Here is a 57,671-nt window from a genome sequence, read left to right on the forward strand (position 1 = left end):
AACCCACCCGAGATAACTCGGGTATCTGTTACTGAATACATAGGTAACAGAGGCGAACCGGGAGAACTGAAACATCTAAGTACCCCGAGGAAAAGAAATCAACCGAGATTCCCTCAGTAGCGGCGAGCGAACGGGGATTAGCCCTTAAGCATCTTGGAAGTTAGTGGAACGGTCCTGGAAAGGCCGGCGATACAGGGTGATAGCCCCGTACACGAAAACAACCTTGATGTGAAATCGAGTAGGGCGGGACACGTGACATCCTGTCTGAATATGGGGGGACCATCCTCCAAGGCTAAATACTCCTGACTGACCGATAGTGAACCAGTACCGTGAGGGAAAGGCGAAAAGAACCCCTGTGAGGGGAGTGAAATAGAACCTGAAACCGTGTACGTACAAGCAGTGGGAGCCCTTCGGGGTGACTGCGTACCTTTTGTATAATGGGTCAGCGACTTACATTTTGTAGCGAGGTTAACCGTATAGGGGAGCCGTAGGGAAACCGAGTCTTAACTGGGCGTCTAGTTGCAAGGTGTAGACCCGAAACCGGGTGATCTAGCCATGGGCAGGTTGAAGGTTGAGTAACATCAACTGGAGGACCGAACCCACTAACGTTGCAAAGTTAGGGGATGACCTGTGGCTGGGGGTGAAAGGCCAATCAAACTCGGAGATAGCTGGTTCTCCCCGAAAGCTATTTAGGTAGCGCCTCGGACGAATACTACTGGGGGTAGAGCACTGTTTGGGCTAGGGGGTCATCCCGACTTACCAACCCCATGCAAACTCCGAATACCAGTAAGTAATATCCGGGAGACACACGGCGGGTGCTAACGTCCGTCGTGAAGAGGGAAACAACCCAGACCGCCGGCTAAGGTCCCAAAGTTCTGGTTAAGTGGGAAACGATGTGGGAAGGCTCAGACAGCTAGGATGTTGGCTTAGAAGCAGCCATCATTTAAAGAAAGCGTAATAGCTCACTAGTCGAGTCGGCCTGCGCGGAAGATGTAACGGGGCTCAAACCAGGCACCGAAGCCGCGGATTCACACTTATGTGTGAGTGGTAGGGGAGCGTTCTGTAAGTCTGCGAAGGTGTATCGAGAGGTATGCTGGAGATATCAGAAGTGCGAATGCTGACGTAAGTAACGATAAAGGGGGTGAAAAGCCTCCTCGCCGGAAGACCAAGGGTTCCTGTCCAACGTTAATCGGGGCAGGGTGAGTCGACCCCTAAGGCGAGGCCGAAAGGCGTAGTCGATGGGAAGCAGGTTAATATTCCTGCACGACTTGTAATTGCGATGGGGGGACGGAGAAGGCTAGGTGGGCCAGGCGACGGTTGTCCTGGTGAAAGTGCGTAGGTGGTGTTTCCAGGCAAATCCGGAGACACAACACTGAGACACGAGACGAACACACTACGGTGTGGAAGCCATTGATGCCCTGCTTCCAGGAAAAGCCTCTAAGCTTCAGATTACAAGTCATCGTACCCCAAACCGACACAGGTGGTCGGGTAGAGAATACCAAGGCGCTTGAGAGAACTCGGGTGAAGGAACTAGGCAAAATAGAACCGTAACTTCGGGAGAAGGTTCGCTCCTGACAGTGAAGTCCCTTGCGGATGGAGCAGTTGGGAGTCGCAGTGACCAGATGGCTGGGACTGTTTATCAAAAACACAGCACTCTGCAAACACGAAAGTGGACGTATAGGGTGTGACACCTGCCCGGTGCCGGAAGGTTAATTGATGGGGTTAGCGCAAGCGAAGCTCTTGATCGAAGCCCCGGTAAACGGCGGCCGTAACTATAACGGTCCTAAGGTAGCGAAATTCCTTGTCGGGTAAGTTCCGACCTGCACGAATGGTGTAACCATGGCCATGCTGTCTCCACCCGAGACTCAGTGAAATCGAATTCGCCGTGAAGATGCGGTGTACCCGCGGCTAGACGGAAAGACCCCGTGAACCTTTACTACAGCTTGGCACTGAACATTGAACCTACATGTGTAGGATAGGTGGGAGGCTTTGAAGGCGTGACGCCAGTTGCGCTGGAGCCGTCCTTGAAATACCACCCTTGTATGTTTGATGTTCTAACGCAGGGCCCTGAATCGGGCTCGCGGACAGTGCCTGGTGGGTAGTTTGACTGGGGCGGTCTCCTCCCAAAGAGTAACGGAGGAGCACGAAGGTTGGCTAATCCTGGTCGGACATCAGGAGGTTAGTGCAATGGCATAAGCCAGCTTAACTGCGAGACGGACAGGTCGAGCAGGTACGAAAGTAGGTCATAGTGATCCGGTGGTTCTGAATGGAAGGGCCATCGCTCAACGGATAAAAGGTACTCCGGGGATAACAGGCTGATACCGCCCAAGAGTTCATATCGACGGCGGTGTTTGGCACCTCGATGTCGGCTCATCACATCCTGGGGCTGAAGTCGGTCCCAAGGGTATGGCTGTTCGCCATTTAAAGTGGTACGCGAGCTGGGTTCAGAACGTCGTGAGACAGTTCGGTCCCTATCTGCCGTGGGCGTTGGATGATTGAAGGGAGTTGCTCCTAGTACGAGAGGACCGGAGTGAACGAACCTCTGGTGTTCGGGTTGTCACGCCAGTGGCACTGCCCGGTAGCTAAGTTCGGAATCGATAACCGCTGAAAGCATCTAAGCGGGAAGCGAGCCCTGAGATGAGTCATCCCTGACCCCTTGAGGGTCCTAAAGGGCCGTTGGAGACCACAACGTTGATAGGTGGGGTGTGTAAGCGCAGTGATGTGTTGAGCTAACCCATACTAATTACCCGTGAGGCTTAACCATACAACACCCAAGAAGTGTTCTAAGGCTTGTAACAGATACCAAGCGAACTACTAATTCAGTGATAATGACCTAGTCGTTATTCACGTCAGCTTTCTAGATTAAGAATTTGCCTGGCGGCCATAGCGCCGTGGAACCACCTGATCCCATGCCGAACTCAGAAGTGAAACGCGGTAGCGCCGATGGTAGTGTGGCATTCGCCATGCGAGAGTAGGACACTGCCAGGCACCCAATTTCAAGATTACGCCCAGCGTGGTCTTTACCGGTTAGTGTGCTGATATGGCTCAGTCGGTAGAGCGCATCCTTGGTAAGGATGAGGTCCCCAGTTCGATTCTGGGTATCAGCACCATTAAATAGAAAGCCTCCCTGAAAAGGGAGGCTTTTTTGCATCTGTCATTTTTATGATATCCCCTTACATTCCCTATTCCCGCAACCCCCTCTGCTTGCAGCCGACACTGTTTATCTGCTGGTTTGAGTCCTAATGTGTTACTCATTTGACTGCTATTGATGGTTTTATCCAGTGATTTAACCATGATTGATTGACGTAAAACGTTTTACATGTAAAATCCGGCGCGTTTTGCCTATTACGTGGAGAGAGAGCATGGCGCAGGATAACGAATACTGTTTGGGGGCGGTACCCGCCAAAGGGCGCAAAGGTGTGTTGTCGCTGATGCTGGTGATGCTCGGCCTGACCTTCTTCTCTGCCAGCATGTGGACCGGTGGTGCGCTTGGTACCGGGCTGGTATTCGATGACTTCATCAAGGCGGTACTTATCGGCAACTTGTTGCTGGGTATCTACACCGCTTGTCTCGGTTATATCGGTGCCTCAACCGGCCTCTCTACCCATCTGCTGGCTCGTTACTCCTTTGGGGTGAAAGGTTCCTGGCTGCCATCCCTGCTGCTCGGCGGTACTCAGGTCGGCTGGTTTGGCGTTGGCGTGGCGATGTTTGCCCTGCCGGTGCAGAAGGCGACCGGCATAGATGTGAACTGGCTGATCGCCATTTCGGGCATGTTGATGACGGTGACCGTCTACTTCGGCATCTCCGCCCTGATGGTGCTGAGCTTTGTGGCCGTGCCGGCCATTGCACTGCTTGGCGGCTACTCGGTCTGGCTGGCGGTGACCTCGACCGGTGGCATGGCTGCACTGCAGCAGGTACAACCAAGCAATCCCATCGAGTTCACCACGGCGTTGACCATGGTGGTTGGTTCCTTTATCAGTGCAGGAACCCTGACCGCCGACTTTGTCCGATTTGGTCGCAAACCCTGGGGCGCCGTCATGATTACCATGGTGGCGTTTTTTTTGGGCAATACGCTAATGTTCGTCTTCGGCGCAGCCGGTGCGGCGGTGACCGGTCAGGCCGATATCTCGGAAGTGATGCTGATGCAGGGACTGCTGATCCCCGCCATTCTGGTGTTGGGCCTCAATATCTGGACCACCAACGACAACGCGCTCTATGCCTCCGGCCTCGGTTTTGCCAACATTACCGGCCTCAAGAGCAAGCGGCTCAGCGTGATCAACGGGCTCATCGGTACGGCTTGCGCCCTCTGGCTTTACAACAACTTTGTCGGCTGGCTGGCCTTTTTGAGTACGGCAATTCCGCCGATCGGTGGCATTATCATCATGGATTTCCTGCTCAATCGTGAGCGTTACCGTCAATTTGCCGATCAGCAGTTCGAGACGGTGCGCTGGCAGGCGCTGGTCGCCACGGCAGTCGGGGTGGCTGTCGGCAAGTGGCTGCCGGGCATAGTGCCACTCAACGCGGTATTGGGCGCCGCCTTCACCTATTTCATTCTGGTTCGCCTCACCCAGCAGCCGGTTCTGGTACAGGAAGCTAATAAATGCTGATTCAACATATTCGTTTGGCCGGTCGGGAAGGGTTGTGGCAGATCCGCTGTCAGGATGGGGTCATCACCGCCATCGAACCCCATGACGAACATGCCGTCGCCGGTCGGGTGCTGGACGGGGAGGGCGGTCTGGCGATCGCCCCCTTTATCGAACCCCACATTCACCTCGATACCACCCAGACGGCCGGTGAGCCGAGCTGGAATCTCTCCGGCACTCTGTTCGAGGGGATCGAGCGCTGGGCCGAGCGCAAGGCGCTGCTGACTCATGAGGATGTGAAACAGCGTGCCATCCAGACGCTGAAGTGGCAGATCGCTAACGGCATCCAGTTCGTCCGAACTCACGTCGATGTCTCCGACCCCAATCTGGTGGCGCTCAAGGCGATGCTGGAGGTGCGGGAGGAGATGAAGGAGTGGGTGGAGCTGCAGATCGTCGCCTTCCCGCAGGAGGGGATTCTCTCCTACCCCAACGGCAAGGCACTGCTGGAGGAGGCGCTCAAGCTGGGTGCCGACGTGATTGGCGCGATCCCTCACTTCGAGTTTACCCGGGAATATGGGGTCGAAAGTCTGCACTACATCTTCGATCTTGCCGAGAAGTATCAGGTTCTGGTCGATGTGCACTGCGATGAGATCGATGACGAGCAGTCCCGCTTTATCGAGACGCTGGCAACCCTGGCCTACGAGCGGGGTATCGGCCATCGGGTGACGGCCAGTCACACCACCGCCATGCACTCTTACAACGGCGCTTATGCTTCCCGCCTGTTCCGGCTGCTGAAGATGGCGGACATCAACTTCGTGGCCAATCCGCTGGTGAACATTCACCTGCAGGGACGGTTCGATACCTATCCCAAACGTCGCGGTATTACCCGGGTGAAAGAGATGCTGGAGGCGAACATCAACGTCTGCTTCGGTCACGACGACGTGTTCGATCCCTGGTATCCCATGGGCACCGCCAACATGTTGCAGGTGCTGCACATGGGGCTCCATGTCTGCCAGATCATGGGCTACGAGCAGATCAACGACGGCTTGAAGCTGATCAGCAGCCACAGCGCCCGCACCCTGAACGTGCAGGATCGCTATGGCATCGAGGTGGGCAAACCGGCCAACCTGTTGATCCTGCCTGCCGAGAATGGCTTCGATGCGGTGCGCCGTCAGGTGCCGGTGCGTTACTCGATCCGCCACGGCAAGGTGATTGCCCAGACCCGTCCGGCCCAGACCGAAATCGTGCTGGGTCAGCCCGAGCCCATCGATTTTCGCCGCTGAGATTTCAATCAGGCTGGATGACGATTAGTTCCGCCTCTGGGCACAAGGGCCGCCATTGCGACATAATGGCGGCCTGACCCTGAGGGAGTGACACCATGCAAACCTGGTTCTATGTTGCTGCAGGGGGCGCCATCGGCGCCTGCCTTCGTTTTGGGATTGCCGAACTGATGGCCTTGCTGCTGGGGCGCCACTTTCCTTACGGGACTCTGGTGGTCAACGTGGTGGGCTCTTTCATCATGGGGGTGGCGTTCGCCCTCATCAGTCATGGTCATGTGGTAGAACACCCGATGAAGCCGCTGCTGATGGTGGGGATCCTCGGTGCCCTGACCACGTTTTCTTCCTTTGCCCTCGATACGATAGTGCTGGCCCAGCATGGGGCCTATCTGAAAGCGCTGCTCAATATCGGTCTCAATCTCTTCCTCTGTCTGGCCATGGTGGTGCTGGGCATGCAGTTGGTTGCGAGCCGGGTTTAAGGTGTCCGGACGCCAGTGGCTCTGGTAAACTGGCGGCCATTCTTTGCTCTATGGGTGTTTAAGGGATGTCAGAACAAGCAACGACAACGCATTTTGGCTTTAAAACCGTGGCCGCGACCGAGAAGGAAACTCTGGTAGCAGGTGTCTTCCATTCGGTGGCAGCCAAGTATGATCTGATGAACGATCTGATGTCGTTCGGCATCCACCGCCTGTGGAAGCGCTTCACCATCGACTGTTCCGGTGTGCGCAAGGGCCAGAAGGTGCTGGATCTGGCCGGTGGTACCGGTGACTTGACCGCCAAGTTCTCCCGCATCGTCGGCGAGACCGGTCAGGTGGTGCTGGCGGATATCAACGACTCCATGCTGAAAGTGGGCCGCGACAAGCTGCGCAATCTGGGGGTCGCCAACAACGTTTCCTACGTGCAGGCCAATGCCGAGGCGCTCCCCTTCCCGGATAACCACTTCGACGTCATCACCATCGGCTTCGGCCTGCGCAACGTCACCGACAAGGACAAGGCGCTCGCCTCCATGTTCCGGGTGCTCAAGCCGGGTGGCCGTCTGCTGGTGCTGGAGTTCTCCAAGCCGGTCAGTGAAGTGATCGCCAAGCTCTATGACCTCTACTCCTTCAAACTGCTGCCGAAAATGGGCGAAATCGTCGCGAACGACAGTGAAAGCTACAAATATCTGGCAGAGTCTATTCGTATGCACCCGGATCAGCAGACCCTGGCTGGCATGATGGAAAATGTCGGTTTCGAGCAGGTGGAGTACTTCAATCTGACTCAGGGTGTGGTCGCCCTGCACCGCGGTTACAAGTTTTAAGGTTGCCTATGCCGATGGATGCCATGGTCACCGCGGTGATCGAAACCAGCCTCAACCAGTTGCTGGCGCTGGACAAACAGAGCCCGGAGCGGCTGCGCAAACTGGTGGGCAAGGTGCTCAAGCTGGAGCTGCGTGAACTCAAGCCGCTCTGGTTCGTCTTCTCCGAGCGTCGACTGGATGTGCTGGCCCAGCATGAAGGGGAGGCCGATGCGGTGCTCAGTCTCTCCTTGACCGCCCTCGGTCTGCTGAAAGACCCGTCCGCCCTGACCCGTTATATCCGCGAGGAGAAGCTGGATCTGAGCGGTGATCCCCAGCTGGTACAGGCATTCAGCGTGCTGCTGGGTGAGCTGGATATCGACTGGGAGGAGGAGCTGTCGCGCTATACCGGCGACGTGCTGGCCCACACCCTGTTCAGTGGTGCCCGTCAGGCGCGTCGTCTGGTCGGCCGCGAACTGTGCCGCACCCGCAGCCAGCTGGCGGAATATCTGACCGAAGAGGCCCGCCTCGCCCCCGGCCCGCTGGAAGTGGCGAGTTTCAACGATGACGTCGAGGTGCTGGCCCAGCAGCTCAAGGCCGTCGAACTGCGGCTGGCCCGCTTTGAACAGCAGGTGACCTGATGACCCCGAAGGAGTTCAAACGCCTCTATCGCATCATCACCATCCTGCTGGAGCAGGGCATCGACGAACTGGTGCCCGCCCGCTATCAACCCTGGCCGGGTCGTCTGGCCCGTCGCTCCCTGTTCTGGCTCAAGAACAAACAACCGGATCTCAGCCGCGGTGCCCGCATCCGCCTCGCCTTCGAGGCCCTTGGCCCCATCTTCATCAAGTTTGGCCAGATGCTCTCGACCCGCCGCGACCTGTTGCCGCCAGATATCGCCGAAGAGCTGGCCCTGCTGCAAAACAGGGTGCCCCCCTTCTGTGGTCAGGCGGCGCGCCAGCAGATCGAGCTGAGCCTGGGTTGTCCCATCGAAACCCTGTTTGACGACTTCGACGAGACGCCGCTGGCATCGGCCTCCATCGCGCAGGTGCATACCGCCCGCCTGAAGGAGAGTGGCCGCGAGATTGTCATCAAGGTGATCCGTCCCGACATCGAGCCGGTCATCGAGGCTGACCTGCGGTTGATGCAGGCGCTGGCCCGTCTGGTGGCCCGCTTCGTGCCCCAGAGCGCGCGACTGCGCCCCATCGAGGTGGTGGAGGAGTATCGCAAGACCATCCTCGACGAGCTGAATCTGATGCGCGAAGCGGCCAACGCCATCCAGCTACGGCGCAATTTCACCGGCTCTGAGGCGCTATATGTGCCTGAAATCATTACCGACCTCTGCCGCGAGCAGGTGCTGGTGATGGAGCGCATCTACGGTATTCCGGTCTCCGACATTCCTGCGCTGGAAGCCAACGGCACCAACATGAAGCTGCTGGCCGAGCGCGGGGTCGAGGTTTTCTTCACCCAGGTGTTCCGCGACAGCTTCTTCCATGCCGATATGCACCCGGGCAACATCTTCGTCTCTTACGAACATCCGGAAAACCCGCTCTGGATCGGCATCGACTGCGGTATCGTCGGTACCCTCAATCGGGAAGACAAGCGCTATCTGGCTGAGAACTTCCTCGCCTTCTTCAATCGCGACTATCGCCGGGTGGCAGAGCTGCACGTGGAGTCGGGCTGGGTACCGGCAGACACCAAGGTAGATGAGTTCGAGTTCGCCATTCGCACCGTGCTGGAGCCCATCTTCGAGAAGCCGCTCTCCGAGATCTCGTTCGGTCACGTGCTGCTCAACCTGTTCAACACAGCGCGTCGCTTCCATATGACGGTGCAGCCGCAGCTGGTGCTGCTGCAAAAGACCCTGCTCTATGTGGAAGGGTTGGGGCGTCAGCTCTACCCGCAGCTCGATTTGTGGCAGACCGCCAAGCCGTTCCTCGAGAACTGGATGCACGAACAGGTCGGGCCCAAGTCGGTATTGAACGCCATCAAGGAGAAGGCGCCATTCTGGGCGGAGAAGCTGCCGGAGCTGCCGGAGCTGGTCTATGAGACTCTGCGTCAGACTCGCCATCAGCAGCGTCATTTCGACCAGATGTTTGCCGAGTTCCGCCGTCACAGCCGTCGGCAGGGGCAGGCCCGCTACCTCTTAGGGGTTGGAGCCAGCCTGCTATTGGTGGGTGTATTCTTGCTGACCCAAAAACAACACATTGAGTGGGGACAAGCCAGTCTCGCCGGTGCAGCCCTCTGCTGGCTGGTCGGCTGGTTGCGAACCCGTTCCCATTAATCAACAACCGCGCCGTCAGGCGCCTGTTCTGGAGAGAAAATCATGGGTGGTATCAGTATTTGGCAATTGTTGATCATTGCAGTCATCGTCGTGCTGCTGTTCGGTACCAAGAAACTGCGCGGCATTGGCGGTGATCTGGGCGCGGCGGTCAAAGGGTTCAAGAAAGCCCTCTCCGACGAGCCGGCTGATGCCAAGGCCGAGCAGAAAGATGCCGAGTTTCCCCCGAAACAGCTGAACGAAGCGGCCACTCAGAGCAGTGAGACCGCCAAACAGAAAGACAAAGACCAGGCCTAAGCCATGTTCGATATCGGTTTTTGGGAGCTGGTCGTTATCGGTGTGGTAGCACTGGTGGTACTGGGGCCCGAGCGGCTGCCGGTTGCCATCCGCACGGCTACCCACTGGATCCGCCTCATTCGTTCGACCGCGAACTCGGTCAAGTCCGAGCTGGAGCAGGAGCTCAAGTTGCAAGAGCTGCATAACGACCTCAAGAAGGCGGAACAGTTGCAGATGAGCAACCTGAGCCCCGAGCTGCAGGAGTCCATCGAACAGCTCAAGGCGGCGGCCCAGTCGGTCAATCGCCCCTATCAGGTGGAGAACGAGATCCGTCCGCCGCGCCCCGAGCCAGTCGCCCAGGCTGAGCCTGCCACGCCGGTTGAGCCTGCGGTGCAACTGAGCCACGACGTGCCGCCGGTCAACAGCCAGCGGGAGAGCGAGCCTGTGCCGGTCAGCGACTCCGCAGTAAAAGGGGAGGTGAAGCCATGAGTCAGGCCGAACAACCCCTGATCAGCCATCTGGTTGAGCTGAGAACCCGTTTGTTGCGCTCCATTACCGCCATCCTCGTGGTGTTTCTGGCACTGATCTACTTCTCCAACAACATCTACGACTTCGTGGCCCAGCCGCTGCTCAGCCAGCTGCCGGAAGGGACCAGCATGATCGCGACGGATGTGGCGACCCCCTTCCTGACGCCGATCAAGCTGACGCTGGTGGTCTCCTTCTTCGTGGCGATCCCCTATCTGCTCTATCAGGCCTGGGCCTTTATCGCCCCCGGTCTGTACCAGCATGAGCGGCGGCTGATCATGCCGCTGGTGGTCTCCAGTGCCCTGCTGTTCTATGCGGGCATGGCGTTCGCCTACTACGTGGTGTTCCCGCTGGTGTTCGGTTTCTTCACCAGCACAGCACCCGCAGGGGTGACGGTGGCGACCGACATCGCCAGCTATCTGGACTTCGTACTGACCCTGTTCTTCGCGTTCGGGGTGGCGTTCGAAATTCCGGTGGCGACCATACTGCTCTGCTGGACTGGCGTGACCACACCGCAAAACCTGAAGGAGAAACGTCCCTACGTTGTCGTCGGGGTGTTTGTGGTCGGCATGCTGCTGACGCCGCCTGATGTCTTCTCCCAGACCCTGCTCGCCATCCCGATGTGGGCGCTGTGGGAGATAGGTCTGTTCTTTGCCCGCTTCTACGTGAAGAAAGAAGATGAAGAGCAACAGGAACAACCGGATGGGGAGAGCTGAGGCTCTGTTCGTCACCTGTTTGCCGGACGGCGAGAGGATGACGAAGTCCGCTGGAACAGCAGAGCGAGGGGAGCTGAGGCTCCCTTCCTCTTTTCATGCTCCCGTTCGAGGCGTATGGTAAGACCCCATTCGGTAGATGGTTTTCAAATACCTGATATGTATTCCTTTTGTTCGGAACGTCTCATTCCATGATCGATATCGGTTTAAACCTGACCAGCAGCCAGTTCGCCGGTGAACAGCCTGAGCTGGTGGCCCGTGCCCGCGCCGCCGGAGTGGAAGCGCTGATCCTCACCGGTACCGATCTGGCTGGCAGCCGCGAGAGCGCTGAGTTGGCCGCCCACTGGCCGGGCTACTGCTTCTCCACCGCCGGGGTACATCCCCACGATGCCAAGAGTGTCGATGAGGCGACCCTGCCCGCCTTGCGCGAGCTGGCGGCGCTGCCGCAGGTGGTGGCTATTGGCGAGTGCGGCCTCGACTACAACCGCGACTTCTCCCCCCGCCCGGTGCAGGATGCGGTATTCGACGCCCAGCTGGCACTGGCTGCCGAACTCGGGATGCCGGTTTTTCTCCACTGCCGCGATGCGCACGCCCGTTTTATCGAGATCCTCCGTCCCTGGTTGCCGAAACTACCGGGAGCCGTGCTGCACTGCTTCACAGGCTGCGATGAGGAGCTGGACGAGTGTCTGGCGTTGGGGCTGCATATCGGGGTGACCGGCTGGCTCTGCGACGAGCGCCGCGGCCAGCTGCTGCGCGAGCAGGTGGCCCGCATTCCGGCCGGCCGCCTGATGATCGAGACCGACGCCCCCTATCTGGTGCCGCGCGATCTGAAACCGCGCCCGAAACGCAACGAACCCGCTTTTTTGCCGCACATCGCCCAGGTGGTGGCGGCCTGTCGTGGTGAAGCGCCCGAGGCCTTGCTGGCCCACACCCGGGCCACCTCCGCCGCGTTCTTCCAACTTCCTCTCCAGGAGTGATTCATGGCTACAACTCTTCCGGGCGCCTTTCCGGGTCGCCGCCTGCGCCGTCTGCGCAAACATGATTTCAGCCGTCGTCTGGTGCGCGAGAACGTACTGACCGTCAACGATCTCATCTATCCGGTGTTTGTGCTGGAGGGGGAGAACCGTCGGGAAGCCGTTCCCTCCATGCCGGGGGTGGAGCGTCTCTCCATCGATCTGCTGCTGGAGGAAGCCGCTGAACTGGTGGAGCTGGGCGTACCTGCTATTGCCCTGTTCCCGGTCACCCCGCTGGAGAGCAAGAGCCTGATGGCGGAAGAGGCCTACAACCCGAACGGGCTGGCCCAGCGCACCGTGCGTGCCCTCAAGGCCCGCTTCCCGGAGCTGGGGGTGATCACCGACGTGGCACTCGATCCGTTCACCACCCACGGGCAGGACGGCATCATCGATGACGAAGGCTATGTACTGAACGACATCACCACCGAGATCCTGATCAAGCAGGCGCTCTCCCATGCCGAGGCCGGGGTCGATATAGTCGCGCCGTCTGACATGATGGATGGCCGCATCGGTGCCATCCGCGCCGCGCTGGAAGAGAACGGCTTCATCAACACCCAGATCATGGCCTACTCCGCCAAGTACGCCTCCTGCTACTACGGCCCGTTCCGCGACGCGGTGGGCTCTGCCGGGAATCTCGGCAAGAGCAACAAGGCCACCTATCAGATGGATCCGGCCAACAGTAACGAAGCCCTGCACGAAGTGGCGCTGGATATTCAGGAAGGGGCCGACAGCGTGATGGTCAAGCCGGGCATGCCCTATCTGGACGTGGTTCGTCAGGTGAAGGATCAGTTCGGCGTGCCGACTTTCGCCTATCAGGTCAGCGGCGAGTACGCCATGCACATGGCGGCGATCCAGAACGGCTGGCTGAAAGAGAAGGAGACCATCATGGAGTCTCTACTCTGCTTCAAGCGGGCCGGAGCCGATGGCATCCTCACCTACTTCGCCAAGCGCGTAGCGCAGTGGCTGAAGGAAGATGCCCGTTAAGCCGGGTTGAAGAGATAAACGAGAGGGGGAGCCGATGGCTCCCCCTCTGTCGTTATGGCTCTCTTTTGGTCACGAGCGGCTGATTACAGCTTGATCCAGGCATCGCTCCAGTGGCTGCCGGTACCCGGTGCATAGTGGCTGGTCGAGCCGCCACACCAGCCACTGTAGGGCCAGGGTTTGCACTCGTAGTCGCCACCGGCATTGCTGACCCGTTCGCCACTCTGATAAGCGGTGCCCGCAACATAGGTCGGGTAGCTGCCGTTACCACCGTCACTGTCACCACCCGGTGCCTGTTCCACCAACGCCAGGGTGAAGCGGCGCTCGAAGCCCTGCTTGCTCCCCTCAGCCATGCCCGCCAGCAACAGCTCGTAACTGCCGGCCGCTAGGCCAGACTGTGCCAGCTGCAGGGAACCCTGACCATCGATCAGGGAGCTGCCGGTGGCGACCGGATTGCCATCCTGCAACAGGGTCGCGGTGACGGTCACCGGGTTGGCGGTGGTCAGCGTCAGGCTGAAGTCGAGCGCGCCGTTGACGATGAGATATTCGGACGCCAGATCGGTGACGGTGAAGTCACTGCTGCTACCGGTCGTGGGCAGGATGAAGTCCCCGCTCAGGTAGGTCAGACCGGTCCAGCCGGAGCTGGTCAGCCAGTGCTTGCCATTGGTCTGATAGACGTTGGGCAACTGGGTGCACTGTTTGTTGTCATTGACGAAGCCGATACCGTAAAAGCCCGCCACATTCTTGTAGCAGAGCTGGCGACCATTCTGGTGCAGCACTGGCTGATCCAGCTTGCCCTTGTGGTGGAGTGACAGCCAGTCAAACTGGTTGATGGCCGAGACCAGCGGCACAAACTGGCCATCGGGCTGACGATAACGGATCAGGGGTCCGGCATCACAGAGCAGACCATCAGCCTGCTGTTCGACGTAGCCGTAGTACTGCTCGCCATCCTGGAAGATGAACCGGCAGAGATTGCCTTTCTCCGACTCCTTGGGGATCCAGCCCATCAGCAGTCGCTCCTGATTGTTCAGGGCTGCCAGCTGCCCGGCACTGAAGTCGCTGCCGTTGGCTACCCAGCCTTGCGGCATGGTGGAGAATTGCATGAAGTAGTGGTCGGTATAGTACATGTGGCTGTCAGCGCGGTGCTTGCGAGCCCCCTGGCTGACCGAGTTGTAGCGATAGATGTCGTTTTCCGGCTTGTGGAAGCCGTTGAGAGCATCGTCCAGATAGGGCAGGTCGCCCTTGCGGATATGGTAGTTGGCCATGCCCGTCATCAGGGGATGCCAGCCGTGGCTGCCACGGGCAAACGCGCTCTCATGGCTGTAGGACTTCCCATCGAAGCCGTGGCCAAATTCGTGGGCAATAATGCCCCAACTGCCGTAGTAGTGGCTGACAAAGTTAAAGGTATCGACCCCGGTGATGCCACCACTCCCCAGCCCGCCCCCCATGGCGGTGATCCCCAGGTTGAGATAGGGGCGCTTCATCAGGCTGTGGTAGTAGTAGTCATAATCGGCGGCCGTAAAGATCCCGTTCGGCACATAGCTGTTGCCGCCATTGCCGAACATCTCGTAGCCGTTCACCGCCTTGAAGTTGTACCAGACGTGTTTGAACTCCTCGGTCGAGACCATGTAGGCCAGGTTGGTGGCGATGATCAGCCACTCGCGGGCGTAGAGGGCATTGATGGGGCGCCAGGAGCCGCTGGTGTTGGTGGCGAAGCGCACGTTCCAGCTTGGCTTGAGGCGTGCCAGCTTCTGGGCAAACGGATCCGAGTTGGAGCTGAACCTGTGCTCGAACTGGGCGGGCAGATTGATGCTGTTGTCGAGCAGGTTGTTGAGATCAAACACACCATCGCGGCTGGCGCTGTTGAAGCGTCCCTGCTCGCCAAAGGCGCTCAGTGGCAGGGTGATTTGGGCATAGGCGGGCAGGCGATCGAGCTGGCCCAGGATCAGCCACTTGTTGATACCGTTCAGGCGTGACTCGATATTGATGTCATGCAGCTCTCTGGCGGCATAGTTGGTGATGCGCACCGTGTCGTTATCAAGCAGCTCGGTCTTGACCAGCGAATTGATGTTGACCGAACGCTGGGCGCGATCGATCAGCACCTCGTAGGGTTCGTCATTGCGCAGTATGTAGCTGACTGCGGCCGGCATCAGCTGATCGAAGATCAGCGGGCGAGCCGGTAACTGCTCGTCGGCCGTGAAGCTGATCTCCTTGCTCAGCAGCTGGTTGAAACCCAGGCCGCGCTCGTTGGCGGTGACAAGCGCCGAGCCCGCCAGCTGGAGATCTTTCAGCGCCGCCACGGGCTGCTGGTTGATCTCCCGAACAGTAAAGGTTGGGTTCTTGAACTGAAAGTCGTTGGCGATCAGGGTATCGACATCATGCCATTCGATGCGGTCCTTGAAGTTCACCACCAGTCGATCGCCATTCATGTCGATTTTTTGCAGATTGCTGTCTGCGATCACCTGCTCAGGCGCCAGCGGGGTGTTGCTGGCGATGGCATCAGCCAGTTTGCGCAGGTCATAGATGTAGTAGTTTTTGCCTGCGGTGTGGGCCAGGAGATAGTCACCCACCTGATGGAGTTGCACCAGACGGTGGCTGTATTTTCCTTCAAAGGCGAGCCGACCGGCGATGGGGGTCTTGAGGCTGTTCTCCGGCGTCACATCCTGCTGGCGGTAGACCTTGATCTCGCTCAGCGCATCGGCCACCAGCACGTAATCCTGATTGGCAAAGACGGCCTGGGCGCGGTGCAGGCTGTTGCTGCCGGAATCCCGACCGGTTCCCAGGGTGGTGACATGGCGATGTTCATCGGCCAGATCGAAGATATCGACCCGGTGCGAGTAGCGCGAGACCACGTAGAGCAGGTTGTTGCGGACAAACAATTCACTGACCTGGTTGTAGGCCGTGGCACTGCCGGTTTCGGTGCCGCGGATCTCGCCAATCTGCTGGCGGCTCGGGATATCGATAATGGCCACATGGCCCGGATTGCCGTTCTGGCTGACATAGAGCCGATCCTGATAGCGCTCGACCGCCGTGATCAGGCTGGCGTCCAGCCCCAGCTGGTCGGCCGTCAGCTCCTCGCCTTTGTCCAGATATTGCAGCGAGGTGGCAAACGAGTTGACGCTGCAGGAGCTGGTCTTCATCACCACACGGGTGCGTTCGCCATTCTGGATCTGGCCGTGGGGGAAGTACTCCAGCAGACAGCCGTTGCCGTAGTCATAGTTGCCAAAGCGCTTGTTGACCGCAACGACCCCACCGTCGTACCAGGTCAGCTCCCACTCCTCATCAAAGAAATCAAAGACGTTACGAATGGCTGTTTCGTCGAAAAAGTGGGGTTTGGGCAGATCGAACAGGATGTGGTTATCCGCCGTCAGCGGGTAGAGCAGGCCGTTGATGGCAAGGTGGCGCTTGCCATCCTTGATGATCACGTTCTGCTCGTCAGCCGCACTCTGATGCAGCGCGGCGAGGCGCGCCGTCATCTGTTCGTAGTGCTCCTGATAGGTTTGTTTGAAATAGGCTTGTTCGCGCTCATCGGCCACGACATGGGCCGACAGCAGAAGACCGAGCAGGGTGGCAAGCTTGGTGGTTCTTGGCATGGTGATTTCCTTATCTTGGTTGTTGTTGGACGTTTTTTTGGTGGTTGGCAAGCATGTAAAAGAGAAGGGCTAACCCGTCCGGGTCAGTGCATCCTGCCCATCGGCAGCGTGGCCGACGGGCAGGATATGGGCGGGGGCCTGTCAGCCCCCGTTAGTGGTTGGGGCAAGGTCAGAGCTTGATCCAGGCATCGCTCCAGGCGCTGCCGGTACCCGGTGCATAGTGGCTGGTCGAGCCGCCACACCAGCCGCTGTATGGCCAGGGTTTGCACTCGTAGTTGCCACCGGCATTACTTACCCGATCACCGGCCTGATAGCCGGTGTTGGGGGCATAGGCCGGGTAGTCACCTTCGCTACCGCCGTTGCTCTCTTCGGTCAGCGCAACCGGGAAGCGCTGTACCACCGGCTGCTGGCCATCTGCCAGACCGGTGATGACTACTTCGTAGCTACCGTCGGTGACATTGCTGCCCTGCAGTACCAGGGTGCTGGTGCCGTTCACCTGGCTGCTGGTGGTACCGTGGCTGCGGCCGCTCTGCTCCAGAGTCGCGGTGATCTGTACCGGGTTGGCGGTGGTCAGGTTGAAGCGGATGCTGACCTGACCGTTGACTATGGTGTACTCGCTCGCCATGGCGCTGACGGTGAAGTCGCTGCTGCCTTCGGCGGGTGGCGTTGTGCCGCCGCAGTCGCTGTCGCCCTGTACGCGCCAGACGCCCCAGTCACCCGTGGTACCCGGCTCTTCGTTCTGGGTCCACCAGCCAGCCAGCCAGTTCTTGCCGTTGTGGCTGACGATGTCGCCGCCCACGTAGACCTTCTTGGCATCCCAGCTGTTTTCACAGACGGCGCCTTGCTCCCTGACGGTCACGTTGCGCTGCTGGGTTACCTGCTGACCGGCGCTGTCGCTCACCTGATAGGTGAGGGTGTAGCGGCCGACCTTGCTGCTGTCGACGTTGCCGCTGACCTTGATTTGGGCAGTCAGGTCGCCATCTTCTTCATCATGGGCGCTGACGCCGGTCATCGGATCGAAAGCGGTACCCAGTTCCAGCGTGGTGTCGGTGACACCGCTGAACACCGGCTTCATGCTGTAGACCTCGATGGTACGTACCTGCTCGGTGACGTTGTTGTCGCGATCGCTCACCTTGTAGGTGAGGGGGTAGAGGCCGATGCGCTGGCTGTCTACCGAGCCTTCTACCTGGATCTGGCCAGTCAGGTCGCCATCTTCCTTGTCGTTGGCACTGACACCTGCCAGCGGATCAAAGGCGGTACCCTGCTTGATGCGGGTATCGCTCAGGCCGCTGAACACCGGCTTGCCGTTGTCGACCGGCGGCGTGATCTCCTGATCGTGGATGAAGGGGCCGTAGCTCTTGATGAAGGATTCGTTGTAGGACTGACCAGCGGCGTTGCGGCCCATGTCCCAGTTGATGGACCAGGTCATCACGCCGCGCAGTGGTTGCCCCTCGCTCTTCAGGCGGTTGAAGGCGTTGTAGAGCTTCTGCGGATCCTGCACATAGCCGGTGGCGGCGGCATCGATGTTGGTCGGAATGCCGAACACCAGCTTGTCATGGGGAATCTTGTAGAAGCCGCGGGTTCCGTTGCTCAGCGAATCCGCCATGTAGTAGATGAACTCTTCTTTCAGGGCATCGTTGTTCTGGGCAATCCAGCCGATGCCATCGATGTAGATACCGTCGCCACCCTGGTTGTAGAACTGAGGGTTGATCCAGTCGTAGTACCCTTCCAGATTGCGGATATAGGGGATGTAGGCGCCAGTCTGGGTCAGATAGGGGAACTCCGGCGCCATGGTGATGAGGAAGTTTTTCCCCTGGGCGCGGTAGTGATCCTTGACCAGACGCAGAGCCGCCGGGATCACGGTCTGGTTGTCGGCGGCAGTGATGGCGGCCTGTTCCAGGTCGATATCCAGTCCGTCGAAGCCATAGGTCTCCACCAGACGGATGATCTCGTCGGCAAAGGCCTGCTCCTGACCCTTGCGCAGCTCGATGTGTGCATCGGCACCGCCCAGCGCCAGCAGCACGGCACGGCCCTGACGGTTCAGCTCGGCAATCTGCTCGATAAACTGGCTTTCGCTCATGCCGATGGCCGGGTCGAGCTTGAAGGTGGGGATGGGATCGCTGCCATAGACCTTCATGAAGGAGACATCGACCACGTTGTATTGCGGGTTGACCTGATCGAGCTTGACGCAGGGGGCGATACCGCCCTTGTAGCCCGAGCCGTCACACCAGTTGTGCCAATAGCCGACTACTACGCCGGACTGGGGGTTGACCATCGCCTGACCGGCACTGGCGGCATATGCCATGGGGGCGCCCATGCCGAGCAGGCAGCCAAGCAGGGATAATTTGAGTTTGTTCATCGTCTCTCCGTACGGTGCAAATGGGGCGTTGATTGTGATCGGACGTCCCCGGGGGCAGCCCCGCTGTCATAGGTGTTTTCCCTTAGACCGGTGGCTTTGCGTCGCGCCCTTTCGGGTCACTTTGCCTTTTTCACCCGATTTCTGTGCAGCACAGAGAATCAAGTGACCTGCATGGCAGGTTGCCTATGATAGATGCTTGAAAATAAATTAATCAATAGTTGGTTTTGATTCTAATTAACTGAAAAATATTGATAATTTGTTACACATCCCACATTTTATCCGTTTCCATGATTGAGCATGACGGTACTTGGCTGGCAGCTGTGGCGCCGGTAAATGGCGGCTTTTTGCCCCTTGAAAGTAGCGATAAGAGCCAAAAAAGGCCCACAGATTCATCCTGTTACTGGCTGTTGATGGCAAAACTGCAGCAACGGCAGAGATCCGGGTCGCAATGGCTGGAAAAGTACAGGGTTGCGGCGGATTCCCGCTTGATTATTGCGTGGCTTGGCCACATGTTAGAAAGCCATACAGAGCTGCTAAAGCGGTCTGTTCAAGACCAAACAAGAGGTAACCGGGATGAATAACCCTTTGCTGACAATGGATTCACTGCCCCCTTTCAGCCAGATCAAGCCGGAGCAGGTTCAGCCTGCCGTGATTCAGGCGATTGCTGACTGCAAGCAGAAGATCAGCGATGTGCTGGCCCAGCGTGATCCCCATACCTGGGATAGCCTGATTGCCCCGCTGGAAGAGGTAAATGACCGCCTGTCACGGATCTGGTCACCGGTCAGCCACCTCAACTCCGTACTCAACAGCGAAGCGCTGCGCGAGGCCCATGACGCCTGCCTGCCGCTGCTCTCCGAATTCCAGACCTATGTCGGTCAGCATGAAGGGCTCTATCAGGCCTATCTGGCCCTCTCCCAGAGCGATGATTTCCCGCTGCTCAGCGGCGCCCAGCGCAAGGAGATCCAGAATACCCTGCGTGACTTCCGCCTCTCCGGCATCGGTCTGCCTGCCGAGGCGCAGCAGCGTTACGGCGAAATTCAGGCCCGCCTCTCCGAGCTGGCATCCCGTTTCAGCAACAACGTGCTGGATGCGACCCGGGGCTGGCAAAAGCTGGTGGCCGATGAAGCCGAATTGGCCGGTCTGCCCGACAGTGTGCGTGCCGCTGCCCGTCAGATGGCTGAATTTAAAGGCAAAGAGGGGTGGCTGTTCACGCTGGATATCCCTTCCTACCTGCCGGTGATGATGTACGCGGACAACCGCGAGCTGCGCGCCGAGATGTACGAAGCCTTCACCACTCGCGCCTCCGATCAGGGCCCCAATGCGGGCAAGTGGGACAACTCCGCCATCATGAGCGAGCTGCTCACCCTGCGCCGCGAACTGGCCCAGCTGCTGGGCTTTGCCAACTATGCCGAGCTCTCCCTGGCCACCAAGATGGCGGACAAGACCGAACAGGTGGTGAGCTTCCTCACCGATCTGGCGGCCAAATCCCTGCCGCAAGGCAAGGCCGAGCTGGAGGAGATCCGTGCCTTCGCCGCCGAACAGCATGGTCAGACCGAGCTGGCAGCCTGGGATCTAGCCTACTACGCCGAGAAGCTCAAACAGCACAAGTTCTCCATCTCCGATGAGCAGCTGCGCCCCTACTTCCCCGCCAGCAAGGTGGTAAAGGGGCTGTTCGAGGTGGTGAAGCGGGTGTTCGGCATGAAGGTGCGCGAGCGCCTCGGCATCGACACCTGGCATCCGGACGTGCGCTTCTACGACATCTTCGATGCCGACGACGAGCTGCGCGGCAGCTTCTATCTCGACCTCTACGCCCGCGAGCACAAGCAGGGCGGGGCCTGGATGGATGTCTGTCTGGGCCGTCGCTACCGTCAGGATGGCTCGCTGCAAAAACCGGTGGCCTACCTGACCTGCAACTTTAACGGCCCGGTGGATGGCAAACCGGCGCTGTTCACCCACAACGAAGTGGTCACCCTGTTCCACGAGTTTGGCCACGGCATCCACCACATGCTGACCCGCATCGATGTGGCCGGTGTCGCCGGTATCAACGGCGTGGCCTGGGATGCGGTAGAGCTGCCGAGCCAGTTCCTCGAGAACTGGTGCTGGGAGTCCGAGGCGCTGGCCTTTATCTCCGGCCACTACGAGACCGGCGAGCCGTTGCCTGCCGATCTGCTGGAGAAGATGCTGACCGCCCGCAACTTCCAGGCGGCGATGCAGATGCTGCGCCAGCTGGAGTTCGCCCTGTTCGACTTCCGTCTCCATCAGGAGTTTGATCCGGCCAATCCGGCACAGCTCCCGGCGCTGCTGGATGAGGTACGCAGTCAGGTAGCAGTGATGACGCCGCCAGCGTTCAACCGCTTCCAGCACAGCTTCTCCCACATCTTCGCGGGCGGCTATGCGGCGGGCTACTACAGCTACAAGTGGGCCGAGGTGCTCTCTGCCGATGCCTTCTCCCGCTTCGAGGAGGAGGGGATCTTCAACTCGGCGACCGGCCAATCCTTCCTGAAGAATATTCTGGAGAAGGGTGGCTCGAAGGAGCCGATGGAGCTATTCCGAGCCTTCCGTGGTCGTGAGCCCAAGGTGGATGCGCTGTTGCGACACAGCGGTATTGCCGCCTGAGATTCCTGACCCGCAGCCTGTGTGAGCTTCAAGCAGGTACACTGTTTTGCGACATAGTGGGATCGAGTCGTGATTTCTGCGACAAAAAGGGACCTTTTGGTCCCTTTTTTCAAGGCTTTTTAATATCTTGCTGATTGCATATTTGCACTGCTCACAGCTCTTCAGTAGAGTCGTGTTCTAACCTTCAAGGAGAGAAAGCCACTTGCCATGAGGCGAGCACTCGATTCCGTCTATCAAATCATCTCAAGTCTGGCTCATTCGAGCGGCCAGGGATATTTCGATACCTTTGTGAGTGAAATCGCCGCTGCTGTGATGGCTGATGTCGTCCTGATCGCCAGCAGGGAATCAAATGCTACCCACCTGACGGTTCAGGCTGCCCATCCCTCCTCTCTTGACCCCGATACCCTGACGCTGCCACTGACTGACTCTCCTAATGCCATTACCTGGCAGGAGGGGGAAGCCTGGTTCAGCGATCGTCTGTTGCAGCTGTTCCCCGCGATGCCGCTTGCCGATGCGTGGCAAGCCCAGGCCTACGCCGGGATCGCCCTCAAGGATGCGGATGGCGAGACCATAGGTATCTGCTGCCTGCTCTATCGTCAGCCGCAGGCCAATATGACCAAGGTGATGGGGCTGCTCCGGTTGCTGGGGCCGCTGGCCGGTCGCGAACTGGCGCTGATGCTGCAACGCCAGCTGCCGCAACTCTTGCCTGATACCCCCCATGTGCTGCAGAGCATGCTGTTTCAGGCCCCGGTGGGGATCGGTAAGCTCGATCTCACCGGCCGCATTCTCTGGGCCAATCCGGCTATCGAGAAGATGTTGGGCTATCCCCTCGACGAGCTGCTTCATCGCTCCATCTCCGACATCAATCACCCGGAGGATTGGCAGCGCAGCCTTGAGTGCTACGAAGAGATCCGGCGCGGCGAGCGCAGCAGTTTCACTCAGGAGAAGCGCTACTTCTGCAAGGGGGGCGAGATCCTGTGGGGGCGGGTAACGGTCACCCTGATCCGCGACGAGCAGCAGCAGCCGGACTACCTGATGGTGCTGCTGGAGAATATCGATCCCCTCAAGCGCCATGCGGAGCAGCTCAAACTCTCCCACCGGGTCTACGACAACCTCTCCGAAGCGATTCTGGTGTGCGATGCCGACAGCCGCATCATCTCGGTCAACCCGGCCTTCGAGCAGATCACCGGCTACAGCAGCGACGAGGTGCGGGGCCAGCGTCCCAGCATGCTCAAGTCCGGGCTGCACGATCAGACCTTCTATGCCGACATGTACCACGCGCTGGAGCGGGTGGGGGTGTGGCGTGGCGAAGTGTGGAACAAGCGCAAGAATGGCAAGCTCTATCCGCAGCAGCTGATGATCAGCACCCTGCGTGAAGCCGGCAAAATCCAGCAATATATCGCCATTTTCAGCGATCTTTCCCAGACCAAGGTGGCCGAGCAGAAGATCGCGACCCAGGCCAACTACGACAACCTTACCAGCCTGCCCAACCGCTGGCTGTTTGGCCGCTGCCTCACCCGCTTCTGCGAGCGGGGCGAGCGCTTCGCGCTCATGGTGCTCGACCTCAACAACTTCAAGGCGGTCAACAACAGCATGGATCACCATGCTGGCGATGCCCTGCTGCGGGAGGTCTCGGATCGACTGGTTAGCCGGGTGCGCACCGAAGATCTGGTGGCCCGCATCGGTGGCGACGAGTTCGCGTTCCTGGTGCCCGGCATCGTCACCCGCCGTCAGGCCGAGGTGTTTGCCAAGCAGGTGATCGGCAGTTTCGCCCGCCCCTTTATGCTGGCCAACCAGCATCTCTATGTGACCGCGACCATCGGCATGACTCTCTGTCCGGTCGATGGCAGCGAGAGCGACGAGCTGCTGCGCAATGCCGAACAGGCGCTGTTTGCGGCCAAGCGGCAGGGACGGTTGCTCGGAGCCTACTGCTCATCCATGCGGGAAGAGGTGCGCCAGCGCCACCAGATGCAGCAGGATTTGGCCGAAGCGATCAAGCTGGAGCAGCTGACCATGGCCTACCAGCCGATCTGGGACAATCGCAGCGGACGGGTCGCCAAGCTGGAGGCGCTGGTGCGCTGGTATCACCCCCAATGGGGACAGGTATCCCCTGCCGAGTTTATTCCGCTGGCGGAAGAGGCGGGATTGATTCAGGGGCTGGGTGCGCTGGTATTGTGGCAATCGTGCCGGGATCTGGCGCGGTTGCAGCAATCCGGCTTCCCTGATCTGCAGATGTCGATCAACCGTTCCACCATGGAGTTCCAGACCATCGACCCCGAGGCGAGCGAGTGGCTCAAGGTGATCCAGCACTTCGGGCTCGATCCTGCCGACATCGTCATCGAAATCACCGAATCTCTGCTGATGGAGAGCAGCGATCAGCACAGGGTGCGGATCGATGCCCTGCGCGAGGCGGGCTGCAAGCTGGCCATCGACGATTTCGGTACCGGCTACTCGGCCCTCAACTATCTGCGTACTTTCCCGGTCGATCTGGTCAAGATCGACCGCTCCTTCGTGCGCCATATCCCCTTCAACGAGCAGGATAGGATGTTGCTCGACGGCATCATCAACATAGTGCACAACTTGGGCATGCAGGTGGTGATCGAGGGGGTAGAGACCCGCGAGCAGCTCAACTTCCTCTGCCAGAAGGGGTGTGCCTTCACCCAGGGTTATCTGCTCAGCCGCCCGCTGGCCTATGACGATCTCATTGATTACCTCGCTCTCAACCGTCAGGGGATGAACCTCACAGTCGTGAGCTGATCCACCGCTTCTGTTATCATGGCCGCTTCTGTACGTGCCATGAGTCTGTCTCCTATGCCCCATATTCAGGTTTTCAGTGAAGTCCCCGCCCGTGATGGCGAGCTCGACGCCCTGCGTTTACGCCTTGCCGACGTGGGGTTTCCGGCTCCGTTTGCGCTGGTACTGACTGAAGAGAGACTGGAGCTGCGCAAGCTGGACGAGCCCAAGCTGGGTGCCGTCTATGTGGACTTCGTGGAAGGGACGGTGGCGCATCGCCGCAAGTTTGGCGGCGGTCGGGGCCAGTCCATCGCCAAGGCGGTGGGGCTCAAGGCCGGTGCCACACCGACTGTGGTGGATGCCACTGCCGGTCTGGGGCGCGATGCCTTCGTGCTCGCTTCCCTCGGTTGCAAGGTGACCCTGATCGAACGCAGCCCTGTGGTGGCTGCTCTGTTGCAGGACGGGTTGGCGCGGGCGGCACAGGATCCCGAGATTGGCCCCTGGGTCAGCGAGCGGATGCACCTGCTGCAAGGCCCGGCGGTGGACAACTTGCTGGCGCTGCCGGAGCGGCCCGAGGTGATCTACCTCGACCCCATGTTCCCTCACAAGCAGAAGTCGGCGCTGGTGAAAAAGGAGATGCGGGTGTTCCAGTCGCTGGTAGGTCCGGATCTCGATGCGGATGCCTTGTTGCCTGCCGCGCTCAAGATGGCTGAGAAGCGGGTGGTGGTGAAACGCCCCGACTACGCCGGCTGGCTCAATGAACAGAAGCCCAGCATGGCCATCGAGACCAAGAGCAACCGCTTCGATGTCTATGTGATGGCGGCGCTGGCGGCGAGTTAACGGTCGGTGCGAGTTACGGATGCAAAAAAGGAGGGCCAACGTCATGTTGGCCCTCCTTTTTCGTATTGGATTCAGTTGGTTGGCGCGAAGCGGATCAGCTTCTCTTCCCCTTGCCAGTTCAGGCGCAGGGTCGCCAGTTCTGCCAGACTGAGCCGCTCGCCACTGTGCAGCAGCAGATACTCGACCCCTTCGCTGGCTTCGATGGTGCGGATCTTGTCATCCCATTGGCGATCATCGCGGCTGGTGAGGGTCACCGGCAGTTGCCAGCTGGCAGCAATTTCGAGCCAGTCGTAGAGATCGCAGCTGATGGGTTGATAATCCGGCATGATCGGCTCCAAAACAGGCGGGTTGCTCAGTCAGGCTTCCTGTACGCGGGTCGGCCAGCCCATCTTCTGCTGGCGTTCCACTTCAAAGCGCAGCTCGCTGGCGCGCAGGTAGTGTTCATCCATCCAGCCCTTGGGCAGGGTCAGGGTCAGTGACTCCTCTTCTGCCTGCAGGGTGAAGCTGGGCACTGTGCCCTGGGTACGGCGCATGCAGAGGATCAGCGCGATGCGCAGGATACGGGCCAGCCGGATCGCCTGACGACCGGTGACGGCACCCTGTTTCTCCAGTGGTTCTAGCTTGAATTCGTCCCGCTGGTTGAACAGCAGGGCCGACAACAGCTTCTTTTGCGCAGGGGTAAAGCCCGGCATGTCGATGTTGTCGATGATGTAGGCGGCGTGTTGCGGCGCCTTCTTGTATTCGATACAGAGGCCGATCTCGTGCAGCAGGGCTGCATAACGCAAGATCGGGCGACCGTAGCGTTTGGAGAGTCGCCAGGCCGGTTGCAGCTGGTTGAACGCCTCGACAGCGGTATCGCGCACCCGTTCGGCGTGCTCTTTATCCAGTTGATAGCGGCTGATCAGGCTGTCGGCGGTACGATCCCGGGCATCACAGTCGTGATTGTTGCCCAGCAGACCGTAGATCAGTCCTTCACGCAGGGCGCCACCCGCGAGGGTCATGCTCTCGATATCGAGGGTTTCGAAGATGGCGATCAGGATGGCGAGGCCGGAGGGGAACACGGTCAGCCGCTCGGCCGCCAGCCCTTCCAGTTGCAGCCGGTCGAGCTTGCCGCAGGCGATGGCCTGACCCATCAGCTCCTGCAGTTTCGGCAGGGTGACCCGTTCGCTCTTCCCTTGCGCCAGCATGATCTCTTGCAGCGCCTGCACCGTGCCGGAGGCGCCAACGCAGGTACGCCAGCCGAGGGCGCGGTAATCTTCCGCCACCTTCTCCAGCACCGCCTTGGCGGCAGCAATCGCCTGCTCGAAACGGGCTTCGGAGAGCTCGCCATCACCGAAGTGATTGTTGAGCCAGGTGACGCAGCCCATGTGCAGGCTGTTGAGCAGTTTTGCTTCGCTATGTTCGCCGATCACCAGTTCGGTACTGGCACCGCCGATGTCGATCACCAGCCGGTTGCCTTCCCCGGCAGAGGTCCAGGAGACCCCTTCATAGATGGTCTTGGCCTCTTCCTCGCCCGAGATGATCTCGATGCTGTGGTTGAGTACCCGTTCCGCTTCGCTGAGGAACTCGTCGACGTTGGTAGCAAGCCGCAAGGTTGCGGTGCCCACCACCCGGATGTTGTCGGCCGGAATGTCCTGCAACTGTTCGGAGAAGAGACGCAAACAGTCCCAGCCCCGCTCCATGGCGGCACGGCTGAGACGAAATTCCGGATCGAGCCCGGCTGCGAGGCGAACCTTGCGCTTGACCTTGGCGACGGTGCGCAGGGCACCGGCGACCTCGCGCACCACCAGCATATGAAAGCTGTTGGAGCCGAGGTCGATGGCGGCATAGAGAGGCGAGTTGTGCAACGGGCCTGTCCTTAGCTCTTGCGCGGCGGACGACGACGGTTGTTGCTGTTGCCACCGCCCTGACGATCCCGCATGTTGCGGTTCACCGGCTGACGGTTGCGGAATACCCGTTTCGGCGGGGTCACGTCATCCAGCAGCGCTTCGCGATCATATTTGCTGACCGGAATGGCATGGTGGATGTACTCCTCGATGGCCGGCAGGTTGAAGGCATAGTCTTCACAGGCCAGGCTGATGGAGTGACCGCTCTTGCCGGCACGACCGGTACGACCGATACGGTGTACATAGTCTTCGGCGTCGTCGGGCAGGTCATAGTTGAAGACGTGGGTCACGTCAGGGATGTGCAGACCACGGGCGGCCACGTCGGTGGCGACCAGAATATCGAGCGCACCCTTGGTGAAATCCTCGAGGATCTTCATCCGCTTCTTCTGCGGCACGTCACCGGTCAGCAGACCGACGCGGTGGCCGTCGTTTTCCAGCCAGGCGTGAACGTCTTCACAGACATGCTTGGTGTTGGCGAAAACGATCGCTTTTTCCGGCCACTCCTCTTCCATCAGGGAGAGCAGCAGCAACATCTTGTCTTCATTGGAGGGGTAGAACAGCTCCTCCTTGATCCGCACGCCGGTCATCTGCTCAGGCTCTACCTGCACATGTTCCGGATGGTTCATGTGTTCGTAGGCAAGCTCCTGCACGCGCAGGGAGAGGGTTGCGGAAAACAGCATGCTCAGACGCTCGGTCGCGGGCGGCATGCGGCGGAACAGGAAGCGGATGTCCTTGATGAAGCCCAGATCGAACATGCGATCCGCTTCGTCCAGTACCACGACCTGAATGTTGCTCAGATCGATCACCTTGGACTTGAAGTAGTCGATGATGCGGCCGGTGGTGCCGATCAGGATGTCGACGCCCTGCTCCAGCACGGCCAGCTGCTTGTCGTAACCTTCGCCACCGTAGGCGAGGCCGAGTTTCAGGCCGGTAGAAGCGGCGATGCTGTCGGCATCGTTATAGATCTGTACTGCCAGTTCCCGGGTGGGTGCCATGATGATGGCTCTGGGTTGGTTAACCAGACGGGGCTTGGTCAGCGGGTGAGTCAGCAAATAGTTGAATGTCGCGGCCAGGAAGGCAATGGTCTTGCCGGTTCCTGTCTGGGCCTGACCGGCGAGGTCGTGACCTTCTACCAGCAGTGGCAGAGACAGTGCCTGGATGGGCGTGCAATAGTGAAATCCCTTTGATTCCAGACCAGCCAGAACTTCGGGTTCGAGGCCCATTTGGGCGAATTTGTCGGTCGTTAAGTGTGTTTTGCTCATGGCGGTAGGTTATCAGGTTAGGCTTGCAATAATAAACAGGATCATTTCAAATAGGGCAACTATTGCCTTTGTTGATATGTCAATAAAGCCTTAATTACTGACTGGAGTTGGAGATGAGTGACAAGATTGTTCAGCTGAGCGATGCCAGCTTCGAGGCAGATGTAATCAAAGCCGATGGCGCCGTTCTGGTCGACTTCTGGGCCGAGTGGTGTGGTCCGTGCAAGATGATTGCCCCGATCCTGGAAGAAGTTGCCCAAGAGTACGAAGGTCGCGTGACCGTAGCCAAACTGAACATCGACCATAACTCTGATACTCCGCCCAAGTACGGCATTCGTGGTATCCCGACCCTCTTGCTGTTCAAGAATGGCGAAGTGGCAGCGACCAAGGTCGGTGCACTGTCCAAGACTCAGCTGAAAGAGTTCCTGGACGGCAACCTGTAATAATTAAAGAGGAGCGCATTGCAATAATGCGCTCCTTGTGTTTTATCACCTAGACGCTCATCCCGATTGGTGCTAGTTTATCGCTCGTTTGCTAACCTTTTTGCCTGACTCTTTGCTAACCACAGCCTGGCAATCAAATCCGATCAGCATCAATCCAGCAGACTGTCTCCTCATTTCAATCCTTGCTTACAGACTTTCACCACTATGAATCTGACTGAATTAAAGAACACTCCTGTGTCCGAGCTGGTCAAGCTTGGCGAATCCATGGGGTTGGAAAATCTGGCTCGGGCGCACAAGAAAGATATTATTTTTGCAATCCTCAAGGCGCACGCCAAGGGTGGTGAAGATATCTTTGGCGACGGTGTGCTGGAAATCCTGACCGATGGTTTCGGCTTCCTGCGCAGTGCAGACGGCTCCTATCTGGCAGGCCCTGACGATATCTACGTCTCCCCGAGCCAGATCCGCCGCTTTAACCTGCGTACCGGCGATACCATCTCCGGCAAGATCCGGCCACCGAAAGAGGGCGAACGCTACTTCGCACTGCTCAAGGTCAATGAGGTCAACTACGACCGTCCGGAAAACTCCCGCAACAAGATCCTGTTTGAAAACCTTACTCCCCTGCATGCCAACGAACGTCTGCGTATGGAACGGGGTAACGGCTCTACTGAAGATATCACCGCCCGTGTACTGGACCTGGCTTCCCCCATCGGTAAGGGCCAGCGTGGCCTGATCGTGGCGCCGCCCAAGGCCGGTAAGACCATGCTGCTGCAGAACATCGCCCAGAGCATCGCCTACAACCACCCGGACTGTGAACTGATCGTTCTGCTGATCGACGAGCGTCCGGAAGAAGTGACCGAGATGCAGCGCATGGTAAAAGGTGAAGTGATCGCTTCCACCTTTGACGAGCCTGCTTCCCGTCACGTTCAGGTTGCCGAAATGGTGATCGAGAAGGCCAAGCGTCTGGTCGAGCACAAGAAAGACGTGGTGATCCTGCTGGACTCCATCACCCGTCTGGCCCGTGCCTACAACACCGTTATCCCGTCATCCGGCAAGGTACTGACCGGTGGTGTGGATGCCAACGCCCTGCACCGTCCGAAGCGCTTCTTCGGCGCCGCGCGTAATGTTGAGGAGGGCGGCAGCCTGACCATCATCGCCACCGCGCTGATCGATACCGGTTCCAAAATGGACGAGGTTATTTACGAAGAGTTCAAGGGTACCGGCAATATGGAACTGCACCTCTCGCGCAAGATTGCCGAGAAGCGCGTCTACCCGGCTATCGACATCACCCGCTCAGGCACCCGTAAAGAAGAGCTGCTCACCTCAGGTGACGAGCTGCAGAAGATGTGGATCCTGCGCAAGATTGTCCACCCGATGGGCGAGATCGACGGTATCGAGTTCCTCATCGACAAGCTGGCGATGACCAAGACCAACGACGAGTTCTTCGACGCCATGCGGCGCCAGCAGAAGTAAGTCCGGTCAGAAAATGACGAAACCGCGGCCTTGGTCGCGGTTTTTGTTTATCTGTTTTCCGGTCGCCCTAGTAGTATGAGATCCCGATGTCACATGGATGGAGACGTCATGAAGCCTGTTTTCTGGTTATTGCTGGGGTTGCTGAGTGCAATGCCAGCCGATGTGCAGAGTGCACCGATCGCGGTGACAGCCGAGACGTTGCAAACGCACCAGCGCTATCTGGCGGACCGTCTGCAGGAGGGGCAATTTGCAGCCATCGACTCTCTGCTGGCGACCCTGAGTCGCGAGCGGCGGGAGTTCCTGTTGTTGCAACTGCTGCGGGATATTCCCGCGACCCCCCCTGCATCCCCTGCGTTGCAACAGTGGGTCGAGGCTCAGGCCGACAAGGCACCCGAGTGGCTCATGGAGCAGCAGGTCGACGGTTTTCTGGTGCAGCAACCTGTCTATGATTTTGCCGCGCAGGCCCGTCAGCTGCTGGGGGAGTGGCAGCTGCAATCACTGATGCAGCGCTATCGGCAGCAGCTTGCCCAGGGCAGCTTCCAGCTAAAGTCCATCTACTACAGCAGTAACCCAGATCTAGCCACGCAGCAGCAAGCCCTGTTGCTGGCCCTCGACACCTTGCCGCAACCGATCTGGATGCGGGAGGCGCAAGCGCTGGCCAGCCAGAATATCTATCTGCCCGACAATCATCTTTTGTTTCATCTGTTGCAGCGCACCGGGGAACCGGCGCTCTATGGCATGCTGTGGCGGCGGCCGGCAGATCAGGATGCGCTGCGTGCACTCTCTACCATCAACCGCTTCCATCACGGCAGTGCTGCCAGCGATCTGCTGATTGCCGCCAGTGGCAACGAGGGGTTGAAGGGGGCCGCCCTGCGCCAGCTGAGCGCGCTCTCGCCCTTGCCGCCGCAGGCCCAGAAATACCTGTTGGCGGAACTCTCCAACCGTCAATACGGGGCGCTGGTAGCCGGTCTGTTAATGGAGGTGGACGAGCCCCAGCTGCTCTCTGCGCTAGCCAGACGCCTCGGCCAGCGTGACATGCCACCCATTGCACCGAGTCTGCTGCCCGATTCGGGTACACCCGATGGGCAGCCAGGGTTATAATGCGTGACCTCCTGAACCCGGTTGGGAACTTGCATGAAATACAAGGATTTGCGTGATTTCATCGCGCAGCTGGAACAAAACGGACAACTCAAGCGCATTACCCGCGAGATAGATCCCTATCTGGAGATGACCGAGATCAGCGATCGCACCCTGCGTGCGGGTGGCCCGGCTCTGCTGTTCGAAAATCCCAAAGGCTACACCATGCCGGTGCTGACCAACCTGTTCGGTACCCCGGATCGGGTTGCCATGGGCATGGGCCAGCCCGATGTGGGCGCCCTGCGTCAGGTCGGGGTCTGGCTCTCCTATCTCAAGGAGCCCGAGCCGCCCAAGGGATTCAAGGAGCTGATGGAGAAGCTGCCGATCTTCAAGCAGGTGCTCAACATGCCGACCAAGCGGCTCTCTTCCGCCCCCTGCCAGCAGGTGGTGCAGGAGGGAGATGCGGTCGATCTCGACCAGATCCCGATCCAGCACTGCTGGCCCGGCGATGTGGCACCGCTGGTCACCTGGGGCCTCACCATCACCCGTGGCCCCTACAAGAAGCGCCAGAACCTCGGCATCTATCGCCAGCAGAAGATCGCCAAAAACAAGCTGATCATGCGCTGGCTGGATCATCGTGGCGGTGCCATCGATTTTCGCGAGTGGCAGGAGGCCCACCCCGGTGAGCGATTCCCGGTGGTGGTGGCACTCGGCGCTGATCCGGCGACCATTCTCGGCGCGGTGACGCCGGTGCCGGATACCCTCTCCGAATATGCCTTTGCCGGTCTGCTACGTGGCAGTCGTACCGAGGTGATCAAGGCCATCAGCTGCGATCTGGAGGTGCCCGCCAGCGCAGAAATCGTGCTGGAAGGCTATCTGGAACCGGGCGAAATGGCGCCGGAAGGCCCTTATGGCGACCACACCGGCTACTACAACGAGGTGGACGAGTTCCCGGTCTTTACCATCACCCACATCACCAAGCGGCGCGATGCCATCTATCACAGCACCTACACCGGCCGTCCGCCCGATGAACCGGCGGTGCTGGGTCTGGCGCTGAACGAGGTGTTCGTGCCACTGCTGCAGAAGCAGTTCCCCGAGATTGTGGACTTCTATCTGCCGCCGGAGGGGTGCTCCTACCGGATGGCGGTGGTGACCATCAAGAAGCGTTACCCGGGCCACGCCAAGCGGGTGATGCTGGGGGTCTGGTCCTTCCTGCGCCAGTTCATGTACACCAAGTTCGTGGTGGTGTGTGACGACGACGTCAACGCCCGCGACTGGAAGGATGTGATCTGGGCCATCACTACCCGGATGGATCCGGCACGGGACACCACCTTGATCGAGCACACCCCGATCGACTATCTGGACTTCGCCTCGCCGGTCTCCGGCCTCGGCTCCAAGATGGGGCTGGATGCCACCAACAAGTGGCCGGGCGAGACCAATCGGGAGTGGGGTCAGCCCATAGTGCAGGATGAGGCGGTGAAGCAGAAGGTCGATGCCATCTGGGATGAGCTCAATATCCTCGGATGAGGCAAACATGACAGCTTTGCTGCAAAAAGTGATGCGATCCGCACTGATTTGAGTATTCTCGACTGACGGGGCCAGGGCTGCTGGTCGTCACTCCATAGTGAAACAATGAGCGAAGCGGGCCGAGCGAGCCCGCCACAAGGACAAGAATGCAACGTATCAAATGCCGCGTAGAGGAACTGCGCGAATATGTCGACACCATCTGGCATGTGGCCCTGACGCCGCAGCAAGCGATCAGCTTCAAGCCGGGCCAGTATCTGCTGGTGGTGATGAGCGATTCGGACAAGCGCCCCTTCTCCATCGCCAACTCGCCGACCCGCCCGGGCGTGCTGGAGCTGCAAATCGGTGCCACTCCCGAGAACGCCTATGCCGGTCAGGTGCTGGCCCGCATGCGCGAGCAGGGGGAGATCGAGGTTGAATTGCCGGCTGGCAAGGCGTTCCTGCGCGATGAATCCCCCCGTCCACTGATCCTGATGGCGGGCGGCACCGGTTTCTCTTACGCCCGCTCCATTCTGGAGTACCTGATCGACACGGGCTGCAAGCGTCCGGTGTTCTTCTACTGGGGTGTGCGTCAGGCTCACTGGCTCTATGAGCTGGAGCAGATGCAGCAGTGGGAGCGTGACTATGCACCGCTCACCTTTATCCCGGTGGTGCAGGAGCCGGAGGCTGACTGGACCGGCAAGAGCGGGCTGGTACACAAGGCGATCATGGATGATTTCGTCAGTCTCCACGACTACGACATCTATGTAGCCGGCCGTTTCGAGATGGCGGGTGCCGCGCGTGAGGAGTTCAAGATCCTCGGCGCCGAGCCGGAGCGCATCTTTGGTGACGCCTACGAATTTATCTGACGGGATCCCCGTCTGGATGACGCAGCCCCCGGTTTTGCCGGGGGCTTTTGTTTTTGTGGCCGCCGCAGTACCTGATCGTACCGAATGGCTGGATTATCGCGGCGTTATCCCATTATTTTTCAATATTTTGGCTATGAGTGGCTACTAATTGAACGTAGCTGATGGCATCTTTGTGGGGGATTGACAAGAGCATCCATAGAGCAAGCACAAGGAGGCGCAGTGTTGAGTGAAGAGGGCAGGGCATCTGCGGAGGATGACAGGGGCGAGACCGGCTCTGTCGAGCGGGTCGCAACGCTGATCCCGTCCCCTCATGGCGGTGAAATAGCCCGTTTGCAGGCAGAAATCGCCGCTTTGAAGCATGAAAATGGCCTGCTGCAGGAGAAGCTCAATGCCGCCCTCGATGGCACCGGCATCTGTCTCTGGCAGGGCACCATTCCCACCGGCGAGCTGCGCGTCTTCAATCTGCAGAACTTTCAGGCCGGTGACATGGCCCCTCATTTCGATCAGTGGAGCGCCAAGCTCCATCCCGACGATCGCGCCCATGCCATGGGCAGCTACTTTGCCCACCTTGAGGGGAAAACTCCCTTCTACGAAGCCGAATACCGCACCATCAATCCGCAAGGCGAGGTCACCTGGCTGTGGGATCGGGGACGGGTCGTCGATCGGGATGGCGATGGCAAGCCGCTGCGGATCATGGGCTCCCATATCGATATCACCCAGCGCAAGGCTTATGAGCAGCGACTGGCGGAGCGTGCCAACAGCGACGCGCTGACCGGCTTGCTCAACCGGCAGGGGTTTGGCAAGGCGTTTGCCCAGCTGCAGCCGCAAGGGGCGGGTGCGCTGCTCTTTATCGATCTGGATGATTTTAAGGGGATCAATGACCAGCTGGGCCACGCCTGCGGCGATCTGGTGTTGCAGCAGATGGCGGACTGGCTGCGCCTTATTATGCCTGGCTCGGCGCTATGTGGCCGTTACGGCGGCGACGAGTTTGTGGTGCATCTGCACCGGGATGTGTCGAGCCATGGCCTGGCGCAACTGGCTGACGCCCTGATCAGCCGGATGCACGGCTATGTGCCCAAACCCGGTTGCCCGCAACGGGTGGGGCTGAGTATCGGCATCGCCCTGTGGGAGGAGGAGCCATTGAGCTTCCGGCAGGCGCTGGAGGTGGCCGACAGGGCCATGTATGAGGCCAAGGCACGCGGCAAGCGAGCCTGGTATCTGCTTCAGGTGTGATGGTTTTTACAGGTTCAATACAAAGCAAAAACCCCAGCCGAGCTGGGGTTTTCGTTATTCGCCTTTGGCGCCGAGCTGCTGCTCGAGCTGAGCCAGCTTGCTTTCGAGGGCGGCCAGTTTTTCACGGGTACGCAGCAGCACCTTGGTCTGCACGTCGAACTCTTCGCGGCTGACCAGATCCAGCTTGCCCAGTTGGGCTTGCAGTACCTGACGCATCTTCTTCTCGGCCTCTTCACCCATGCTGCGAATGCCGGGCGGCAGGGAGTTGTGCACCTGCTTGGCGATCTCTTCCAGTTTCTTCGGGTCGATCATGATGTCCTCCTTAAGCGTTGGCGGACATTCTACCGACAATTCCCTCACTTTGCCGAGATCGCGGCGGCTTTTTAGTCGTGATGGTGCCCGCTGGCTGGTCGGGTCTGGTGATGGGGCCACAACTGCTACCCTTGCGCCCCTTTGTTAACCTGAAACCATGACATGCACCACAAAGCTGAGCCAGAACTGTCCGGCATGAGTCTTATTTGGTGTTGGTTTTATGTTAACGTTTTGCAGTCGAGGTCGTGATGACCCCGTTGGCTTGTGATGGATAACAACCTTATAAAAAGAGAATAAAAAATGAAGAAGAAGCTAATTTATGCAGCTGTTGTCAGCGCCCTGCTGGCCGGATGTGGTGGAGATGACAACAAGGGAGACACCACCAGCTCCCTCGACTACGTCCTGAGTGGTGCCAACGGGGTGCGCCCGAGCGTGCTGGCCCCCCGTGCCAGCGACGGTACCCTGAAGTTTTCGACAGAAACTGCTGATCTGTCGAACCCGGTATCTGCCCTCTCCACCCTGGATGGCTGGTCAACCACCCAACCCGTCCAGCTGGTACCGGCGACCGTGACCGGTGTCTCTGTGCCAGCACCGGCGGACAGCGAGTATGCCTCTGCCGTTGCGCCACTCTACCTGCTCGAGCTCACGCTGGATCCGGTCACTCTGCAACCCAACGGAGTCAAGGGCGGCAAGCCACTGGTTTATGGGACCGACTTTGTGGTCACTGGCGGGGACGGCAAGCTCAATCTGGTTCCGCTCAAGCCGCTCAATCCCTCTTCTTACTACATGATCGTGGCGACCGATGCCCTCAAGGACAGTCGTGGCACTCCGCTCAAGGCGGGCGGCGATTACAGTAGCTTCAGATCGACGGCTGGCGCAACCACTCAGGAGCAGACCATCAACGGCCTGATCTCGCTGCAGGAGGGTCTGTTCAAGGCGGCCACCGGGATCACCAGCGATCGGGTGATCTTCTCCGACTGGTTCGCCACCCAGTCCGGCGCCGATGTGCTGCTGGCAGTGAAGAGTGCTGCTGCTTCCGTGTTGAAGAGCCCGAGCCTGGACGCCGCGGCGCTGTGGAAACAGGATGCCAGAGGCAACACCAGCCTGCCAGCAACCTATACCATCAACGGTCTTAATGGCGGGGTGGATTTTCTGACCCAACTGGCGAATGAGCCATTCTTGCCGCAGAAAGATCGTGATGCGATTGCTGCCGCTGTGGCGGCTAATGGCACCCTAAACGGAGTTGCATCGGTGACCAAGGTGTATACCGGTACCGTCAAACTCCCTTACTTCCTCTCTACCCCGGCGATAGCCGGCTCCTGGGACAAGGCCAAGACCCAATCCTGGCACGGCGCCATTCCCAGCCTCTATGCCATCGCCAACGCGCTGAAAGCGGGCGATACCGAGGTGATCGGTGGACTGGTCGGGGCGGGCGTGGACCCGGCATTGCTGGGTGAGCTGATCGCTGACCCGAGCCGTCAGAGTGAACTGCTGAGCGAGGCGAGCAAGCTGATCGGGGTGACCCTCACCTCCGGTGGCAAGCCGCTGGATGCCGAGCGCAATATCGGCCGTTTCAACCCGTTGCCGACCCTGAGCGAAGTACAATCGGTACCGCTGCGGATCTTCGCCGCTGCACCGCTCAATACCATTACCGATGTGATCATCTATCAACACGGGGTTACCTCCATCAAGGAGAACGCCTATGCGCTGGCGCTGGGCCAGATTGGTGCTGGTCTGCAAGTCACACCAACAGCCAAAAATGTCGCTGTGGTAGTGATCGATCATCCGCTGCACGGCGAGCGTGGTTATGCCCTGAGCAACAGCATGGCGACGGTGACCACATCGGAGAACCCGCTCCCCTATCTGAACCTCAACTATCTGACGGTGGCGCGGGACAATCTGAAACAGAGCGTGGCCGATCTGCTGGGACTGCGACTGGCTGTCGGTCTGGCCAACACCCAGGGATTGGGTGGCCAATTGGGTGGTGCCGGTCTGAAAGTTCACTTCCTCGGTCACTCACTCGGTGCCATTACCGGGGCCAATCTGCTGGCTGTCGCCAACCAGACCACCGGCAGTGCTCAGGCTGATGCCCTGTTCAAGTTCGATACCGGTGGTCTGGCGATGCCGGGTGGCGGCATCGCGCCGCTGTTGCTCAACTCGCCGAGCTTCGGGCCGACCATCAAGATGAGCGTGCTTACCTCGGGCAGTCCGGCGCTGAAAGCGGGCTTTACCGCCTATGCACCGAATTGCAAAACGGCTGCCGCCACTTGCTTCGTCAACGAGTTCCTGCCCAGTCTGGATGCGGCCACGCAGGCGGGTGCGGCGAGCACCTTGCAGAGCTATACCTTTGCCGCCCAGTCAGTGCTGGACTCTGCCGACCCGATCAATCTGGGCAGTGGCGTCGCCAAGAGCTTCCCGTTGTTCGCCACCGAAATTGTTGGTGATGGTGCGCTCAGCTTGCCGGATCAGGTGATCCCCAACAGCATCGCCTCTGCGCCGCTGGGTGGCACCGAGCCGCTGTTCCGGGTGTTGGGTTTGCAAGAGCTGAAAGGGTCCGGCGTGCTCCCGGCGGGTCACCATGCTGCGCGCTTCCTGAAAGGGGGCCATAGCTCGCTGCTGGCCCCTGACGAGAACTTCGATCCGGCTGGTGCGGTCACCACCGAGATCCAGACCCAGTTCGCCAGCTTCTTTATGAGTGGCGGTGCGGCGGTCAAGGTGACTGACGACACCCTGATCAAGCAGTAACTGCCCATCGCGTAAAAAAACGCCGCCCTTCGGGGCGGCGTTCTCGTTTCTGCGGCTGCTGAAAAATCAGCCCGGCTGGTGGTTGCGATCCAGCCAGCCTTGCAGCAGGCCGACCAGCAGGCCGGTCAGGTGGGCGATATTGGCGGTGCTGGTGCCGAGCATGTCGAAGAAGCCGAGCACCATCCAGAACAGCATAAAGCCCATCAGTGCCGGTGGCAGAGTGAGGCCGCAGGCCGGTTGCAGCTTGCTGCGCAGCCAGCAGTAGCCGAGCAGGGCATAGACCACGCCGGAGAGGCCGCCAAACAGCGGGCCGCTGGCAAAGAACTCGGCGATATTGGGCAGGGCGGCGCCCACCAGCAGCAGGATCAGCAGCTTGCCGCTGCCGAGGCGCTGCTCGATCTGGCCGCCGAGATACCACCACCAGAGCAAGTTGAACACCAGATGGAGCACCGAGAAGTGGATCAGGGCGGGGGTGAAATAACGCCATGCCTGCCAGTCGGTGAACTGGGCCAGCGTCGGGTGGAATGCCAGTTCGTCGTAGATGGGCAGGCCGATGGCCTCGATCCCGTAGATGGCGAGACAGGCGATGATCACTACCAGCGTCAGCGGCCCCGCCTGATGGAGGAAGTCGGTGATGGGGTCCGTCATCCCCTTGCTGTAGTCGATGCGAGCATCGGCGCGGCCGGATTGCCAGGAGGCTTCCATATAGCGCGGGTGGCCCGGCTCGGCCAGAAAGCGCTTCACCTCCAGCTGGGCCTGCGCGAGGCGTTGCTCGTCCGCCAGCCAGATGGTGACCCCCAGCTCGGACTGGGTCAGCTCGCAGGAGATGCCCAGGGTCGCCAGATAGTCCACCAGCGCCTGCGCCATGCGGGCGTTGTCGAGCACCAGCAGCTGGATCATGCCTCGCCTGCCTCGATGGGAAACTCCCGGCGCCACGCTTCGAAGCCGCCATCCAGGCTGTAGACCTCGTCATAACCCTGTTGCAGCAGGTATTGGGCCGCCCCCTGACTGCTGTTGCCGTGATAGCACATCACGATGACCGGGGTATCGAAATTCACTTCGTTCATAAAGCGCACCAGGGTGCCGTTGGTGAGGTGGAAGGCGCCGACCGCGTGGGCCGCTTCAAAGGACTGCGGGTCGCGAATATCCACCAGACGGGCTTCACCCGCACTCAGTTTCTGGTGGGCATCATGGGCATTGATATGGGCAAACTGGTCCATCGGGATGTCCTGCGAATAGGTTGATTACGGGCCAGTGTACCGCAAGCTTGGGCGCAAACTAACCCCACAAAAGATAAGGGAGCCAGCGGCTCCCTTGTTGATATGGCATGCGGGTCAGTGGGTTAACCGCCCAGATAGGCCTGCCGCACTGCCGGGTTGGCCAGCAGGGCGGCGCCCGTGTCTTGCAGCACCACGTGGCCGTTCTCCAGCACATAGCCGCGGTCGGCCAGCTTGAGCGCCTGGTTGGCGTTCTGCTCCACCAGAAAGATGGTCATCCCCTTCTGCCGCAACTGTTCGATGGTGTCGAAGATCTGCTGGATGACGATGGGGGCCAGCCCCAGCGAGGGTTCATCCAGCAGCAGCAGGCGCGGTTTGCTCATCAGGGCACGGCCGATGGCCAGCATCTGCTGCTCGCCGCCGGACATGGTGCCCGCCCGCTGTTCCAGTCGCTCGTGCAGGCGCGGGAACAGGGTAAACACCTGATCCAGCAGGCCATGCTGCTCGGCCTTGTCGACGAAGAAGGCGCCCATCAGCAGGTTCTCCTCCACCGTCAGGCGGGCGAAGATGCGACGCCCCTCCGGCACCACGGCGATATCCTTGCGCATGATGCGGGCGGTGGTGAGGGAGCTGATCTGTTCCCCCTCAAACCAGATGGAGCCGCTGCTGGGCTTGGGTTCGCCGCAGAGGGTCATCAGCAGGGTGGTCTTGCCTGCGCCGTTGGCGCCGATCAGGGTGACGATTTCCCCCTCTTTCACCTCGACGCTGACATCGTGCAGTGCCTGAATTTTGCCGTAGTGGGTCGATACGTTGCGAAGTTCTAACATCTTTTTGTCCTTACGACTCGCCCAGATAGGCCTTGATCACTGCCGGGTTGTTGCGGATCTCATCCGGCTTGCCGTGGGCCAGCGGGGTGCCCTGACTGACCACGAAGATGCGGTTGGAGATGCCCATCACCAGCTTCATATCGTGTTCGATCAGCAGCACCGAGACCCCGAATTCGTCCCGCAGGCTCATGATCAGCTCGTCCAGCTCGTCGGTCTCCTTCGGGTTGAGGCCGGCAGCCGGTTCGTCCAGCATCAGCAGCTCGGGACGGGTCGCCATGCAGCGGGCGATCTCGAGGCGGCGCTGCTGACCGTAGGCCAGGTTGCCGGCGGCGCGGTTGGCAAGATCCTTGAGGCCCACTTTATCCAGCCAGAAGGCGGCCCGCTCCAGCCCCTCCTGCTCCGCCCGGCGGAAGGCCGGGGTCTTGAACAGACCGGCGATAAAGCTGGTGTTGAGGTGCTGGTGCTGGGCAACCAGCAGGTTCTCCACCGCCGTCATCTCCTTGAACAGCCGCACGTGCTGGAAGGTACGCACAATCCCCTTGCGGGCGATGAGGTGGCCGGGCAGCCCCTGGATCTCCTCACCCTTGTAGCGGATGGTGCCGCCGCTCGGGCTGTAGAAGCCGGTCAGGCAGTTGAAGATGGTGGTCTTGCCCGCGCCGTTGGGGCCGATGATGGAGATCACCTCGCCCTTGTCGATATCCAGTTTGACCCCGTTGACGGCCAGCAGGCCCCCGAAGCGCATCGACAAATCAGAGACTTCCATTAACTTCTGATGAGTACTCATTTCTTCAACTCCAGATGCGGACGGGTCATCGGCAGCAATCCCTGTGGCCGCCAGATCATCATGAACACCATCAAGAGGCCGAACATCAGCATGCGATACTCGTTGAATTCGCGGGCCAGCTCCGGCAGCACCGTCATCACGATGGCAGCCAGCACCACCCCGATCTGGGAACCCATGCCACCCAGCACCACAATCGCCAGCACAATGGCCGACTCGATAAAGACGAAGGATTCCGGGCTGATAAAGCCCTGCCGCGAGGCAAAGAAGCTGCCGGCAAAGCCCGCGAAGGTGGCGCCTATGGTGAAGGCGGTCAACTTGATGATGGTGGGGTTGAGCCCCAGCGATTTGCAGGCGATCTCGTCTTCCCGCAGCGCTTCCCAGGCGCGGCCAAGGGGCATCCGCAGCAGGCGGTTGATGACGAACAGGGTCACCACCACCAGCACCAGCGCCATCAGGTAGAGGAAGATCACCTTGTGGTTGGCGTTGTAGGTAATGCCGAAGAAGTTGTGGAAGGTATCAAAACCCCCATCCTTGACGGTGCGGTTGAACTCCAGCCCCCCCAGCGTCGGTTTGGGGATGCCGGAGATGCCGTTGGGGCCGCCGGTCAGGGTGGTCATGTTGTTGAGCAGGATGCGGATGATCTCGCCAAAACCCAGGGTGACGATGGCCAGATAGTCCCCCCGCAGCCGCAGCACCGGGAAACCGAGCAGGAAGCCGAAGGTCGCGGCCATCAGCCCGGCGATGGGCAGGCACTCCCAGAAGCTCAGCCCGAAGTAGGTGTTGAGCAGGGCATAGCTGTAGGCGCCGACCGCATAGAAGCCGACATAGCCGAGATCTAGCAGGCCGGCGAGGCCGACCACCACGTTCAGCCCCAGCCCCAGCATGATGTAAATCAGGGTGAGGGTGGCGAGATCGATGGCGCCGCGAGAAGCCATAAAGGGCCAGCTCACCGCGAACAGCAGCACCAGCACGGCGGTGAGGTTATAGAGCTTGGGTGCCTCTTCCGGGCTCGGCAGCACCAGCTTGGTGAAGCCGACCGAGAAGCCGCTGATGGAGGCCTGAAACAGCTTGGCGATCTGGCCGCGCAGCATCTGGAACCAGAAAACAAGGGTGGCTCCCCCCAGCAGCCAGGCCAGCGACACATCGAGGCGGCTCACTACCTGCAGGCTGGAGCCATCAGTCTCCAGTTTGAAGCCGAGCAGCCAGAAAGAGAGCACCAGCAACACCAGGCTGGCGATACAGGCGTGGATAAATTGATGTTTCATCACACTTTCTCCACTTCCGGACGGCCCAGAATGCCGGTCGGCATAAAGAGCAGCACAAAAATGAGCAGGGCAAACGCCATCACATCCTTGTACTCGGTGCTGAGATAACCGGCGGTGAGCGCTTCAACCACCCCCAGCAGCAGGCCGCCCAGTACGGCACCCGGAATGCTGCCGATACCGCCCAATACAGCGGCAGTGAAGGCCTTCAGACCGGCCATAAAGCCGAGGTAGGGGTTGATGACGCCGTAATACATGCCGAGCAGCACCCCGGCGACGGCGGCCAGCGCGGCCCCCAGCACGAAGGTGATGGAGATGACCACGTGGGTGTCTATCCCTAACAGGTTGGCCATCTTGATATCTTCCGAACAGGCGCGGCAGGCGCGGCCCATGCGGGAGCGGCCGATGAACTGGGTCAGCGCCAGCATGGTGATGAAAGTCACCACGAAGATAATCAGCTGCATATAGGAGAGGCTGGCCTGAAAACCATCCTCACCCCCCAGGGTCCAGCCACCGGAGATTAGGCTGGGCATGGCGATATCCCGTGAGCCCTGAGCCATCCGCATCATGTTCTGCAGGAAGATCGACATGCCGATGGCGGAGATGAGGGGGATCAGCCGGTTGCCACCGCGCAGTGGCCGGTAGGCGACCCGCTCGATGCTCCAGCCATAGGTGCCGGTGATGATAATACTGACCAGGAAGGCGCCCCCCAGCAGTAGAAAGGTGCTGTCGATGCCCATCATCATGAGCCCCGCCATCACCATAAAAGCGACATAGGAGCCGATCATGTACACCTCGCCGTGGGCGAAGTTGATCATGCCGATGATGCCATAGACCATGGTGTAGCCAATGGCGATCAACGCATAGGTGCTGCCTATGGTTAATCCGTTCAGCAGTTGCTGAACGAGATAAAGGAGGTGTTCGGACATACTGCGTTCCCTGTACTTGCCCGCAAAGAGAGGAGGGGGTGAGCGTACTCACCCCCGATCGGCAGATTATTTGACTTGGCTGGAAGTACCGTCAGCGTGCCACTGGAACACACCGAATTCGAAGCCTTTCAGGTCACCGTTCGGTGCCCAGGTCAGGGGGCCCATCACGGTATCGATCGGCGCAGCCTTGATGGCGGCGGCCACGGCAGCCGGGTCATCTTCACCCGCCTTGGCGATACCGGCTGCCAGGGTTTGCACCGCGGCATAGGTAGTCCAGACGAACGGGCCGGAGGAGTCCTGACCCTTGGCCTTGAACGCCGCCACTAGCGGGGCGTTGGCAGGCACCAGATCGTATTTGTTCGGCAGGGTCACCAGCAGGCCTTCGGAAGCTGGGCCACCGATGGCGGAGATATCCTTGTTACCCACCCCTTCCGGGCCCATGAACTTGGCTTTCAGCCCCTTCTCGCCAGCCTGACGCAGGATCAGGCCCAGCTCAGGGTGATAGCCGCCGTAGTAGACGAAATCGACGTTCTCTTTCTGCAGCTTGGCGATCAGGGCGGAGAAGTCCTTGTCACCGGCGGTGATCCCTTCAAAGGCCACCACTTTCACGCCAGCCTTGTCGAGCGCGGCTTTGACGCTGGAAGCGATCCCTTCGCCATACTGCTTCTTGTCGTGGATAACGGCCACGTGCTGGGGTTTGACCTGCTCGATGATGTACTTGGCGGCAGTCGGGCCCTGATCGCTATCCAGGCCTATGGTGCGCAGGGTCAGCTGGTAACCGCGCTCGGTGATCTTGGGGTTGGTGGAGGCAGGGGTGACCATCAGGATCCCCTCGTCTTCATAGATGTCGGAGGCGGGCAGGGTGTTGTCGGAGCAGAGGTGACCGACCACGAACTTGACGCCGTCGTTCACCACCTTGTTGGCAACGGCCACCGCCTGTTTGGGATCGCAGGCATCGTCATAGACGACCGCTTCGATCTGCTTGCCATTAATGCCGCCAGCCTTGTTGATCTGCTCTACCGCCATCTTGCCGCCGGTGAACTGCATGTCCCCGTACTGGGCGACCGGGCCGGTGACCGGGCCTGCGATACCTATCTTGATGGTGTCTGCCGCGTGGGCGATGGAGATCGATCCAAACAGAGCCAAAGAAACCGCTGCGCCAACTGTGATTTTGCTCAACTTATGCATTGATTCGTCCCTTAATCAGTGGATTGTTTCATTTCCGTGTGCCATTCCGGATCTACATCCCGTGCATCCGGCTATAGGTATGGTTCTATCATTCCTCACGGGGCAATAACAAGCTGTTAAAGATACTAACCAGAGGGGGTTGGATGGGTGGATTTTGAAATAAATGACCTGTTATTTTCGGCTAATCAGAGCTTAATTTTGATTTGTTGACTTAACATCTTGGTAACGAGAGGCGATTCTGACAAACGCCAGAGGATTAATCTGGCGATATTTTACTCTGACAGCGCTCCCATTTTGACCAGAATCCATTTGCGCAAACAGAAATGAGCGCCTAAATTAGCCGGCATTGACAATTCCGTGGCAGAGCTCGTTAAAACCAAGCCTTTATTCGGGAAATCTGCTAATGTTCCGCCTTTGACAGTCAGGAGACAGAGATGGCCACTATCAAGGATGTCGCCTCGCGCGCAGGCGTATCCATCTCCACCGTCTCACATGTGCTCAACCACACTCGGCGGGTCAGCGAAGACGCGACCCAGAAAGTGATTGAGGCGGTGGCAGAACTCAACTACGCGCCCAACTCGGTAGCGCGCAGTCTTAAAATAAATTCGACCAAGACCATTGGTATGCTGGTCACCACCAGCGTAAACCCCTTCTTCGCAGAAGTGGTGCAAGGGGTTGAAGCGTACTGCTTCGAACAGGGCTACAGCCTGATCCTCTGCAACACCGAAAACCAGCCGCCTCGCCAACAGCATTACCTGAGAATGCTGATGGAAAAACGGGTGGATGGACTGCTGGTATTGGGTACCGATATCGACACCCCGTTGCGTGACATGCTGCGCATCCACAAGAACGTGCCGCAGGTGGTACTGGATTGGGGAACGGAGTGCGATTTCGCCAACGTCATCAACGACAACGCCCGCATCGGCGCCCGCATGGCCGTACGCCATCTGCTGGAGCTGGGGCACCGCGACATCGTCTGCATCACTGGCCAGCTCTCCAAGCCGACCACCCAGCAGCGACTGGACGGGGTGCGTGATGCGCTGGGCGAGCACGGTCTGACCCTTAAAGATGAACAGGTCTTTGAAGGGGACTACGAGAGCCAGAGCGGCTTCGATGCCATGCAGCGCATCCTGGCCCTGCAGCCTCGTCCGACCGCGGTCTTTGCCTTCGACGATCCCATGGCGATCGGCGCGATTTGCGCTGCCTGGGAAGCCGGAGTCAAGGTGCCGGACGATATCTCCATCATCGGCTACGACGATGTGGAGATGGCGCGCTTCTCCAGCCCGCCGCTGACCACCATTCGTCACCCGAAGGCCGAATTGGGCCAGCTGGCGGTGAAGCATCTGGTCAGCCGGATCCGCAACAAGGAGCTGGAAGTGGAGTCGATGACGGTACAGCCCGAGCTGATCGTCCGTCGCTCGGTCAAACCGCTGCGTTAATCCGCACCCGTTGCCAACACGAAAAACCCCCTCTGTCACGAGGGGGTTTTTGTTTTCGCAGGCTGGAGTACAAGAGGATTTTCCCCAAGCAACTCTGCTTATCCTCACTTCTGTCAGAAGCAGGAATGGTTATTTTTGTGTGTTGTATTTCGGTGAGTAGGGGCCATACAGGATGCCATTAGGCATACCTGCGCTTAGCAGTCTGAAACTGGTTATCCCTGCGATATCATGGCCCTTGTCCATCACAGTGTTGGTGATCTGGTCAACGACGGCGACGACCAGCATGCCAACCAGGCTACCACCACCATTGGACTTTTGCTCTGCGCTTGAAGCGCGGGCTGTACCTTCCCATATGGTTTTGCCGTTACGCAGGTCCACCAATTTTGCTTTCGCTGTCACGGCTGTTTCACTCGAGACCACCATATAGCTGGTGCCATATTCGGTGATGTCCAGATAGAGCGCGGTATCAGCACCAAAAATCTGATGCAGTTTGCTGATGGGCAAAGAGTGGATATCTTCCGCAACAGTCATGCCGTTCTGACGGAAGGTTTCGTTGGTCAGTGAGACCGGGAAAACATAATAGCCAGACTCGGCCAGTGGCATGGTGCTCTGGGAGAGCAGGCTATTGCCGGCTTTAACATCTGGACTGTGGTTTACGGGAGGCAAAACCAGAATCGATGTAGGGTGACTTTCCCGAAATGCTGTGTAGTCATACGCAGCTTGTTGGGATGCGCAACCAGCCAGTAGCAGTGAGCCCATGATGGAAATCAGTAACTTTTTCATTTGGCTGCTCCTTGCTTCTGGGTGAGCAGAAAATTAATGAAAGTGGTTGATTCTGGGAAGAGTTGCTTCTCTTTCTCGAAGTGTTCCAGTGCGAGGTTGTCACGCCCTTGCTGGGCATAAAGCATGGCCAGATGAGCATGGAAACCGGGCGGCACCTTTTCCCCTTTGCCATTGGCTTCTTGCAGGTTTTTCTCAAGCCGATCGATCTGTTCACCGTTATCTTTTTCTTCAAGGTTCTGGTAGACCGAATCCTGATATTCACCCCAGTTGTACAGGGGCTTGGGTGGGGTCGCACAACCGTAGCTGAAGAGGGCAAAAGCCAGACAGAGTCCTTGACGCATTTTGTTCATTGATTCCCCCTTAGCGAGCCGGTTGCCAGGCACCGTTCTGGATGCCAGAGACCAGATTGTTTACGGCTTCACGAATCGCCAGGTCGAGCACCTTGCCATTGAGTGTGGAGTCATAATCGGCCGTGCCACCAAAACCGATAACTTCGCGGTTGGAAAGCTCGAATTCGCCTGCCCCTTGTGACGAGAAAACAACTTCTGACGTTTTGACATCGACGATGTTGAGGTTGACTTTGGCATAGGCGATCTGCGATTTACCCCTGCCGAGAATGCCAAACAGCTGATGATCTCCCACCGCTTTTCGACCAAATTCAGTGACATCGCCTGTGACGACGTAATCGGCGCCTTTCAGCGTCTGAGTCTCTTTCTTGAGCCCTGCTTCCGCTTGCAACTCTTCCATGTTGGCTCTATCCAGAACACTGAAACGGCCAGTTTGTTGCAGGTGGGTGATCAGGATTGTCTTGGCCTGGCTACCCAGGCGGTCGTTACCATCGGAGAATATACCGCGCATGTAGCTTGAGCGATTATCAAACTTGCCCACAGAAATGGGGCTGCGAGTGCCTTGGTATTGGGTCTGGTAAGAGGTCACTTTGGCAACTTCAAGTGTTCGGGAGGATTCGCTTGCACAACCCGCAAGTGTCAAGCTTGCTGCGATAGTCACAGCAACAATGTGATACTTTGTCATGACAGCCTTATTAAGTTTATGATTATTAATGTTTTTTTGTGGGGCCTGTATCGTATACCAATAAAGCCCCCAACGGAACCGTTTCAGTTGGAAGCCTTAATAAAACTCCTTGTTGTGCTTTGGTAACCAAGGTGGGGGATTGAAGGGGGATCTCCAAATTTTGCTGTGTGATCGTTGTGTTGGACTGAAAACTGTCAGTTGTATGCACCAAGACCCAATTCCAGCCCATATGATAAACATTCCCCCCGTTTGACCCACCTCGCATTTTGCCTGTTAATCGTTTGATCAATATCAACAAAGGGTTAAGTTCTGATGGACTCCCGACTTAACCGTTCCATCCTGTAGGTTGGGTATGACTGTCAAGGATGGTGTCTTATGTTCCCCCCTCGCAAGCTGGGTCACCAGATCACGCTGCTGGCAATCGGCGGCATCGTATTGCTCGCCGTGGTGCTGCTTACCTTTAATCTGTTTGAAAATCGCCAGCGGGCGCTCGCGGCCGAGCAGGCTGCACTGCGGAGCCAGCTCCAGAATGTGGAAGCGGTGATCAAAAACACCAGCCATGAAACCGTGCTGGCGGCGACTCTGATCGCCCAGCGGCCGGATGCAGCAAAGGCGGTGGCCGACAAGGATTGGCAGACCCTCGCCAATCTGTTTGATCCGCTCTGGCCCGCTATCAAGGCGCAGGGGATCCAGCAGTTTCACTTTCACATTCCCCCGGCTACTTCCCTTTATCGGGTACACAAGCCCGCAAATCATGGCGACGACCTCTCTACTACACGGTTGGCAGTGGTCGAGGTGAACCGCAATCATCAACCGGTCGGCGGGTTGGAGACCGGTCAGGGGGGCACCGGGATCCGCGGCGTAGTGCCGGTCACTTTCAATGGTCAGTCGGTCGGCTCGGTGGAGTTTGGCCGCGCCCTCGACACCTCGCTGTTTGCCGATCTGCTGGGCAAGGACAGTCGCTTTGCCATCTATCTGTTTGAACAGGGTAAGCCCGTTATGCTGACTGGTACCTCCATGCTTGGTGAGTCGGTGGACTGGTATCAGGAGGTATTGGCGGGAGAGAGCCGCTTCACCACCATCAAGCAGCAGGGGAGCGATTTTCTGGTGATGGCGGCACCGTTGCGCGACTTCTCCGGCAAGGCGGTCGGGGTGATCGAGTTGGCGCGTGATCACAGTGAGGTTGCAGCCGCGCTGGTACGCCAGAGCTGGCAGATGGTAATGATCGCGCTACTTGGCACCGCTCTGATTGCGGTGGCGCTGGTGCTGCTGCTGGCGCGTCTTAGCCGTCCGCTGCTCGACAGCGTCAAGGCGCTGGAGGCGCTGGCCAATGGCTCCGGCGATCTCGGCAGCAAGCTGCCGGTGGCAGGGCCGGAGGAGATCCGCCGCCTCGGGTCGGCGTTCAATGCCTTTGTTGCCAAGATCCGCGACACCATCAGCCAGCTCACCGCTACTCTGGGCGAACTGGCTGGCGAGAGCGAGCGGCTGTCGCGCAGTGCGGCGGGTAACCTTGGCAGCATGACGCGCCAGCAGGAGCAGACCACCCAGCTCGCCACCGCCATGACCGAGATGACCAGCACGGTACACGAGGTGGCCAACAACACGGCGCAGGCGGCCGAAGCGGCCAACGAAGCGGACAATCAGGCGGTCACCGGCGATGAGGTGGTGCAGCAGAGCGTCAACATGATCGAACAGCTGGCCGAGGAGATCGCCAGCGCGGGCAACACGGTGAAAGAGGTCGCCAAGGCCAGCGAGCAGATTGGCTCGGTGCTGGCGGTGATCCAGTCCATCGCCGAGCAGACCAACCTGCTGGCCCTCAACGCCGCCATAGAGGCGGCCCGGGCCGGGGAACAGGGGCGTGGTTTTGCGGTGGTGGCCGACGAGGTGCGCTCGCTGGCTGGGCGCACCCAGCACTCCACCGCCGAGATCCGCGGTACCATCGAGCAGTTGCAACGGGCGGTGGGCACCACGGTGACCATGATCGAACACAGCGTCTCGCGGGCGGGAGAGTCGGTGGAGCGGGCCAATCAGGCGGGAGAAGCCCTCGGCCGGATCAAGGGAGCGGTCAACAGCATTCGCGACATGAACACCCAGATCGCCGCTGCCTCGGAGGAGCAATCCTCGGTGAGCGACGAGATCACCCGCAATATCGTCAGCGTCCACGAGATCTCCCAGGCCACCACGCTGGTGGCGCGGGATACCGCCCATATCGCCAGCCATGTGGCGACCCTGGTGGACAAGCTGGGGGATCTGGCCGGGCAGTTTCAGGATGGTTCCAACGTGCGGATGGTGCTGAGTCGCGCCCGCGCCGCTCACATGGGCTGGAAGACTCGGGTGCGCGCCTATCTGGATGGGCAGGAGGGGCTGTCGCGCAGCGAGGCGGTCAGTGACAAGGAGTGCCGCCTTGGTCACTGGTACTTCAGCGAAGGGCAGGCATGCTGTGGCGATCAACCCGCCTTCAGGGCGATCGCCGCCCCGCACGCCAGACTGCATCAGGTTATCCAGCAGATTATCGAGCTGAAAAACCAGCACAAGCATGAAGAGGCGGAGGCTCTCTACCGCGAGATCGAGCAGAACTCAGAGCAGGTAGTGGGCTGCATCGATCAGCTGCTGCGGGAGATGACCAAGCCGGAGCGTTAATGACGAGCGGATCGGATAACCAAAGGGCTGACAGCGATGTCAGCCCTTTTTCATGGTGCGGGTCTGGGGCGAGGTTACTGCTCCGGACGCAGATCCTGATAACGGGCGGCGGTGATGAACTGGCCGAAGGTTTCACACCAGACGATCACGCTGCTGTAGCGGGCCGGATCGATCGTGGCGGGCAGCGGCACGATAAAGTTGTCGAAGGTCTTCACCGGCCCGACTCGCACCATCTGATCCTTGAGGCGGGCAAAATCGGCTTCGGTCTCGACAAACTCGGGGGAGAGGTAGAGCTGGTAGTCCGGCCCGGGGGCCAGCTTGCCCATCAGGCTGACGGCATCCGGCCCTATGCTCACCTTGCCTTCCCCCCAGTGCAGCCGATCGCTGTCTTTCAGATCCCGGCGAAAGGTGCCGTGGAATCTCGCTTGCTGCTGGCTGGCCGCTACCTGCTCGGTATCAGGTGCGGGTGGCGCGATCAGGATCGGCAGGGTATAGACACCGGCGGCAAAGCCTGCCGCCGCGACCAGCAGATGGGTGCCCAGCAGCAGGGCCATGGTTTTGCGTTTCATGATATCTCGGTCGTTGATGAATTGATGGCAAAACCATACCAGTCCGGGGGCCCGCTGCCCAGTTTGCTCAGGCCATAGATGTCGTTATCCATCTATGGTGACGTGGGGTGTGATCACGCCAATGGCTCAAGGCCGGAAAGTGCCGTCCTGGCCTTTGTTGATCTCGCTGGCGGCGTGTACCAGCTGTTCCAGCTGGTGGTGGATCTGGGTGCGATCCAGCTGCTGCAAGGGCTGACGACTCCACAGTACCGGTGTCAGGCTCTCGGTATCGAAACCCAGTACCGGCTTGCACGGGTCCTGACTGAACAGGTTTTGGGCGGCGGCCTGAGCGCTGGTGGCCGCGTCGAGGCGGGTAAACATCAGCAGATAGTCGGCCGGGTGTTCGGTCAGGTGACAGGTCAGTTCGCCGATCTGCAGGCTGGTGACGCTCTCCTCCTGTTGCGGCGCAGGCAGGGAGAGGGAGAGAAACAGCTGGTGGATGGCGGCGTGATAAAGAGAGTTCATTGATGGCTCCAGATTGATGATGGCGCCATTAGAGCAGGTCACCGCCAGCGGCACTGTTAATGGTGGCTCTCTTTTTTTAGCTTTTCGGTCAGCGAGATAGCACGCCGCGCTCAGTACAAAAATCGCGACCAATCCCGATAGTCCCTATTGATGGCCTCTCCTAGACTGGCGGCGAAACATCACAAGAAGACAATCATCATGCAGATTCAAGCAAACACTGTCGGCACACAGGCCGTCGCTCACCCCAGTGATGCAACCACAGGGGTTGGCCGGATGGGCCAGCTGGAGGTGCGTCAGGTCGCCACCGGACAAGATGCGATCTTGCTGGGCAACCGCAGCGAACCGCAGAAAGGGCAGGGGCTGCTCTCGCGATTGGGGGCCCAACTGGCCCGCCCGTTTGTGGCCATCAAAGAGTGGATCGGCAACCTGCTGGGGAGCGGCAAGAGTGCCGCTGCGCCGAAGACTCAGGTAGCAGAAAACCTCTCCATGGCGGATCAGAAACGTCTTTTTTTGCAAAAGGCACTGCCCTATACCCTGAGCGCGCTCGACAAGACAAGCGAGCTGAAAAGTATCAATGCTGAACAACTGCGCAAGGACCACACCACGCTGGCGACTGGCAACGGTGCTCTGCGTTCCTTGGTCACTGCCCTGAGCGGTATTCGTGATGGATCAAAAATCGAGGCAACCACTCATCAGGCCGCCCGCCTGCTTGAACTGAATTTGGGCGGAATTGCTCTGCAGCAATGGGGAACCACGGGCAGGCAGGCCAGCGAATGGGTGAGCTCCGCCACGCAGGAGCAACTCGGTGAGGTTGCAGCCGGATTGAACGACCTGATGCATGAGGTTGCCCAATTACGCTATGCCGTCGAGAGTGAAGTTAAAGGTGAGCCTGCCGACAAGGCGCTGGCTGAGGGCTTGCAGAATCAATTTGGCCTGGAGGCTGAACAATATCTGGGTGAACAGACCCACGGTCTTTACAGCGATGCTGAAGTCATGGCGCTTGGTCTCTACACCAATGGCGAGTACCAGCACCTGAATCGCTCGCTGCGTCAGGAAAAGCAGCTGGATGCAGGGCAAACGTTGATCGATCAGGGCATGTCTGCTGCTTTTGAAAAAAGCACTCCCGCCGAGCAGTTGGTCAAGACCTTCCGCGGTACCCACGGTGGCGATGCGTTCAGCGGGGTGACAGAGGGGCAAGTCGGTCATGATGCCGCTTATTTCTCTACCTCTCGGGATCCCAAGGTGGCCACCAGCTTTGGTGGTTCAGGCACTATTTCCACGGTATTTGGCCGCTCGGGGATCGATGTCAGCGACATATCCGTTGAAGGGGATGAGCAGGAGATCCTCTATAACAAGGCGACGGATATGCGGGTGTTGCTGAGTGCCAAAGATGAGCGGGGAGTCACCAGGCGGGTACTGGAAGAGGCCAAGCTGGGGGAACAAAGCGGCCATAGCAAGGGGCTGTTGGATGCGTTGGATCTGGCAAGAGGGTCGGGCGGTGCCGACAAGCCGCAAGAGGTTGATATCCGTCTGAAGATGCGCGGCCTCGATCTGGCGTGACCAGATAGCACGAGAACTGATACCAATGGACACCCTCGGGTGTCCGTTTTTTATTCTGGCGGGAGTGGGCTATAGGGGGTCAGTGCAAGTTGGTGGCTCTCTTTTTTTAGCTTTTCGGTCAGCGAGATAGCACGCCGCGCTCAGTGCAAAAATCGCGACCAATCCCGATAGTCCCTGTTGATGGCCTCTCCTAGACTGGCGGCGAAACATCACAAGAAGACAATCATCATGCAGATTCAAGCAAACACCGTCGGCACACAGGCCGTCGCTCACCACAGTGATGCAACCACAGGGGTTGGCCGGATGGGCCAGCTGGAGGCGCGTCAGGTCGCCACCGGACAAGATGCGATCTTGCTGGGCAATCGTAGCGAACCGCAAAAAGGGCAGGGGCTGCTCTCGCGATTGGGGGCCCAACTGGCCCGTCCGTTCGTGGCCATCAAAGAGTGGATTGGCAACCTGCTGGGGAGTGGCAAGAGTGCCGCAGCGCCGAAGGCGCAAACCGCCACGTCCCCCGAGGATCTTCAGCGTCTGATGAAGCAGGCTGCATTTGGTAGCTCGCTGGGTGGCTTTGCCAAGGCGGACGTGTTGAACAACATCGCCGCCGAACAACTGGGCAAGGAGCACGCCACTCTGGCGACCGGCAACGGCCCACTGCGCTCGCTCTGCACCGCGTTGCAGGCCGTTGTCATCGGCTCCGAGCAGCCGCAGCTTCGTGAGTTGGCTGCCGGGCTGCTGGCTCGCCCCATCGCCGGTATCCCGCTCCAGCAGTGGGGCACTGTGGGGGGCAAGGTGACCGAGCTGCTCGCCAGCGCCACCCCCGAACTGCTGCAGGAGGCGATGAGCCAGCTGCACACCGCGATGGGTGAAGTGACCGACCTGCAGCGGGCCGTCAAGGCTGAAATCGCTGGCGAACCGGCGCAAAGTGCGACCACCACTACGGATGCGACGCCCATCCAAAGCGGTGAGAGCAAAGGGGCTGCCCGCGAACAGGTCACCATGGGCCGCCAGACTCCGGCCACCGGTTACAAGCTGGCGCTGGATCTTATCAGCTATCAGGCCAGCTACCTGCTGCGGGATCAAACCTCGACCGAGGTGACCCTGAGCAGCAGCGATCTCAATGCCCTGCATCAACATATTGCCGATGGCTCCATCAACAGTTCCCACATGGCCAAGTTGCAGACCCGCGGCGATCTGCAAACCCTGCGCACTCTGGCGCTGTCGCTAGCCAGCGGCAGCGACGCCAAGGGCTCTTCCCTTGGTCATGCCCTCGACAGTCTCGCCTCGGCGCGTCCCAACCAGCGACTGGTGCTGGGCGGCCTGATGCAGTTTGCCGGTCAGACCGATCAGGCGTGGGTGAATCATACAGCTGGCAAGCCGGAGGATCGGCTCGATGCCGGGGCGCGGCTGCGCTTTGACACCGGCCATATGCAGGCGGAGCTGGGGCGTCTCGGCGACAGCGAGGCACGGCAGGTGCTGCAACAGCTGGAAGGGGCTTTTGGTGATCGGGCCAGGGCTATCTGCGACTTCGCGGTTGCTCAGGTCTCCGGCTTTGCCGATAGCGAAAGCAGCCCTGAGGCTGTGCTGGTTTCCCGCCTGACCCGCATGGGCAATCTGGTGGGCAGCCTGACCGATGCGCTCAAGGAGCGGCTGCAACTGCCCGGGTCCGCCCGTGGCGAGCCGACCATGATCGACTTCGCCAGCCAGCTGACACCGCTCGAACTGGCTGCGCTGGCTCATATCGGCGTCGATGAGAGCTATCTGTAAACCGTCAGCACACAGCCCCTCGGGGCAAGGTGATATGACATAAAAACGGACACCCTCGGGTGTCCGTTTTCTTTATTCGGGCGTGAGTGGGCTGAGGGGTAAGAGCAGACCGACTGGCTTACAGGCTGGCGAAATCCACTTCGGGCAGGGTTTCGAAGCCGGGGCGGGCAAACAGATAGCCCTGCATCAGGCTGACGCCCATCTCCCGCAGGCAGGCCATCTCTTCGCGGGTCTCGATCCCTTCTGCCAGCGGGGTGATCTGCAACTCGGCAAACAGCGCCAGACAGTGGCGGACTATGGCTTGTCGGGTCGGGTCATGGTCGATGCCGCGCAGCAGGTGCATATCGAGCTTGACGATATTGGGGTGAAAATCGGCCAGCAGGTTGAGGCCCGAGTAACCGGCGCCAAAGTCATCGATTGCCGTCTTGAAGCCGAGGGCCTGATAGTGATCGACGATGCCGCGAAGATGCTGGCTATCCTGCACCTGCTCCACCTCGGTCAGCTCGAACATGATCTGCTCGATGGGGAAGAGGTGCTCGCGGGCCGCCTGCAGGGTGGTGCGGATGCAGCGCTCCGGGCGATAGACCGCATTGGGCAGAAAATTGATGCTCAGCATGCCCCGCATCCCGAGCCGGGCGGCCAGTGCGATGGCCTTGATGCGGCACAGCTGGTCGAAGCGGTAGCGATTGCCGTCGTTGACCCGGGCAATCACGCTCTGCGCCGGTTCGTTGTTGATCCCCCGTACCAGCGCCTCATAGCCGAAGATGGTGCGCTGGCTGCAATCGACGATGGGCTGAAAGGCCATGGTGAAGTCGAAGTCGAGATCTGCTTTCTCCTGACACAGCTGGCAGATGGCGGGGGACGGGGCGGCAGGCATATCCATGACTTTCCTCTTGGGCGTGGCGGCGCTGGGCACTGTCTCAAATGATAACAGCTCATTACCCCCCTGTAGGTTCGATTAGCGCAGCGTAATCGGACGATCGAGAGGCTTTGATTACGGTTGTTGCCGTGATTCAGGAGCGGCCAGCCGGAGGGGGGAATTCGGCTGGCTGTTATGGTGGGAGAATCGATTTACGCGAACGTCCTATTACGCCTGACGGCTAATCGAACCTACGAGATCATATTTTTTAGAAAGTGAACCTGCTCAATAATTCAATTTTTTTTGTAATGTAACTGACATCTATTGTGTCATGGAAACGATTGCTTATTTGCATGACACGATTTGAATAGTTTTTTTCTTGGGCATTGCCACTGCTAATATTGCTGGTGTGGCGGTTCTCAATTTCATTAGAGTTCTCACTAGAAAGAGACTCCATATTGAAGTATGAATTCATTAGATTTGCTTCAATGAACGCACATTCGCCCTTGTACTTGTCGAGCCGTTCATCTTTTGGGACAATCTCATAGAGGATTTCTATCATTCCACTTGGATACTTTTTACTTTCTAAAGCATTTTTATATTCATGATGGTGATACTCATGAGCTACGACTAGAAAAGCGGTTAATGCGGGGTAAAGGTGATAGTTAGGTGGGGTTAAGTTTAATACTAGAGTTATCTTTGTAAATAACTGCTCAATGTCTCTTAATGATAGTTTTTTTATCTCTGATAGGAAAGAAATCGTATCTGACAAGTTAACCCAGTCTGTTCTGTCCCCAGAGTGCTTCCCTCTCGCCTGAAAGTACTCTTCCAGCTCTAGATTATGATATAAACCATTAATAAATTTCTTTAGATTAGGCTTCGGAAGTTGATACTCAATGTCAATAAATCTCTTAAGATATCCGATTGACTCAAAACCCTCTCCATAAATAGATCTTACACTATGTGATAATTGTTCTTTATCCATGGCAATAATGAATATGAGCCCTTCGATATCAAATAAGTGTTTGATTCTCTCCAGCAATTCAACTGCATATGTTGGCCTGCATCTGTCAAGCTCATCTATGAATATGAATAGCTTTCCATTATGTGCTTCTTGAATTGTTTGAGAAAGACCATTTTTAAATATTATAATTTGATCCTTTTCAGATTCATATTTTTCGATTGTGCTGGAGGATGCATCTTTAGCAAGCTCCCCCATTGCTTCTTCGACAAAATCTTTCGTATCCAGAACTCCCATAGTCATAATTTTTAACGCAGCAGGAATGCCTTTTTTTAATAATATCTCACCAGCGCTTTTGGTGAGGCTCCATGCGGGATTATGCTCAACTGAGCCTTTGTGTAGTTGACTATCAATTTCACCCAAAAAGGCTAATAATGGATCACCTGCAAAATCAGTGTGCCATGCACTGAATAGTACTGTGCTGCATTGGGCTAATTGTAAGTCAGCTTTTAGCATATTGATGAAGGTCGTTTTTCCTGTTCCCCAAGGAGCATTAATTGAGAACGTTATAGGGCTAGATATTTTTTGAAGAAGAGCAGAAATATTTTGTATACTATCTTTTAAATCAATGCCATCAAACTTAAATGGATCTTCAGGGGGGATAGATATAAAGTTTGGTTTTATTTTCATGATTAAGTCCATGAGTGAAGGAAATACTTTTTTATACGCCAACGAGCAATTAATGCAATAAAAAAGGCGCCTTTCGGCGCCAATTTGAGATATTGCTAACAAACCGCAATTACTGCAACAGGGAGATATCCGCGACTTGCAGGAACAGGTTGCGCAGGTTGTTCAGCAGCGCCAGACGGTTGGCCTTGAGGGCCTCGTCATCGGCCATCACCATGACTTCGCTGAAGAAGGTATCGACCGGCTCGCGCAGGGCGGCCAGACGGGTGAGGGCAGCCTGATAGTCACCGGCGGCGAACAGCGGAGCCAGTTCGGCTTGCAGTTCGGCAACCTGGGTGGCCAGCGCCTTCTCGGCGGCATCGACCAGCAGTTCCGGTTTGACGGCAGTCGGCAGTTCGCCTTCGACCTTGGCCAGAATGTTGCTCACGCGCTTGTTGGCGGCAGCCAGTGCCAGTGCGGCATCCAGGGTGCGGAAGTGGCTGACGGCCTTGACGCGACGGTCGAAGTCGAGCGGACGGGTCGGGCGGCGGGCCAGCACGGCCAGCACCACGTCGGCACCGATGCCTTCGTCCTGATAGGCGGCGCGGAAGCGGCCCAGCATAAAGTCGACCACGTCGGTAACGACGGTTTTGTTGGTCAGCTTGTCGCCGTAGACGCGTACCGCTTCTTCAACCAGTTCAACCAGATCCAAGTCCAGCTGCTTCTCGGTCATGATGCGCAGGGCACCGATGGCGGCGCGACGCAGGGCGAAAGGATCCTTGTCACCCTTCGGCAGCATGCCGATGCCGAAGATACCGGCCAGGGTGTCG

47 protein-coding genes, 1 tRNA gene, 2 rRNA genes and 1 riboswitch (2 of these 51 cut by a window edge) are annotated in these 57,671 nt (G+C 58.8%); of the genes, 29 read left to right on the forward strand and 21 right to left on the reverse strand.

The features are described 5' to 3' along the window. From I6L34_RS10915 to hemB, 14 genes are all read left to right on the forward strand, one after another. Nucleotides 1–2,764, forward strand: a 23S ribosomal RNA gene (locus I6L34_RS10915); it begins 126 nt to the left of the window's first position. A 109-nt stretch (nt 2,765–2,873) separates the two neighbouring features. Then, nucleotides 2,874–2,988 (forward strand): 5S ribosomal RNA (rrf, locus tag I6L34_RS10920). Between the two features lie 46 nt (nt 2,989–3,034). Next, nucleotides 3,035–3,110 (forward strand) — tRNA-Thr (locus tag I6L34_RS10925). A gap of 252 nt (nt 3,111–3,362) precedes the next feature. Beyond that, the gene (gene codB, locus I6L34_RS10930) at nt 3,363–4,607 is read left to right on the forward strand and encodes a cytosine permease (protein WP_058058790.1); all 1,245 of its coding nucleotides are present in this window, start codon (nt 3,363–3,365) and stop codon (nt 4,605–4,607) included. Next, nucleotides 4,601–5,866 (forward strand): cytosine deaminase, encoded by a 1,266-nt coding sequence (locus tag I6L34_RS10935; RefSeq protein ID WP_058058791.1) that lies wholly within the window; start codon nt 4,601–4,603, stop codon nt 5,864–5,866. Before codB ends, I6L34_RS10935 begins: the two co-directional genes overlap by 7 nt. Nucleotides 5,867–5,961: 95 nt before the next feature. Then, the gene (crcB, locus tag I6L34_RS10940) at nt 5,962–6,339 is read left to right on the forward strand and encodes a fluoride efflux transporter CrcB (protein ID WP_216956826.1); all 378 of its coding nucleotides are present in this window, start codon (nt 5,962–5,964) and stop codon (nt 6,337–6,339) included. A gap of 65 nt (nt 6,340–6,404) precedes the next feature. Next, complete coding sequence (gene ubiE, locus I6L34_RS10945) at nt 6,405–7,157, forward strand: bifunctional demethylmenaquinone methyltransferase/2-methoxy-6-polyprenyl-1,4-benzoquinol methylase UbiE (protein WP_005342396.1); 753 nt, start codon at nt 6,405–6,407, stop codon at nt 7,155–7,157. A gap of 8 nt (nt 7,158–7,165) precedes the next feature. Further along, the gene (locus I6L34_RS10950) at nt 7,166–7,774 is read left to right on the forward strand and encodes an SCP2 domain-containing protein (protein ID WP_005339380.1); all 609 of its coding nucleotides are present in this window, start codon (nt 7,166–7,168) and stop codon (nt 7,772–7,774) included. After that, nucleotides 7,774–9,414, forward strand: coding sequence for a ubiquinone biosynthesis regulatory protein kinase UbiB (gene ubiB / locus I6L34_RS10955; RefSeq protein WP_216956828.1), 1,641 nt, complete (start codon nt 7,774–7,776; stop codon nt 9,412–9,414). Before I6L34_RS10950 ends, ubiB begins: the two co-directional genes overlap by 1 nt. 42 nt (nt 9,415–9,456) lie before the next feature. Beyond that, entirely contained in the window at nt 9,457–9,708 is a 252-nt protein-coding gene (tatA, locus tag I6L34_RS10960) for a Sec-independent protein translocase subunit TatA (RefSeq protein ID WP_005339385.1), read from the forward strand. 3 nt (nt 9,709–9,711) lie between these two features. Further along, nucleotides 9,712–10,176, forward strand: a complete 465-nt coding sequence (gene tatB, locus I6L34_RS10965) for a Sec-independent protein translocase protein TatB (protein WP_005342398.1) — start codon at nt 9,712–9,714, stop codon at nt 10,174–10,176. Further along, nucleotides 10,173–10,928: a twin-arginine translocase subunit TatC gene (gene tatC / locus I6L34_RS10970; protein WP_005339388.1), complete on the forward strand. Its 756-nt coding sequence runs from the start codon at nt 10,173–10,175 to the stop codon at nt 10,926–10,928. The genes tatB and tatC overlap by 4 nt, the downstream gene beginning before the upstream one ends. Before the next feature lie 188 nt (nt 10,929–11,116). Continuing rightward, entirely contained in the window at nt 11,117–11,902 is a 786-nt protein-coding gene (locus I6L34_RS10975) for a TatD family hydrolase (protein ID WP_216956830.1), read from the forward strand. Between the two features lie 3 nt (nt 11,903–11,905). After that, the gene (hemB, locus tag I6L34_RS10980; RefSeq protein ID WP_005357271.1) at nt 11,906–12,922 is read left to right on the forward strand and encodes a porphobilinogen synthase; all 1,017 of its coding nucleotides are present in this window, start codon (nt 11,906–11,908) and stop codon (nt 12,920–12,922) included. Nucleotides 12,923–13,005: 83 nt separating this feature from the next. Here hemB and I6L34_RS10985 read toward each other — a convergent pair whose 3' ends face one another. Then, a complete protein-coding gene (locus tag I6L34_RS10985) occupies nt 13,006–16,512 on the reverse strand; it encodes a hypothetical protein (protein WP_216956832.1) in 3,507 nt (1,168 codons plus the stop codon). A gap of 169 nt (nt 16,513–16,681) precedes the next feature. Beyond that, the gene (locus I6L34_RS10990; protein WP_058056812.1) at nt 16,682–18,871 is read right to left on the reverse strand and encodes an immunoglobulin-like domain-containing protein; all 2,190 of its coding nucleotides are present in this window, start codon (nt 18,869–18,871) and stop codon (nt 16,682–16,684) included. A 50-nt stretch (nt 18,872–18,921) separates the two neighbouring features. Continuing rightward, nucleotides 18,922–19,007, reverse strand: a riboswitch (cyclic di-GMP riboswitch). 437 nt (nt 19,008–19,444) lie between these two features. On the opposite strand from I6L34_RS10990, the gene prlC reads away from it, so the two are divergent. From prlC to I6L34_RS11005, 3 genes are all read left to right on the forward strand, one after another. Next, nucleotides 19,445–21,487 (forward strand): oligopeptidase A, encoded by a 2,043-nt coding sequence (gene prlC / locus I6L34_RS10995; RefSeq protein ID WP_075116387.1) that lies wholly within the window; start codon nt 19,445–19,447, stop codon nt 21,485–21,487. 207 nt (nt 21,488–21,694) lie between these two features. After that, nucleotides 21,695–24,244 (forward strand): bifunctional diguanylate cyclase/phosphodiesterase, encoded by a 2,550-nt coding sequence (locus I6L34_RS11000; protein WP_058058798.1) that lies wholly within the window; start codon nt 21,695–21,697, stop codon nt 24,242–24,244. A gap of 63 nt (nt 24,245–24,307) precedes the next feature. Beyond that, complete coding sequence (locus tag I6L34_RS11005) at nt 24,308–25,060, forward strand: class I SAM-dependent methyltransferase (protein ID WP_058058803.1); 753 nt, start codon at nt 24,308–24,310, stop codon at nt 25,058–25,060. A 71-nt stretch (nt 25,061–25,131) separates the two neighbouring features. On the opposite strand, the gene I6L34_RS11010 is transcribed toward I6L34_RS11005, so the two are convergent. Genes I6L34_RS11010 through rhlB form a run of 3 tightly spaced genes read right to left on the reverse strand, consistent with a single transcriptional unit; the run spans nt 25,132 to nt 28,208 of the window. Next, nucleotides 25,132–25,386, reverse strand: a complete 255-nt coding sequence (locus I6L34_RS11010; RefSeq protein WP_042054704.1) for a Rho-binding antiterminator — start codon at nt 25,384–25,386, stop codon at nt 25,132–25,134. 30 nt (nt 25,387–25,416) lie between these two features. Then, entirely contained in the window at nt 25,417–26,907 is a 1,491-nt protein-coding gene (gene gppA / locus I6L34_RS11015; RefSeq protein WP_005355894.1) for a guanosine-5'-triphosphate,3'-diphosphate diphosphatase, read from the reverse strand. Nucleotides 26,908–26,918: 11 nt separating this feature from the next. Next, nucleotides 26,919–28,208: an ATP-dependent RNA helicase RhlB gene (gene rhlB / locus I6L34_RS11020; RefSeq protein ID WP_005339414.1), complete on the reverse strand. Its 1,290-nt coding sequence runs from the start codon at nt 28,206–28,208 to the stop codon at nt 26,919–26,921. 113 nt (nt 28,209–28,321) lie between these two features. Here rhlB and trxA point away from each other — a divergent pair, with 113 nt between their 5' ends. The 7 genes from trxA (at nt 28,322) to I6L34_RS11050 (ending at nt 34,800) form a co-directional block, all read left to right on the forward strand. Next, nucleotides 28,322–28,648, forward strand: a complete 327-nt coding sequence (gene trxA / locus I6L34_RS11025; RefSeq protein WP_005339416.1) for a thioredoxin TrxA — start codon at nt 28,322–28,324, stop codon at nt 28,646–28,648. Nucleotides 28,649–28,852: 204 nt separating this feature from the next. Continuing rightward, the gene (gene rho / locus I6L34_RS11030; protein WP_005339417.1) at nt 28,853–30,118 is read left to right on the forward strand and encodes a transcription termination factor Rho; all 1,266 of its coding nucleotides are present in this window, start codon (nt 28,853–28,855) and stop codon (nt 30,116–30,118) included. A 108-nt stretch (nt 30,119–30,226) separates the two neighbouring features. After that, complete coding sequence (locus tag I6L34_RS11035; RefSeq protein WP_216954705.1) at nt 30,227–31,219, forward strand: hypothetical protein; 993 nt, start codon at nt 30,227–30,229, stop codon at nt 31,217–31,219. Nucleotides 31,220–31,252: 33 nt separating this feature from the next. Then, the gene (ubiD, locus tag I6L34_RS11040; protein WP_005339421.1) at nt 31,253–32,722 is read left to right on the forward strand and encodes a 4-hydroxy-3-polyprenylbenzoate decarboxylase; all 1,470 of its coding nucleotides are present in this window, start codon (nt 31,253–31,255) and stop codon (nt 32,720–32,722) included. Nucleotides 32,723–32,868: 146 nt separating this feature from the next. After that, complete coding sequence (gene fre / locus I6L34_RS11045; protein ID WP_040069858.1) at nt 32,869–33,567, forward strand: NAD(P)H-flavin reductase; 699 nt, start codon at nt 32,869–32,871, stop codon at nt 33,565–33,567. A 16-nt stretch (nt 33,568–33,583) separates the two neighbouring features. Next, nucleotides 33,584–33,715 carry a hypothetical protein gene (locus tag I6L34_RS21950; RefSeq protein WP_272955695.1) on the forward strand — a complete coding sequence of 44 codons (132 nt, stop codon included), beginning with the start codon at nt 33,584–33,586 and terminating at the stop codon, nt 33,713–33,715. A gap of 71 nt (nt 33,716–33,786) precedes the next feature. Next, complete coding sequence (locus I6L34_RS11050; protein WP_216954706.1) at nt 33,787–34,800, forward strand: sensor domain-containing diguanylate cyclase; 1,014 nt, start codon at nt 33,787–33,789, stop codon at nt 34,798–34,800. 54 nt (nt 34,801–34,854) lie between these two features. On the opposite strand, the gene I6L34_RS11055 is transcribed toward I6L34_RS11050, so the two are convergent. Next, on the reverse strand, nt 34,855–35,112 hold the full coding sequence (locus I6L34_RS11055) for an accessory factor UbiK family protein (protein ID WP_005339429.1): 258 nt from the start codon (nt 35,110–35,112) through the stop codon (nt 34,855–34,857). 300 nt (nt 35,113–35,412) lie between these two features. Between I6L34_RS11055 and I6L34_RS11060 the strand changes: the two genes are divergently transcribed. Continuing rightward, nucleotides 35,413–37,857 carry a VolA/Pla-1 family phospholipase gene (locus I6L34_RS11060; protein WP_216954707.1) on the forward strand — a complete coding sequence of 815 codons (2,445 nt, stop codon included), beginning with the start codon at nt 35,413–35,415 and terminating at the stop codon, nt 37,855–37,857. Between the two features lie 66 nt (nt 37,858–37,923). Here the strand turns inward: I6L34_RS11060 and glpG are convergent, their stop codons facing one another. The 7 genes from glpG to I6L34_RS11095 all read right to left on the reverse strand — a co-directional run bounded on the left by glpG (nt 37,924) and on the right by I6L34_RS11095 (nt 44,064). Next, nucleotides 37,924–38,757, reverse strand: coding sequence for a rhomboid family intramembrane serine protease GlpG (glpG, locus tag I6L34_RS11065; protein ID WP_005342430.1), 834 nt, complete (start codon nt 38,755–38,757; stop codon nt 37,924–37,926). Beyond that, on the reverse strand, nt 38,754–39,077 hold the full coding sequence (gene glpE / locus I6L34_RS11070) for a thiosulfate sulfurtransferase GlpE (RefSeq protein ID WP_216954708.1): 324 nt from the start codon (nt 39,075–39,077) through the stop codon (nt 38,754–38,756). The genes glpG and glpE overlap by 4 nt, the downstream gene beginning before the upstream one ends. Nucleotides 39,078–39,199: 122 nt before the next feature. Then, nucleotides 39,200–39,901 (reverse strand): ABC transporter ATP-binding protein, encoded by a 702-nt coding sequence (locus I6L34_RS11075; RefSeq protein WP_005339433.1) that lies wholly within the window; start codon nt 39,899–39,901, stop codon nt 39,200–39,202. A 10-nt stretch (nt 39,902–39,911) separates the two neighbouring features. After that, complete coding sequence (livG, locus tag I6L34_RS11080) at nt 39,912–40,685, reverse strand: high-affinity branched-chain amino acid ABC transporter ATP-binding protein LivG (protein WP_005357323.1); 774 nt, start codon at nt 40,683–40,685, stop codon at nt 39,912–39,914. Beyond that, nucleotides 40,682–41,950, reverse strand: a complete 1,269-nt coding sequence (locus I6L34_RS11085; RefSeq protein WP_005355922.1) for a high-affinity branched-chain amino acid ABC transporter permease LivM — start codon at nt 41,948–41,950, stop codon at nt 40,682–40,684. The genes livG and I6L34_RS11085 overlap by 4 nt, the downstream gene beginning before the upstream one ends. Then, the gene (gene livH / locus I6L34_RS11090; protein ID WP_005339439.1) at nt 41,950–42,876 is read right to left on the reverse strand and encodes a high-affinity branched-chain amino acid ABC transporter permease LivH; all 927 of its coding nucleotides are present in this window, start codon (nt 42,874–42,876) and stop codon (nt 41,950–41,952) included. The genes I6L34_RS11085 and livH overlap by 1 nt, the downstream gene beginning before the upstream one ends. A gap of 66 nt (nt 42,877–42,942) precedes the next feature. Beyond that, the gene (locus tag I6L34_RS11095) at nt 42,943–44,064 is read right to left on the reverse strand and encodes a branched-chain amino acid ABC transporter substrate-binding protein (RefSeq protein ID WP_216954709.1); all 1,122 of its coding nucleotides are present in this window, start codon (nt 44,062–44,064) and stop codon (nt 42,943–42,945) included. Between the two features lie 434 nt (nt 44,065–44,498). Between I6L34_RS11095 and I6L34_RS11100 the strand changes: the two genes are divergently transcribed. Next, the gene (locus I6L34_RS11100; protein WP_005355925.1) at nt 44,499–45,503 is read left to right on the forward strand and encodes a substrate-binding domain-containing protein; all 1,005 of its coding nucleotides are present in this window, start codon (nt 44,499–44,501) and stop codon (nt 45,501–45,503) included. Nucleotides 45,504–45,632: 129 nt separating this feature from the next. Here the strand turns inward: I6L34_RS11100 and I6L34_RS11105 are convergent, their stop codons facing one another. Genes I6L34_RS11105 through I6L34_RS11115 form a run of 3 tightly spaced genes read right to left on the reverse strand, consistent with a single transcriptional unit; the run spans nt 45,633 to nt 47,318 of the window. After that, nucleotides 45,633–46,286: a DUF799 domain-containing protein gene (locus I6L34_RS11105; RefSeq protein ID WP_019446311.1), complete on the reverse strand. Its 654-nt coding sequence runs from the start codon at nt 46,284–46,286 to the stop codon at nt 45,633–45,635. Then, a complete protein-coding gene (locus tag I6L34_RS11110) occupies nt 46,283–46,636 on the reverse strand; it encodes a DUF4810 domain-containing protein (RefSeq protein ID WP_050498494.1) in 354 nt (117 codons plus the stop codon). Before I6L34_RS11110 ends, I6L34_RS11105 begins: the two co-directional genes overlap by 4 nt. Nucleotides 46,637–46,646: 10 nt before the next feature. Next, nucleotides 46,647–47,318: a CsgG/HfaB family protein gene (locus tag I6L34_RS11115; RefSeq protein WP_042054701.1), complete on the reverse strand. Its 672-nt coding sequence runs from the start codon at nt 47,316–47,318 to the stop codon at nt 46,647–46,649. A 375-nt stretch (nt 47,319–47,693) separates the two neighbouring features. Between I6L34_RS11115 and I6L34_RS11120 the strand changes: the two genes are divergently transcribed. Beyond that, a complete protein-coding gene (locus I6L34_RS11120; RefSeq protein ID WP_216954710.1) occupies nt 47,694–49,958 on the forward strand; it encodes a methyl-accepting chemotaxis protein in 2,265 nt (754 codons plus the stop codon). A 74-nt stretch (nt 49,959–50,032) separates the two neighbouring features. Here I6L34_RS11120 and I6L34_RS11125 read toward each other — a convergent pair whose 3' ends face one another. Further along, a complete protein-coding gene (locus I6L34_RS11125) occupies nt 50,033–50,527 on the reverse strand; it encodes a DM13 domain-containing protein (protein WP_040069868.1) in 495 nt (164 codons plus the stop codon). A 126-nt stretch (nt 50,528–50,653) separates the two neighbouring features. Then, on the reverse strand, nt 50,654–51,031 hold the full coding sequence (locus I6L34_RS11130) for a CesT family type III secretion system chaperone (protein ID WP_139741739.1): 378 nt from the start codon (nt 51,029–51,031) through the stop codon (nt 50,654–50,656). A 198-nt stretch (nt 51,032–51,229) separates the two neighbouring features. Here I6L34_RS11130 and I6L34_RS11135 point away from each other — a divergent pair, with 198 nt between their 5' ends. Continuing rightward, the gene (locus I6L34_RS11135) at nt 51,230–52,591 is read left to right on the forward strand and encodes an ADP-ribosyltransferase (RefSeq protein ID WP_216954711.1); all 1,362 of its coding nucleotides are present in this window, start codon (nt 51,230–51,232) and stop codon (nt 52,589–52,591) included. 228 nt (nt 52,592–52,819) lie between these two features. Continuing rightward, complete coding sequence (locus I6L34_RS11140) at nt 52,820–54,355, forward strand: ADP-ribosyltransferase (protein ID WP_216954712.1); 1,536 nt, start codon at nt 52,820–52,822, stop codon at nt 54,353–54,355. Between the two features lie 118 nt (nt 54,356–54,473). On the opposite strand, the gene I6L34_RS11145 is transcribed toward I6L34_RS11140, so the two are convergent. The 3 genes from I6L34_RS11145 to glyS form a co-directional block, all read right to left on the reverse strand. Continuing rightward, nucleotides 54,474–55,238 carry an EAL domain-containing protein gene (locus I6L34_RS11145; protein ID WP_216954713.1) on the reverse strand — a complete coding sequence of 255 codons (765 nt, stop codon included), beginning with the start codon at nt 55,236–55,238 and terminating at the stop codon, nt 54,474–54,476. Between the two features lie 244 nt (nt 55,239–55,482). Continuing rightward, nucleotides 55,483–56,865 (reverse strand): P-loop NTPase fold protein, encoded by a 1,383-nt coding sequence (locus I6L34_RS11150; protein ID WP_216954714.1) that lies wholly within the window; start codon nt 56,863–56,865, stop codon nt 55,483–55,485. Nucleotides 56,866–56,974: 109 nt separating this feature from the next. Then, nucleotides 56,975–57,671 carry the 3' portion of a glycine--tRNA ligase subunit beta gene (gene glyS, locus I6L34_RS11155; protein ID WP_216954715.1) on the reverse strand. It continues 1,373 nt past the right edge of the window, so only the last 697 of its 2,070 coding nucleotides appear in the window; the start codon falls outside the window, past its right edge; the stop codon is at nt 56,975–56,977.

The sequence above is a fragment of the Aeromonas sp. FDAARGOS 1404 genome (assembly GCF_019047085.1).
Taxonomy (GTDB): domain Bacteria; phylum Pseudomonadota; class Gammaproteobacteria; order Enterobacterales; family Aeromonadaceae; genus Aeromonas; species Aeromonas veronii.

Excerpts from the sequence above, each read along its gene's own strand:
- codB (WP_058058790.1), top strand. The coding sequence starts at position 3,363 with ATGGCGCAGGATAACGAATACTGTTTGGGGGCGGTACCCGCCAAAGGG.
- I6L34_RS10935 (WP_058058791.1), top strand. The coding sequence starts at position 4,601 with ATGCTGATTCAACATATTCGTTTGGCCGGTCGGGAAGGGTTGTGGCAG.
- crcB (WP_216956826.1), top strand. The coding sequence starts at position 5,962 with ATGCAAACCTGGTTCTATGTTGCTGCAGGGGGCGCCATCGGCGCCTGC.
- ubiE (WP_005342396.1), top strand. The coding sequence starts at position 6,405 with ATGTCAGAACAAGCAACGACAACGCATTTTGGCTTTAAAACCGTGGCC.
- I6L34_RS10950 (WP_005339380.1), top strand. The coding sequence starts at position 7,166 with ATGCCGATGGATGCCATGGTCACCGCGGTGATCGAAACCAGCCTCAAC.
- ubiB (WP_216956828.1), top strand. The coding sequence starts at position 7,774 with ATGACCCCGAAGGAGTTCAAACGCCTCTATCGCATCATCACCATCCTG.
- tatA (WP_005339385.1), top strand. The coding sequence starts at position 9,457 with ATGGGTGGTATCAGTATTTGGCAATTGTTGATCATTGCAGTCATCGTC.
- tatB (WP_005342398.1), top strand. The coding sequence starts at position 9,712 with ATGTTCGATATCGGTTTTTGGGAGCTGGTCGTTATCGGTGTGGTAGCA.
- tatC (WP_005339388.1), top strand. The coding sequence starts at position 10,173 with ATGAGTCAGGCCGAACAACCCCTGATCAGCCATCTGGTTGAGCTGAGA.
- I6L34_RS10975 (WP_216956830.1), top strand. The coding sequence starts at position 11,117 with ATGATCGATATCGGTTTAAACCTGACCAGCAGCCAGTTCGCCGGTGAA.
- hemB (WP_005357271.1), top strand. The coding sequence starts at position 11,906 with ATGGCTACAACTCTTCCGGGCGCCTTTCCGGGTCGCCGCCTGCGCCGT.
- I6L34_RS10985 (WP_216956832.1), bottom strand. The coding sequence starts at position 16,512 with ATGCCAAGAACCACCAAGCTTGCCACCCTGCTCGGTCTTCTGCTGTCG.
- I6L34_RS10990 (WP_058056812.1), bottom strand. The coding sequence starts at position 18,871 with ATGAACAAACTCAAATTATCCCTGCTTGGCTGCCTGCTCGGCATGGGC.
- prlC (WP_075116387.1), top strand. The coding sequence starts at position 19,445 with ATGAATAACCCTTTGCTGACAATGGATTCACTGCCCCCTTTCAGCCAG.
- I6L34_RS11000 (WP_058058798.1), top strand. The coding sequence starts at position 21,695 with ATGAGGCGAGCACTCGATTCCGTCTATCAAATCATCTCAAGTCTGGCT.
- I6L34_RS11010 (WP_042054704.1), bottom strand. The coding sequence starts at position 25,386 with ATGCCGGATTATCAACCCATCAGCTGCGATCTCTACGACTGGCTCGAA.
- rhlB (WP_005339414.1), bottom strand. The coding sequence starts at position 28,208 with ATGAGCAAAACACACTTAACGACCGACAAATTCGCCCAAATGGGCCTC.
- trxA (WP_005339416.1), top strand. The coding sequence starts at position 28,322 with ATGAGTGACAAGATTGTTCAGCTGAGCGATGCCAGCTTCGAGGCAGAT.
- rho (WP_005339417.1), top strand. The coding sequence starts at position 28,853 with ATGAATCTGACTGAATTAAAGAACACTCCTGTGTCCGAGCTGGTCAAG.
- I6L34_RS11035 (WP_216954705.1), top strand. The coding sequence starts at position 30,227 with ATGAAGCCTGTTTTCTGGTTATTGCTGGGGTTGCTGAGTGCAATGCCA.
- ubiD (WP_005339421.1), top strand. The coding sequence starts at position 31,253 with ATGAAATACAAGGATTTGCGTGATTTCATCGCGCAGCTGGAACAAAAC.
- fre (WP_040069858.1), top strand. The coding sequence starts at position 32,869 with ATGCAACGTATCAAATGCCGCGTAGAGGAACTGCGCGAATATGTCGAC.
- I6L34_RS21950 (WP_272955695.1), top strand. The coding sequence starts at position 33,584 with ATGACGCAGCCCCCGGTTTTGCCGGGGGCTTTTGTTTTTGTGGCCGCC.
- I6L34_RS11055 (WP_005339429.1), bottom strand. The coding sequence starts at position 35,112 with ATGATCGACCCGAAGAAACTGGAAGAGATCGCCAAGCAGGTGCACAAC.
- I6L34_RS11060 (WP_216954707.1), top strand. The coding sequence starts at position 35,413 with ATGAAGAAGAAGCTAATTTATGCAGCTGTTGTCAGCGCCCTGCTGGCC.
- glpG (WP_005342430.1), bottom strand. The coding sequence starts at position 38,757 with ATGATCCAGCTGCTGGTGCTCGACAACGCCCGCATGGCGCAGGCGCTG.
- glpE (WP_216954708.1), bottom strand. The coding sequence starts at position 39,077 with ATGGACCAGTTTGCCCATATCAATGCCCATGATGCCCACCAGAAACTG.
- I6L34_RS11075 (WP_005339433.1), bottom strand. The coding sequence starts at position 39,901 with ATGTTAGAACTTCGCAACGTATCGACCCACTACGGCAAAATTCAGGCA.
- livG (WP_005357323.1), bottom strand. The coding sequence starts at position 40,685 with ATGAGTACTCATCAGAAGTTAATGGAAGTCTCTGATTTGTCGATGCGC.
- I6L34_RS11085 (WP_005355922.1), bottom strand. The coding sequence starts at position 41,950 with ATGAAACATCAATTTATCCACGCCTGTATCGCCAGCCTGGTGTTGCTG.
- livH (WP_005339439.1), bottom strand. The coding sequence starts at position 42,876 with ATGTCCGAACACCTCCTTTATCTCGTTCAGCAACTGCTGAACGGATTA.
- I6L34_RS11095 (WP_216954709.1), bottom strand. The coding sequence starts at position 44,064 with ATGCATAAGTTGAGCAAAATCACAGTTGGCGCAGCGGTTTCTTTGGCT.
- I6L34_RS11100 (WP_005355925.1), top strand. The coding sequence starts at position 44,499 with ATGGCCACTATCAAGGATGTCGCCTCGCGCGCAGGCGTATCCATCTCC.
- I6L34_RS11105 (WP_019446311.1), bottom strand. The coding sequence starts at position 46,286 with ATGAAAAAGTTACTGATTTCCATCATGGGCTCACTGCTACTGGCTGGT.
- I6L34_RS11110 (WP_050498494.1), bottom strand. The coding sequence starts at position 46,636 with ATGAACAAAATGCGTCAAGGACTCTGTCTGGCTTTTGCCCTCTTCAGC.
- I6L34_RS11115 (WP_042054701.1), bottom strand. The coding sequence starts at position 47,318 with ATGACAAAGTATCACATTGTTGCTGTGACTATCGCAGCAAGCTTGACA.
- I6L34_RS11120 (WP_216954710.1), top strand. The coding sequence starts at position 47,694 with ATGTTCCCCCCTCGCAAGCTGGGTCACCAGATCACGCTGCTGGCAATC.
- I6L34_RS11125 (WP_040069868.1), bottom strand. The coding sequence starts at position 50,527 with ATGAAACGCAAAACCATGGCCCTGCTGCTGGGCACCCATCTGCTGGTC.
- I6L34_RS11130 (WP_139741739.1), bottom strand. The coding sequence starts at position 51,031 with ATGAACTCTCTTTATCACGCCGCCATCCACCAGCTGTTTCTCTCCCTC.
- I6L34_RS11135 (WP_216954711.1), top strand. The coding sequence starts at position 51,230 with ATGCAGATTCAAGCAAACACTGTCGGCACACAGGCCGTCGCTCACCCC.
- I6L34_RS11140 (WP_216954712.1), top strand. The coding sequence starts at position 52,820 with ATGCAGATTCAAGCAAACACCGTCGGCACACAGGCCGTCGCTCACCAC.
- I6L34_RS11145 (WP_216954713.1), bottom strand. The coding sequence starts at position 55,238 with ATGGATATGCCTGCCGCCCCGTCCCCCGCCATCTGCCAGCTGTGTCAG.
- I6L34_RS11150 (WP_216954714.1), bottom strand. The coding sequence starts at position 56,865 with ATGAAAATAAAACCAAACTTTATATCTATCCCCCCTGAAGATCCATTT.